Source organism: Ralstonia mannitolilytica (assembly GCF_000954135.1).
Taxonomy (GTDB): Bacteria; Pseudomonadota; Gammaproteobacteria; order Burkholderiales; family Burkholderiaceae; genus Ralstonia; species Ralstonia mannitolilytica.
In genome coordinates this window covers 1255385-1313055 of sequence record NZ_CP010800.1, presented here as the reverse complement: position 1 = coordinate 1313055, position 57671 = coordinate 1255385, and the positions used below count along the sequence as shown (strand labels likewise).

At 60.8% G+C, this 57671-nt stretch carries 46 protein-coding genes (1 of these 46 cut by a window edge); 29 read left to right on the top strand and 17 right to left on the bottom strand.

Translation table 11 applies throughout. The features are described from left to right. The 15 genes from copD to uvrA form a co-directional block, all read left to right on the top strand. A protein-coding gene (copD, locus tag TK49_RS22365) for a copper homeostasis membrane protein CopD (RefSeq protein ID WP_045220151.1) crosses the window boundary here: on the top strand, nucleotides 1–304 show its 3' end. 626 nt of this gene lie to the left of the window's left edge; 304 of the gene's 930 nt are visible here — the last part of the coding sequence; the start codon falls outside the window, past its left edge; it ends in the stop codon at nucleotides 302–304. Nucleotides 305–335: 31 nt separating this feature from the next. Then, nucleotides 336–824 (top strand): DUF411 domain-containing protein, encoded by a 489-nt coding sequence (locus tag TK49_RS22360; RefSeq protein ID WP_045220149.1) that lies wholly within the window; start codon nucleotides 336–338, stop codon nucleotides 822–824. 193 nt (nucleotides 825–1017) lie between these two features. Beyond that, on the top strand, nucleotides 1018–1710 hold the full coding sequence (locus TK49_RS25055; protein WP_240479892.1) for a sensor histidine kinase: 693 nt from the start codon (nucleotides 1018–1020) through the stop codon (nucleotides 1708–1710). 152 nt (nucleotides 1711–1862) lie between these two features. Continuing rightward, nucleotides 1863–2123 carry a hypothetical protein gene (locus TK49_RS22350; RefSeq protein ID WP_045220146.1) on the top strand — a complete coding sequence of 87 codons (261 nt, stop codon included), beginning with the start codon at nucleotides 1863–1865 and terminating at the stop codon, nucleotides 2121–2123. A 123-nt stretch (nucleotides 2124–2246) separates the two neighbouring features. Next, on the top strand, nucleotides 2247–2525 hold the full coding sequence (locus TK49_RS24335; protein ID WP_082076267.1) for a zinc ribbon domain-containing protein: 279 nt from the start codon (nucleotides 2247–2249) through the stop codon (nucleotides 2523–2525). Between the two features lie 236 nt (nucleotides 2526–2761). Continuing rightward, nucleotides 2762–3094 (top strand): cation efflux protein, CzcI family, encoded by a 333-nt coding sequence (gene czcI / locus TK49_RS22345; protein WP_223293269.1) that lies wholly within the window; start codon nucleotides 2762–2764, stop codon nucleotides 3092–3094. A 64-nt stretch (nucleotides 3095–3158) separates the two neighbouring features. Then, the gene (locus TK49_RS22340; RefSeq protein ID WP_024979375.1) at nucleotides 3159–4412 is read left to right on the top strand and encodes a TolC family protein; all 1254 of its coding nucleotides are present in this window, start codon (nucleotides 3159–3161) and stop codon (nucleotides 4410–4412) included. Nucleotides 4413–4427: 15 nt separating this feature from the next. Then, nucleotides 4428–6005, top strand: coding sequence for an efflux RND transporter periplasmic adaptor subunit (locus tag TK49_RS22335; RefSeq protein WP_045220143.1), 1578 nt, complete (start codon nucleotides 4428–4430; stop codon nucleotides 6003–6005). A 13-nt stretch (nucleotides 6006–6018) separates the two neighbouring features. Continuing rightward, nucleotides 6019–9195, top strand: coding sequence for a CusA/CzcA family heavy metal efflux RND transporter (locus TK49_RS22330; protein WP_045220142.1), 3177 nt, complete (start codon nucleotides 6019–6021; stop codon nucleotides 9193–9195). Between the two features lie 63 nt (nucleotides 9196–9258). Further along, nucleotides 9259–10233, top strand: a complete 975-nt coding sequence (locus tag TK49_RS22325; RefSeq protein ID WP_045220140.1) for a cation diffusion facilitator family transporter — start codon at nucleotides 9259–9261, stop codon at nucleotides 10231–10233. Then, nucleotides 10230–10907: a heavy metal response regulator transcription factor gene (locus TK49_RS22320; RefSeq protein WP_045220137.1), complete on the top strand. Its 678-nt coding sequence runs from the start codon at nucleotides 10230–10232 to the stop codon at nucleotides 10905–10907. The genes TK49_RS22325 and TK49_RS22320 overlap by 4 nt, the downstream gene beginning before the upstream one ends. Before the next feature lie 3 nt (nucleotides 10908–10910). Then, the gene (locus TK49_RS22315) at nucleotides 10911–12269 is read left to right on the top strand and encodes a heavy metal sensor histidine kinase (protein ID WP_045220135.1); all 1359 of its coding nucleotides are present in this window, start codon (nucleotides 10911–10913) and stop codon (nucleotides 12267–12269) included. Nucleotides 12270–12709: 440 nt separating this feature from the next. After that, nucleotides 12710–13702, top strand: coding sequence for a DNA-binding protein (locus TK49_RS22310; RefSeq protein WP_024979379.1), 993 nt, complete (start codon nucleotides 12710–12712; stop codon nucleotides 13700–13702). Between the two features lie 269 nt (nucleotides 13703–13971). After that, entirely contained in the window at nucleotides 13972–14862 is an 891-nt protein-coding gene (locus TK49_RS22305) for a class II glutamine amidotransferase (protein WP_045220132.1), read from the top strand. Nucleotides 14863–15104: 242 nt separating this feature from the next. After that, a complete protein-coding gene (gene uvrA / locus TK49_RS22300) occupies nucleotides 15105–20942 on the top strand; it encodes an excinuclease ABC subunit UvrA (RefSeq protein WP_045220129.1) in 5838 nt (1945 codons plus the stop codon). Between the two features lie 298 nt (nucleotides 20943–21240). On the opposite strand, the gene TK49_RS22295 is transcribed toward uvrA, so the two are convergent. Next, nucleotides 21241–21516 (bottom strand): hypothetical protein, encoded by a 276-nt coding sequence (locus TK49_RS22295; protein WP_045220126.1) that lies wholly within the window; start codon nucleotides 21514–21516, stop codon nucleotides 21241–21243. A gap of 50 nt (nucleotides 21517–21566) precedes the next feature. Beyond that, nucleotides 21567–22043, bottom strand: coding sequence for a hypothetical protein (locus TK49_RS24655; protein WP_157774031.1), 477 nt, complete (start codon nucleotides 22041–22043; stop codon nucleotides 21567–21569). A gap of 18 nt (nucleotides 22044–22061) precedes the next feature. Here TK49_RS24655 and tnpA point away from each other — a divergent pair, with 18 nt between their 5' ends. Beyond that, a complete protein-coding gene (gene tnpA, locus TK49_RS22290; protein ID WP_004633552.1) occupies nucleotides 22062–22433 on the top strand; it encodes an IS66-like element accessory protein TnpA in 372 nt (123 codons plus the stop codon). Nucleotides 22434–22568: 135 nt separating this feature from the next. On the opposite strand, the gene TK49_RS22285 is transcribed toward tnpA, so the two are convergent. Continuing rightward, the gene (locus tag TK49_RS22285; RefSeq protein WP_045220114.1) at nucleotides 22569–23834 is read right to left on the bottom strand and encodes an IS256 family transposase; all 1266 of its coding nucleotides are present in this window, start codon (nucleotides 23832–23834) and stop codon (nucleotides 22569–22571) included. A gap of 160 nt (nucleotides 23835–23994) precedes the next feature. Beyond that, nucleotides 23995–24453, bottom strand: a complete 459-nt coding sequence (merR, locus tag TK49_RS22280) for an Hg(II)-responsive transcriptional regulator (RefSeq protein ID WP_045220125.1) — start codon at nucleotides 24451–24453, stop codon at nucleotides 23995–23997. A gap of 433 nt (nucleotides 24454–24886) precedes the next feature. Here merR and TK49_RS22275 point away from each other — a divergent pair, with 433 nt between their 5' ends. The 4 genes from TK49_RS22275 to TK49_RS22265 all read left to right on the top strand — a co-directional run bounded on the left by TK49_RS22275 (nucleotide 24887) and on the right by TK49_RS22265 (nucleotide 28587). Further along, a complete protein-coding gene (locus tag TK49_RS22275; RefSeq protein ID WP_012435751.1) occupies nucleotides 24887–26107 on the top strand; it encodes an AAA family ATPase in 1221 nt (406 codons plus the stop codon). Between the two features lie 115 nt (nucleotides 26108–26222). After that, nucleotides 26223–26450 carry a hypothetical protein gene (locus TK49_RS24825; protein ID WP_012435750.1) on the top strand — a complete coding sequence of 76 codons (228 nt, stop codon included), beginning with the start codon at nucleotides 26223–26225 and terminating at the stop codon, nucleotides 26448–26450. Then, nucleotides 26428–27204: a metallophosphoesterase gene (locus tag TK49_RS22270; RefSeq protein ID WP_012435749.1), complete on the top strand. Its 777-nt coding sequence runs from the start codon at nucleotides 26428–26430 to the stop codon at nucleotides 27202–27204. Before TK49_RS24825 ends, TK49_RS22270 begins: the two co-directional genes overlap by 23 nt. Before the next feature lie 171 nt (nucleotides 27205–27375). Further along, a complete protein-coding gene (locus TK49_RS22265) occupies nucleotides 27376–28587 on the top strand; it encodes a Druantia anti-phage system protein DruA (RefSeq protein WP_012435748.1) in 1212 nt (403 codons plus the stop codon). On the opposite strand, the gene TK49_RS22260 is transcribed toward TK49_RS22265, so the two are convergent. Both TK49_RS22260 and TK49_RS22255 read right to left on the bottom strand, forming a co-directional pair. Then, nucleotides 28584–29801 (bottom strand): hypothetical protein, encoded by a 1218-nt coding sequence (locus TK49_RS22260; RefSeq protein WP_012435747.1) that lies wholly within the window; start codon nucleotides 29799–29801, stop codon nucleotides 28584–28586. The two genes, TK49_RS22265 and TK49_RS22260, sit on opposite strands and share 4 nt — an antisense overlap. After that, entirely contained in the window at nucleotides 29794–32460 is a 2667-nt protein-coding gene (locus TK49_RS22255) for an ORC-CDC6 family AAA ATPase (protein WP_139111351.1), read from the bottom strand. The genes TK49_RS22260 and TK49_RS22255 overlap by 8 nt, the downstream gene beginning before the upstream one ends. Nucleotides 32461–32844: 384 nt before the next feature. Here TK49_RS22255 and TK49_RS22250 point away from each other — a divergent pair, with 384 nt between their 5' ends. Then, nucleotides 32845–33198 (top strand): hypothetical protein, encoded by a 354-nt coding sequence (locus TK49_RS22250; RefSeq protein WP_012435745.1) that lies wholly within the window; start codon nucleotides 32845–32847, stop codon nucleotides 33196–33198. A gap of 311 nt (nucleotides 33199–33509) precedes the next feature. Next, a complete protein-coding gene (locus TK49_RS22245) occupies nucleotides 33510–34970 on the top strand; it encodes a hypothetical protein (protein ID WP_021197849.1) in 1461 nt (486 codons plus the stop codon). On the opposite strand, the gene TK49_RS24325 is transcribed toward TK49_RS22245, so the two are convergent. The 4 genes from TK49_RS24325 to TK49_RS22225 are packed head-to-tail and all read right to left on the bottom strand — an operon-like array spanning nucleotide 34938 to nucleotide 39466. Beyond that, nucleotides 34938–35975, bottom strand: coding sequence for a TniQ family protein (locus TK49_RS24325; RefSeq protein WP_233902602.1), 1038 nt, complete (start codon nucleotides 35973–35975; stop codon nucleotides 34938–34940). The genes TK49_RS22245 and TK49_RS24325 overlap by 33 nt on opposite strands. A gap of 20 nt (nucleotides 35976–35995) precedes the next feature. Further along, a complete protein-coding gene (locus TK49_RS22235) occupies nucleotides 35996–36901 on the bottom strand; it encodes a TniB family NTP-binding protein (RefSeq protein WP_012435742.1) in 906 nt (301 codons plus the stop codon). Next, nucleotides 36894–38816, bottom strand: a complete 1923-nt coding sequence (locus TK49_RS22230) for a Mu transposase C-terminal domain-containing protein (protein WP_012435741.1) — start codon at nucleotides 38814–38816, stop codon at nucleotides 36894–36896. Before TK49_RS22230 ends, TK49_RS22235 begins: the two co-directional genes overlap by 8 nt. Nucleotides 38817–38818: 2 nt before the next feature. Further along, entirely contained in the window at nucleotides 38819–39466 is a 648-nt protein-coding gene (locus tag TK49_RS22225; protein WP_012435740.1) for a heteromeric transposase endonuclease subunit TnsA, read from the bottom strand. Between the two features lie 354 nt (nucleotides 39467–39820). Here TK49_RS22225 and TK49_RS22220 point away from each other — a divergent pair, with 354 nt between their 5' ends. The 4 genes from TK49_RS22220 to TK49_RS22205 all read left to right on the top strand — a co-directional run bounded on the left by TK49_RS22220 (nucleotide 39821) and on the right by TK49_RS22205 (nucleotide 43763). Next, complete coding sequence (locus TK49_RS22220; RefSeq protein ID WP_012435739.1) at nucleotides 39821–40099, top strand: metal/formaldehyde-sensitive transcriptional repressor; 279 nt, start codon at nucleotides 39821–39823, stop codon at nucleotides 40097–40099. A gap of 7 nt (nucleotides 40100–40106) precedes the next feature. Then, nucleotides 40107–41411, top strand: coding sequence for a CDF family Co(II)/Ni(II) efflux transporter DmeF (gene dmeF, locus TK49_RS22215; protein ID WP_012435738.1), 1305 nt, complete (start codon nucleotides 40107–40109; stop codon nucleotides 41409–41411). Between the two features lie 131 nt (nucleotides 41412–41542). Beyond that, a complete protein-coding gene (locus TK49_RS22210) occupies nucleotides 41543–42496 on the top strand; it encodes a hypothetical protein (protein ID WP_012435737.1) in 954 nt (317 codons plus the stop codon). 343 nt (nucleotides 42497–42839) lie between these two features. Further along, nucleotides 42840–43763, top strand: a complete 924-nt coding sequence (locus TK49_RS22205) for a cation diffusion facilitator family transporter (RefSeq protein WP_012435736.1) — start codon at nucleotides 42840–42842, stop codon at nucleotides 43761–43763. Here the strand turns inward: TK49_RS22205 and TK49_RS22200 are convergent. After that, nucleotides 43760–45367 (bottom strand): sensor histidine kinase, encoded by a 1608-nt coding sequence (locus TK49_RS22200; RefSeq protein ID WP_012435735.1) that lies wholly within the window; start codon nucleotides 45365–45367, stop codon nucleotides 43760–43762. The genes TK49_RS22205 and TK49_RS22200 overlap by 4 nt on opposite strands. A gap of 77 nt (nucleotides 45368–45444) precedes the next feature. Here TK49_RS22200 and TK49_RS22195 point away from each other — a divergent pair, with 77 nt between their 5' ends. Further along, nucleotides 45445–46050, top strand: coding sequence for a response regulator transcription factor (locus tag TK49_RS22195; RefSeq protein WP_012435734.1), 606 nt, complete (start codon nucleotides 45445–45447; stop codon nucleotides 46048–46050). Nucleotides 46051–46079: 29 nt separating this feature from the next. Here the strand turns inward: TK49_RS22195 and TK49_RS22190 are convergent, their stop codons facing one another. Further along, nucleotides 46080–49244 carry an efflux RND transporter permease subunit gene (locus TK49_RS22190; protein ID WP_012435733.1) on the bottom strand — a complete coding sequence of 1055 codons (3165 nt, stop codon included), beginning with the start codon at nucleotides 49242–49244 and terminating at the stop codon, nucleotides 46080–46082. 12 nt (nucleotides 49245–49256) lie between these two features. Then, nucleotides 49257–50477, bottom strand: a complete 1221-nt coding sequence (locus tag TK49_RS22185; RefSeq protein ID WP_021197846.1) for an efflux RND transporter periplasmic adaptor subunit — start codon at nucleotides 50475–50477, stop codon at nucleotides 49257–49259. A 137-nt stretch (nucleotides 50478–50614) separates the two neighbouring features. Here TK49_RS22185 and TK49_RS22180 point away from each other — a divergent pair, with 137 nt between their 5' ends. Beyond that, the gene (locus tag TK49_RS22180; RefSeq protein ID WP_012435731.1) at nucleotides 50615–52132 is read left to right on the top strand and encodes an efflux transporter outer membrane subunit; all 1518 of its coding nucleotides are present in this window, start codon (nucleotides 50615–50617) and stop codon (nucleotides 52130–52132) included. Between the two features lie 39 nt (nucleotides 52133–52171). On the opposite strand, the gene TK49_RS22175 is transcribed toward TK49_RS22180, so the two are convergent. Further along, the gene (locus tag TK49_RS22175) at nucleotides 52172–52960 is read right to left on the bottom strand and encodes a hypothetical protein (protein ID WP_012435730.1); all 789 of its coding nucleotides are present in this window, start codon (nucleotides 52958–52960) and stop codon (nucleotides 52172–52174) included. Nucleotides 52961–53298: 338 nt separating this feature from the next. Between TK49_RS22175 and TK49_RS22170 the strand changes: the two genes are divergently transcribed. After that, on the top strand, nucleotides 53299–53682 hold the full coding sequence (locus TK49_RS22170) for a hypothetical protein (protein WP_233902599.1): 384 nt from the start codon (nucleotides 53299–53301) through the stop codon (nucleotides 53680–53682). A gap of 31 nt (nucleotides 53683–53713) precedes the next feature. Here the strand turns inward: TK49_RS22170 and TK49_RS22165 are convergent, their stop codons facing one another. The 3 genes from TK49_RS22165 to TK49_RS22155 all read right to left on the bottom strand — a co-directional run bounded on the left by TK49_RS22165 (nucleotide 53714) and on the right by TK49_RS22155 (nucleotide 57292). Further along, on the bottom strand, nucleotides 53714–55357 hold the full coding sequence (locus TK49_RS22165) for an Nramp family divalent metal transporter (RefSeq protein WP_012435728.1): 1644 nt from the start codon (nucleotides 55355–55357) through the stop codon (nucleotides 53714–53716). A 43-nt stretch (nucleotides 55358–55400) separates the two neighbouring features. Further along, nucleotides 55401–55607, bottom strand: coding sequence for a hypothetical protein (locus TK49_RS22160; RefSeq protein ID WP_012435727.1), 207 nt, complete (start codon nucleotides 55605–55607; stop codon nucleotides 55401–55403). 236 nt (nucleotides 55608–55843) lie between these two features. Next, on the bottom strand, nucleotides 55844–57292 hold the full coding sequence (locus tag TK49_RS22155; RefSeq protein WP_012435726.1) for a carbohydrate porin: 1449 nt from the start codon (nucleotides 57290–57292) through the stop codon (nucleotides 55844–55846). Nucleotides 57293–57671: the final 379 nt, after the last annotated feature.

The following is a 57671-nucleotide window of genomic DNA, read 5'->3' as shown; positions in this document are numbered from 1 at the left end:
CACGCTGCTGGCGACCGGGACGTTCAACTATCTTTTGATCGTCGGGCCGACGATTAACGGGCTGTTCTCCACGCTTTACGGGCGCTTGTTGTTGATCAAGCTGGCTCTGTTCGCGCTGATGCTCGGACTGGCCGCGGCCAATCGTTATCGGTTGAGCCCGCGGCTTGAGGCGGCGGTTCGGGCCGCAGACCACGCCAGTGCGGTGATGGCGCTGCGCCGCAGTCTGGTCACGGAAGCCAGCCTTGCCGTACTGATTTTGGCCTTGGTCGCCTGGCTTGGCGTGCTTTCGCCGCCTGGAACCTGATACTGATTACCTGTTCGCAGGAGGAACGACGATGATGAAATCGCAGATCGCCACGCCAGTGTCCGCGATAAGACGGTTCATGGTTGCGGGTCTAGTACTGCTGCCGGCCATGGCTCTGGGGCAAAAGGTCGGAGCGAAACCCGTGATTCAGGTATGGAAGACGCCCAATTGCGGCTGCTGCAAAGACTGGCTCACGCACCTGCAAGACAACGGTTTCGACGTCGTGACGCACGATGTCGAAGACACGGTTGAAGCCAGGAAGAAGGCGCGGATTCCTGAGCGCTACGCTTCTTGCCATACCGGCATCGTGCAGGGGTATGCCATGGAAGGGCACGTTCCGGCGCGCGAGATCAAGCGGCTGCTGCGCGAACGGCCAAAAGCGGTTGGACTTGCGGTGCCGAGTATGCCACTGGGCGCGCCAGGCATGAACGGTCCCGCTTACGGCGGCCGCCGCATGCCTTACAACGTGCTGCTCATTGGCGCCGACGGTCAATCGACCGTGTATCAGGCCTACAACTGATTCGCACGAGTACCGCAAAAGGCCCGCGATGAACGGTCCGTTGATGATCTCCATGCGCGTGGCGAGGGACGGCCACCCGTGAAAGGGATGTCTCCCGTCGATCTTCCGGCAAGCATTCACACGGACGGGACGCCGGTTCTCATCTTTTGGATCGTCATCATGCCGAGGTTCGCATGGTATCTGCGCCGAAGGTATGGTCGAAGACGGCGCTTGGGGGAGCGCCGAACCTTGCTCGCCCGCCACCCGGCCAAATCACCTCGATGCCGTTGACCCTCTCCAGCAACAGGAAATTATCGTGCAGGCCTTCAAGAAACTTCGTATTCCGCGTGTGCGCCGCTCACTGGCGTGGCAGGCTGGTGGATTGGCAACTTTGGGCGCGCTGGCAGCGTTGACCGTCCAAGCGGTTTGGCAGAGAGGTTATGCGCCGGCTGCACAGACGCCGTTTATCACCTGGAATTTCGCCTGGTCTTTAGTTTTGGCGCTGATTGTGGGTCTGGGCGTCCACTATCTAGTCCTTCGCGGCATGCTGCCAATGCGGCGTCTTGTTGCCAAGGGCCACCGCGTTGGCATAGCCGATTTGCCACCACAGAAATGCGTACCGACTGACTTCATACCGTGGGTCGATGCCTTGTGTGCCGTCTTGGCGCGGCACGAAAAGGCTCTGGAGCTTGCACGGTCCATTTACGCAGACCTCAATCACGACCTGCGCACACCGCTGCACAATCTCACCGTGCAGACGGAAGTGACGTTGATGGCTCATCGCAGCGTCGAAGAATACGAGGTGCTGTTGCGCTCCAACCTGGAAGAATTCATGCGACTTGCGACTGTCGCCGACAGGACGCTGCGAGCGCTACGCGAGCTTGCCTCGCAGCCTGACCCATCGTGATGGCGCCAGCGGCAACGGCATGAGCGCGCGACTACGGTCGAGCTCACATGACGAGATTGTAATGACATCGTCATGAGTGTGTAGGTGGTGTCTCCGTAGACTGCTCACACGGTCAACCACGGTGGTTGACCACTGACACGGAGAACAAAGCCATGAAGACCACTTCCCAGATTGCGATTGCCGGCATCCTGCTGTTTGTGTCGGCGATGCCCGCGCTTGCTGCCGGCAGCAACGCTCTGCTCAACTCGGTTCTGGAAAACGCTCGTACCCAAGGCCCGCGCGACCCGTACACCGACGGTGGCCGTATCCAGTCGCGCGATCCTTACACCGACGGCCAGAGCATCACGCAGCGCGACGTCTATACCGACGGTGCAAGCTCGGCACAACGCGACGTCTACACCAGCGGCCTGTAATTCAGCCCTTGGAAGGATGTCTGCCGAAGTCCGAGACTATGTGGTTCCTCGATAGTGGCGCGCCATATCGGGTAGTCATTTGTCCTCGATGGTATCGCTCCAAAACATCCCGGATGTGAACGCATGAGTTTGCTCAAGCGATTGTTAGGTGGCCACCACGGTGGCCATCGCCTGGACGGCGGTCACCATGGCAGACGTCATGGCGACGCCCGCGAACGCGCCCAGGCGTCGATCCCCTCGAATCCTGGGCTTACTTGTCTCGGGTGTGGCTCGATTGCATCGCAGCGGGCGCGGTTTTGTCCGCAGTGCGAAAAATCACTTACCGGGGTGGTGTGTGGTCAATGCGGGAGCACGGCCCAGCCGGGCGCGAAATTTTGTGCCGAATGCGGCACCGCGCTGTAGCGCCGACCTCGTCGTGCACTGCGCGGCTCTCTCCGACAAGCAGGCCTTTTGGTCTCGGTCGTAGCCGCCGGATTCGCTCCCGGATGCAGTCTTGTGTTGGGCGCGCGCGCCGCTAGACCTCGCCCTGTCATCATCCGTATCCCGCTCTTCGAGTAAACTGACGCGCAAATTCGTAAAGCGGTGCCATTTGCGCGCGCCAGCCAACACTTCTTCAGCCATTCATGCGGCGGTTCTGCTTGATCCTGCTTTTGTTGATCCTGCCATTCCAGTTCAACTGGGCGGTAGCGGCCGCCTATTGCCAGCATGAAGAGGCCAGCCAATCCAAGTGGCATTTCGGCCACCACGAGCACCACCATCAATCCAGCACAAAAGCGGGGCATGACAAGAAGGCCGTGATCGATACGGACTGCGGCGTATGTCATCTGGTCTCCGCCGCAATGGCCTGCGGTCAGCCACTTCGCCTCGACACGGTCGATCGCGCCCAGACGCCGCCCGTTTCACATGCGTTGAAATTGACCTCATCTAGCACCCGCGCACCGGATCGCCCCCAATGGCGCCGTCTCACATAGACGGCGAGACCCACTGAACCTGCGTCTCGCCGAATTCCCACGGTTTGTATCCTGGTGCAATTCGATGCGACGACTATTTTTGCCGCTTGGGCTAGCGGCTGTTGTGATCAGCCCATCTTTTGCTGCGAATTCCAACGCGGCACCCCTTGTTTCTTCCGGCACAGTACTGGAGGCTCCTGGTCCTTTGACGCTTGAGCGCGCCATGGAATTGGCGAGTGCAGGTAACTTCACGCTTTCTGCTGCGCAGAAAGAAGTCGATGCCAATGAAGGTGCGGTCATGCAGGCACGCACCATTCCCAACCCCGAAGTGGCCGCGACCATGGAGGACACGCGCTCGGAGTCGCGCACGACGACCGGACAGCTCAATATTCCTGTGGAGCTGGGCGGCAAGCGTTCGGCGCGTATCGTCGCGGCCGAAAAAGGCCGGGAACTCGCGCAAGCGCAACTGGCGACAACGCGGGCCGAACTGCGATCCAACGTGATTCGCGGCTTCTTTGAAGTGCTGGTTGCCCAGGAACGGGTCAAGCTCGCGCAGGCCTCGGCGGACTTGGCCGCCAAGGGCGCGCAGGCAGCAACGCGCAGAGTGGCAGCGGGCAAGATCTCGCCGGTCGAAGAAACCAAGGCAAAGGTCGAGCAAGCCAACGCCGAACTCGAACTCGACAACGCCAACGCCGAACTGCGTTCCGCACGGGCCTCGCTTGCAGCGCTCTGGGGCAACGCCACGCCGCAGTTCTCCGCGGCGCAGGGTAGCCTCGACGCGCTGCCGTCACGGCCCGGTCTCACGGAGCTGCTGACCGAGCTCGACCACTCGCCGCTCGTATTGGCCGACCAGGTCGAGCTGGATCGCCGGCAAGCCCTGGTGGGCGTGGAGCGCAGCCGCCAATACCCCGATGTGACCGTCAGCGTGGGCGCCAAGCGCGACAACAGCGCGAATCGCAACATGGCGGTGCTAGGCGTGTCGATTCCGCTGCCCTTGTTCGATCGCAATCAAGGCAACCTGTACGAGGCCATCCGGCGTGCCGACAAGGCGCAGGACGAGGTGCTGGCTAATCGCATCCGGCTGGCAAATGAGATGCAGCAAGCGTCGAACGAGTTGACGGTCTCTCGTCGCTCCGCGCAGACGCTCAAAGAGACGATCCTGCCGGCCGCCGAGCAAGCCTATAGCGCAGCGGCACGGGGCTTCGAAGCCGGGAAGTTCAATTTTCTGGATGTGCTGGACGCACAAAGAACGTTGTTCCAAGCACGTATCCGTTATCTCGACGTGTTGGCGAAGGTCTATCAATCCGTGACGACCATCGACCGCCTGTTAGGCCGCTAACTCAGAATCCGAACCATGTCTATCACGAATAAGCAGAAGACTGCGATCGCAGCTCTAGTGGCTGCTGGCCTGATCGCCACCGGCACCGTTCTATTGTTGGGGCCCTCGACAGAGGGCAATGAGTCCGCTCGCGAGGCGGCCGAACACGCAGAATCTGCCGGTCACCAGGACCGCGAACACCACGGCGAGCCGTCGCAAGGCAAGCATGAAGACGCGGCAACACATGGCGACCAGGAGCACCATGACGCGCCGAAGAAGGGCCCACACGGCGGTAATGTCTACGCTGCAGGCGACGCTACCGTCGAGTTCGGCATGGCCGAGGACGGTGGGGAGCCGAAGCTGAAGCTGTGGGTGGTCCGAGACGGCAAGCCCCTGGTTGCCAATATCTCGGCCAGTGGCGCCATCAAGCGAGCGACCGGCGAATCGACGCCGATCGGCTTCAAGGCCACGAAAGACAGCCTGGAGAGCGAGGCCGCCATTGCCGAGCCCCACGTTTTTGACGCGACCGCGTCCGTCACGTTGCCGGGCGTTCAGAAACCGATGACGGTTGCCTTCTCCAAGGAGGAAGGCAAGATCGAATTGACAGTCGACCAGATCGCCAAAGCCGGCGTGGGTGTGGAAGTCGCAGGCGCCGCAGCAGTCCAATCGGGCGTGCAATTCCCGGGTGAAATCCGCTTCAATGAAGACCGTACGGCGCATGTGGTACCGCGTCTTGCGGGGGTCGTCGAGCGTGTCCCCGCCAATATCGGCGAGCAAGTCAAGAGCGGACAGGTGCTGGCGGTCATTGCGAGCACCGCACTGTCCGAGCAACGCAGCGAGCTGCTTGCGGCCCAGAAGCGCTTGAGCCTGGCTCAAACGACCTACGCGCGCGAGAAGCGCCTGTGGGAAGAGAAGATCTCCGCGGAGCAGGACTACCTGCAGGCCCAGACCGCACTGCAGGAGGCGCAAATCGCCGTGCTGAACGCGCAGCAAAAGCTGGTTGCGATCGGGGCCGCGCCGGCCACGACGGCCCTGAACCGATTCGAACTGCGTGCACCATTCGACGGCATGGTGGTGGAGAAGCATCTGGCAATCGGTGAAGCTGTCAAGGAGGATGCGAACGTCTTCACGATTTCCGACCTGTCCTCCGTGTGGGCGGAGTTCGTTGTGGCGGCCAAGGATCTGGGCAATGTGCGCGTCGGTCAGCAGGTCACGATTAGTTCGACCGCCTTCGACAGCAAGGCGACCGGCACGGTGTCCTATGTCGGCTCGCTGCTGGGCGAACAGACACGTACGGCAAAGGCGCGCGTCACGCTGGCGAACCCCGGCATGGCTTGGCGCCCCGGCCTGTTCGTGACAGTGCAGGTCTTGTGGCCAGCCGTTCAAGTCCCTGTTGCAGTCAGGGCGGATGCGATCCAGGAGGTCAATGGCAAGCCGGCAGTGTTCGTTGCGGTGCCGGGCGGTTTCGTCGCCCAGCCGGTCACGACCGGGCGCTCCGCGAGCAAGGTGGTAGAAATCACAGAAGGCCTGAGCGCCGGCGCGCGCTATGCCGCCGCGAACAGCTTCGTCCTGAAAGCCGAACTCGGCAAGGCAAGCGCCGAGCATGAGCACTGACACGGAGACGGGCATGTTCGAACGCATCATCCGGTTTGCCATTGAGCAACGTTGGCTCGTCATCCTCGCCGTGCTCGGCATGGCGGCGCTCGGCGTCTACAACTACGGGAAGCTTTCTATCGACGCGGTGCCTGACATTACCAACGTCCAGGTGCAGATCAATACAGCGGCGCCTGGGTATTCTCCGCTGGAGACCGAGCAGCGGATTACCTACCCCATCGAGACCGTGATGGCCGGCTTGCCGGGGCTCGAGCAGACGCGCTCGCTGTCCCGGTACGGCCTGTCCCAGGTGACAGTGATCTTCAAGGACGGCACGGACATCTATTTCGCTCGCCAACTGGTGAACCAGCGGATCCAGGAGGCCAAGGAACGGCTGCCCGGCGGGGTCACACCCGCCATGGGTCCAATCTCCACGGGGCTGGGGGAAATCTACCTGTGGACCGTCGAAGCGGAAGACGGCGCTCGCAAGCCCGACGGGGCAGCCTACACGCCCACCGATCTGCGGGAAATTCAGGATTGGGTGGTCAAGCCGCAACTGCGCAACGTGACCGGCGTGACCGAAATCAATTCGATTGGTGGTTACGCCAAGGAGTACTTGGTTGCGCCCAGCCTGGAACGGCTGGCTTCCTACGGGCTGACGCTCACGGATCTGGTGAGCGCACTCGACAAGAACAACAGCAATGTCGGCGCCGGCTACATCGAGCGCCGCGGCGAGCAGTACCTCGTACGCGCCCCTGGACAGGTCAAATCGCTCGACGATATACGCGACGTCATCGTGGGCACGGCGCAAGGGCAGCCCATTCGCATCCGCGACGTCGCCGATGTTGACATCGGACGGGAGCTGCGCACCGGTGCCGCCACGGAGAACGGCAAGGAGGTCGTGCTGGGTACAGTGTTCATGCTGATCGGCGAGAACAGTCGGGCGGTATCCCAGGCCGTCGACAAGAAAATGGCGGAGATCAATCGTACGCTCCCCGCCGGCGTCAAGGCCGTGACCGTGTATGACCGGACCGTGCTGGTCGACAAGGCGATTGCTACGGTCAAGAAGAATCTGCTCGAAGGCGCGACTCTCGTTATCGCCATTCTTTTCCTGTTCCTGGGCAACATCCGCGCCGCTGTCATCACGGCGATGGTCATCCCGCTGGCGATGCTGTTCACGTTCACCGGCATGGTCAGCTACAAGATCAGTGCGAATCTGATGAGTCTGGGGGCGCTGGATTTCGGCATCATCATTGATGGCGCGGTGGTGATCGTCGAGAACTGCGTGCGTCGCCTGGCGCACGCGCAGGAGCACCACAAGCGAGAGCTGACCCGCAGCGAGCGTTTCCACGAGGTGTTTGCGGCCGCGCGGGAAGCGCGGCGACCGCTGCTCTTCGGCCAGCTCATCATCATGATCGTGTACCTGCCGATCTTTGCCCTGACTGGCGTGGAGGGCAAGATGTTCCACCCCATGGCGTTCACGGTGGTACTGGCGTTGCTTGCTGCCATGGTGCTGTCCATGACGTTCGTGCCGGCGGCGGTCGCCCTGTTTATCGGGCGCAAGGTGGCGGAGAAGGAAAACCGGCTGATGGAGTGGGCCAAGCATCGCTATCAGCCGATGCTCGAAGCGTCCCTGGCCAACACGCCCGTCGTACTGACTTTCGCGTGCATTGCGATCGTCTTCTGCCTGGCCGTGGCGTCCCGGTTGGGAAGCGAGTTCGTGCCGAATTTGAACGAGGGCGACATCGCGATCCAGTCGCTGCGCATTCCCGGGACGAGCCTGTCTCAATCGCTGGAGATGCAAAAGCAGGTCGAGTCGACGCTCAAGGCCAAGTTCCCCGAGATCGAGCGCATCTTCGCCCGTACCGGGACGGCGGAAATCGCCTCCGACCCAATGCCGCCCAACATCTCGGACGGCTACATCATGCTCAAGCCGCAGGCGCAGTGGCCCAAGCCAAAGAAGACAAGAGAGGAGCTGCTCAGTGCGATTCAGGCGGAAGCTGAGAAGATTCCTGGCAACAACTACGAGTTCTCGCAGCCGATCCAGCTGCGCTTCAACGAGTTGATCTCCGGCGTTCGCTCCGATGTGGCGATCAAGATTTTCGGCGACGACAACGATGTGCTCAATGAAACAGCCGGCAAGGTTGCGGCGGTATTGCAAGGCATACAGGGTGCTACGGAAGTCAAGATCGAACAGACCACTGGGCTTCCCATGCTGTCGGTCAACATCGATCGCCAAAAGGCGGCCCGGTATGGATTGAACATGAGCGATGTGCAGGACGCGGTTGCGATTGCGATCGGCGGGAAGGAGGCAGGCACGTTCTTCCAGGGCGACCGACGGTTCGACATTCTGGTGCGCCTGCCCGATGCCGTGCGGGGTGACTTGGAGGCACTGCGCCGCTTGCCGGTGCCACTGCCCAAAAACGGTGCCGGCGAGTCGAAGACGACCTATATCCCCTTGAGTGAAGTGGCCTCGCTCGACTTGGCCCCCGGGCCAAATCAGGTGTCGCGCGAGAATGGCAAGCGCCGCATCGTCATCAGCGCCAACGTGCGAGGCCGGGACATTGGGTCGTTCGTGCCGGAGGCCGAGGCCGCAATTGAGCGGCAGGTCAAGATTCCCACGGGGTACTGGATAACCTGGGGCGGTACGTTCGAGCAATTGCAGTCCGCAACGACGCGGCTGCAGATCGTGGTGCCGGTTGCGCTGCTGCTCGTGTTTGTCCTGCTCTTTGCGATGTTCAACAACGTGAAAGACGGGCTTCTCGTGTTCACCGGCATTCCGTTTGCGTTGACCGGCGGTATTCTCGCTTTGTGGTTGCGAGGCATACCGCTCTCCATTTCGGCAGCGGTCGGCTTTATCGCGCTCTCCGGTGTCGCAGTGCTCAACGGCCTGGTGATGCTGTCGTTCATCCGATCGCTGCGCGAAGAAGGCCAATCGCTCGATACCGCGATCCGCACCGGGGCCCTTACGCGCTTGCGGCCTGTGTTGATGACGGCGCTGGTCGCCTCGCTTGGCTTTGTCCCCATGGCCATTGCGACGGGAACGGGAGCCGAGGTGCAACGACCGCTGGCCACCGTGGTCATTGGGGGGATTCTGTCATCGACGGCACTGACTCTGCTGGTATTGCCGGTCCTCTATCGCCTGGCACACCGCAAAGACGAAGCCGAGGAGACGGAGCGTGCGGGCGAGATGGCACCGCGGACTGCCTAACGGAGATGGAGTCGCCGGCGCGGACCTCGATGGTCCGCGCCTCTTACATAAGGAGCTTTCGCCATGGGCGCAGGACATGACCACAGCCATGCAACCGGGAACGAGCGTGCATTGAAGATCGCGCTCGCGCTGACCAGCACTTTTCTGGTCGCCGAGTTGGTCGGCGGCATCTTGACCAAGAGCTTGGCGCTGATCTCCGATGCCGCGCATATGTTCACGGATGCCGCAGCACTGGCCATCGCGCTCGCAGCGATTCAGATCGGCAAGCGGCCGGCGGACAAGCAGCGGACGTTCGGGTACTACCGTTTTGAAATTCTGGCGGCGGCTTTCAATGCGCTATTGCTGTTTGGGGTAGCGCTGTACATCCTCTACGAGGCGTATCAGCGCTTGCGCGCGCCTGCCGAAGTGCAATCGTCGGGCATGCTGGTGATCGCCACCATCGGCCTCGCTGTCAACATCGTCAGCATGCGAGTTCTTGCAGGCGGCCGGGAACAGAGCCTCAACATCAAGGGGGCCTACCTGGAAGTCTGGAGCGATCTGCTAGGCTCGATCGGCGTCATTTTTGCTGCGATCGTCATCCGGTTCACCGGTTGGGCCTGGGTCGATTCGGCTATCGCCGTGCTGATTGGACTCTGGGTGCTGCCTCGCACCTGGATCCTGCTCAAATCCAGCATCAACATTCTGCTTGAAGGCGTGCCGGAGGATATCGACCTGCCATCCGTGGAGCAGGCGCTGTTGACGATTCCCGGCGTTCGCAGCATGCACGACCTGCATGTGTGGTCTTTGACGAGCGGCAAGGCAAGCCTGACGGCGCACCTAGTCAACGATCCCGCCGTCAATCCCGAACGCGACATACTGCCGGTCGCCCGAGACAGGCTTGCCGAGCGCTTCGGCATCACGCATATCACCATCCAGTTCGAACTGCGGCCGTGCGCGCAGGCGGATACCGTGGCGCATTTCCTGCCCAGCGAGCCTATTGCTGCTGCGACGAGCGGCCAACCCGACGAACGCCACAGTCATCAAGGACACTCTCATTGAAAATACTGGTCATCGAGGACGAGGCTCGAACCGCGGAATACCTGCTCAAGGGCCTGACTGAATCCGGATTTGTTGTCGATATTGCCGCAAACGGCATGGACGGGGCGCATCTCGCCAGTGAGGTGCGGTACGACCTGATCCTGCTGGATGTCATGCTGCCGGGTGCGGACGGCTGGAGCGTGATCAAGATGATCCGACAGAAGAGCGATGTCCCGGTTCTGTTTCTGACGGCGCGGGATGACGTCGCCGATCGGGTACGTGGTTTCGAACTCGGCGCCGACGACTACTTGGTGAAGCCGTTCGCGTTTGCCGAGCTGCTCGCCAGAATTCGCCGCTGCCTGCGGCAAAGCAGCGGTCGCGAATCCGAGCATCTGAGCGTCGGCGATCTCGATATCGATGTCCTTGGCCGCAAAGTCGTACGCGCCGGCGTCAAGGTGGAGTTGACCAACCAGGAGTTCGTCCTGCTCCATCTGTTGGCTCGCCGTAGTGGGGAGGTGCTTTCCCGCACGTCCATCGCCTCGCACGTCTGGGACGTCAACTTCGATACCGACACGAACGTCGTGGACGTGGCGATACGCCGTCTTCGCGCCAAGCTCGATGAGCCGTTCGATACCAAACTGATCCATACCGTCCGAGGCATGGGTTATGTCCTTGATCCTCATCGCGGAAAATAAGACGTGGCGCGTTCACTGATCGGTCGGCTGACCTCGCTATTCTCAATCCTGGTCACGTTCGCGCTGGCCAGCATGGGGGCCTACGCTTACTACGCCCTGGATACTCAACTACGCTCGAGGGACGTAGAAATCATCGAGGCCAAGCTAACGCAGGTAAGCCACTTGGTACGAGACGCAGGCAGCCTTGAGCAGACCGAGAAATTCGAACACAGCTTGTTCGATCTGGTCAGGGGATACGATGGTTTGGCGTTGAGACTTCGAACACCGCAAGGCAGGCTCGTCTATCGAACGGCTGACGACCTGCGATCGGATTTCGATCTGGCGGCCACTAGGTCCGGAATTCATGACGACGGCACATGGATCATTGGGAAGCGTATCGTCGAGGCAAGTGATGGCGTACCGTTCGCCACGGTATCGGTGGCCAAGAGCGGGAACGATCGGCGCCAGGTGGTGACCCGGCTGGGCAATAGCATCGCCGTCGGCATTCTGGTGGGCGCGGTTCTCACCGCGCTTCTGGGCGCCTTGATCACCCGACGAGAACTCAGGCCAGCACGGACATTGATTCAGCAGGTGCACCGAATTAACGTCGAACGACTCAGCTATCGCGTCGACGCTCCCAGTGCGCCAACGGAAGTCCACGAAATTGGTGTCGCATTCAATGCCATGCTGGAGCGACTGGAGTCGGGCTACGAGCGGTTGTATTGTTTTTCCGCCGATCTCGCGCACGATTTGCGCACGCCATTGAACAACCTGATCGGCCACACCGAGGTGGCGCTCTCGCGTGAACGAGAAGCAGCCGACTACGTGACCCTGCTGGAGGACAACCTGGCGGAATATCAGCGCCTCTCGCGGTTGATTGACTCTATGCTCTTCCTGGCACGCGCCGACGCGGCGACGGTCGAACTGGATCGTGTGCCAATCGAGCTCAGCTCCGAGTTGTCCAAGCTGGCGAGTTACTTTGCCGTGCTGGGTGAAGACACGGGCGTGAAGATTGAGGTCTCGGCGTCCGGCAGCGTGAGTGCCGACCTGAGCATGTTCCGGCGCGCCGTGGGCAACCTGCTCTCGAACGCGGTCCGCCATGCTGACAATGGATCGATCGTGGGCTTGAACTGCGAGCGTGATGAAGACGCCGTTACAGTGCACGTATTGAATCAGGGTATCCCGATACCGGACGAGAATAGGGAACGCGTCTTTGATCGGTTCTATCGTGGCGACCAAGCGCGTTCCTACTCTGATCAGTCGACCGGTTTAGGGCTTGCCATCGTGCGATCCATCATGGAGTTGCATGCGGGCATTGCATCGGTCGCGACATTACCTGGCAACGTCACCCGGTTCTCGCTCCGGTTTCCGTTCGTCAATTAGCGAGCTTGTGCGCGTATAGCGATACTTGGCGTCTGGCATCGGACACTCATGCGAGCCGGCCCGACAGATGCCAGACCAGCGGAGATTGGCTGCCGGGGCACCACCATACGCTGCCCGTGAAAAGGTGAACGTTTTTGGGGTGTGGCGCTCTGCATCTCGCCCAGCGACGAACCACGGCTACGCAAGGTGAGTTTTCGCGTTGCAGGCCGCAACGTACTGTCGCCTTCCGCCGTGAGACAGCTGCGTGCGGCCAGCATTTCGAGAATCGCGCTTTTCTGGAGTTTCGTACCGAAGGTTTGGACTGAAGCCCCACGCGAGGATCCTCACACGTGATAATCCGCCATTATCACATGTGAGATTTCGACTCAAACCAATCACCTTGACGCGTCAATTAGGTACGTATATACATGGTACGTACCACAGTATCAAATTCTAACGCCATGGCCCGTGCCGGACTCAGTCGTCTTGACATTAAGCGTGCTCGCGATTCGCTGCTCGCCAAGGGACAACACCCCTCGATTGATGCGATACGTATCGCGCTGGGTAACACCGGCTCGAAGACGACGATCCACCGCTACCTGAAGGAACTGGAAGAAGAGGAAGGCGCGGCGCTCAAGCGGGCCGGCACCACCTCCGACGCCATCCTGGATCTGGTGGGCAGATTGGCGGCGCGCCTGCACGAAGAGGCGCAGGCGGTGGTCGACCAGCAGGTCACGGCCGCCACGGCACAGCGCCAGCAAGTCCGGGCAGAGGCCGACAAGCTGTCCGCAGATCTCGTCGCGCTTCGCGCCGAACTGGCGCAGGCTCATGCCACCATTGCCAAGGAGCGGGCCGCGCACAGCGACACGCAAGCGGCGCTACAGCAGCGCACCATCGAGGCGGAGCGCTCTGCGCAGCAGGTTCAGGACCTCACGGCCCGGCTGGCCGAACATGAAGGCTTCCGACGCTCACTGGAGGAAAAGCTGCAGCACGCCCACCAGGCGCTGGACCACTTCCGCAATGCTAGCAAGGAGCAGCGGGATCAGAACGCGCGCCGGCACGAGCAGCAGGTCCAGCAACTGCAGGCGGAAATCCGGCAGGCCAACCAGGCGCTGATCGTCAAGCAGGGAGAAATCACGCAGTTGAACAGGGATGGCGCGAGGCTGGTCGCCGAAGCCGGGGCCACAACGAAGCGTGCCCGCGAACTGGAAGCACGCGGCGAGCAAACACTGGCGGCGCTGAACCAAGCGCACGCCGACCACACGCGGGCGGAGACGGAACGGGATGTGTTGCGCGCGACGGTGCAGGTCCAGGCCGATGAGCTTGCGGCCTCGCGTGCGGAACGTGAGCAGACGGCGACGGAGTTGGCCAAGCTGGCAGCACGGCTCGAAGCCCAGCAGACGCTACTGGCTGACTACCGGGCGCAGCTCGGAGTAGCGGCGCCGGCGGCATGAAACCGCCAGATTCTGCATCAAAAGGACGACTGCCGCGAAATTGCTGAATTTCCAAGTCACTGATCTAAAAAGGAAATTCAGACGAAACCGCCAGATTTTGCGCGAAAAGGACGACTACCCCGAACGGTGCGCGTGTCAAGGCAGACCACCACCTCCGCAGAGCTGTTGCGCGCCGAACACGCGCCGGGATTTCTCTGTGCATTCCGAAACGCATTGCATAGACTCCCCTTTCAGGCCGTCTCCTCACCTTGTTTGAAAGGCAATGCATCATGTGTCGCTGGCTGGCGTATTCGGGCAACCCCATTCAGATGGAGACGGTGCTGTTCCGGCCCCGGCACTCACTGATCGATCAGAGCCTGCGGGCGCGCCTTGGCGGCGAGATCACCACCAACGGTGACGGCTTCGGCATCGGCTGGTATGGCCGCCATTCCGAGGTGCCGTTCCGCTATCGCTGCCTGCATCCCGCCTGGAACGACACGAACCTGCGTGAAGCCGCCCGCGCGATCCGCTCCCCGATGTTCATCGCGCACGTGCGTGCCGCCACCGATACGCCCGCGCAGGAAACCAACTGCCACCCGTTCCGCTACGGCAGATGGCTCTTCGCGCACAATGGGCTGATCCGCGAATATCCGATGCTGCGGCGCGCGCTGATGATGGAAGTCGCGCCGGAACTGTTTCGCTGGATCGAGGGCTCGACCGATTCGGAGATCATGTTCTTCCTCGCGCTGACCTTCGGCCTGGACCGCGACCCGCGTGGCGCGCTGGAGCAGATGGTCGGCCTGATCGAAGACATCGGCCATCGCCACGGCGTGGAATACCCGCTGAACATGACCGTGTGCGCCACGGACGGCACCCAGATCGTCGCCGCACGCTACTCCAGTGAGCGGGAATCGCGCTCGCTCTTCCACAGCACCTCGTTCAAGCACCTGCACGAGCTCTATCCCGAAGGAACAGCCATCGACGAGGCGGGCGAGGATGCGTTTCTCGTGCTGTCCGAACCGCTGATCGACCTGCCCCACGCCTGGGCCGAGATTCCGGAGGAAACTATCGTCATCGCGAAGGACGGGGTTGTGCAGCACCACCGGTTTGTCCCCCGGCGGCCGGGGCCAGACTTTGCCCTGCCGGCCAACCAGGCGTCTTACGGGCGAGCGGCCAGCTGACGCACCTGAGGAAAGTGGTCACAGCACCACTTCTGCCTCGCTGCCTTCCTCCGCCTTCCACTGAAAGCTCCTGACAAAACGCTGTCAGGAGCCCTGCGCTACCCTCCCCGCCCGGGATTCGTTTCACGCACGAAGCGGATCTCAAGAATCCGTTACAGTTTACGGCTCGAATTCTGATTGCCAGGGCGGCGCGACCGTGTCTGTGCGCTGGCAATTTCCCCTACCTCCAAGGAACACCCTCCATGTCCTCCGGTGTCATTCGCCTGCGCGGAGCCCGTCAGCACAATCTCAAGAACCTCGATCTGGACCTGCGCACGGGCGAGATGACCGTTGTCACCGGCCCGTCCGGCTCCGGCAAGTCCAGCCTGGTGTTCGACACCTTGTACGCGGAAGGCCAGCGCCGCTACGTCGAGACCTTCAGCGCCTACGCGCGCCAGTTCCTTGACCGCATGGACCGGCCGCAGGTCGAGCACGTGGAAGGCGTGCCGCCCGCCATCGCCATCGACCAGACCAACCCGGTGCGCAGCTCGCGATCGACGGTCGGCACGATGACGGAGCTGAACGATCACCTCAAGCTGCTGTTTGCCCGCGCGGCGCAATTGTTCGATCGGGAAACCGCGCTGCCCGTGCGGCACGACACGCCGGAAACCATCTATGACGAGCTGCTGGCACGCACGCGCGAGGCTGATCCGCGCCTGGTCGTGACGTTCCCGGTGGAGCTGCCGGCCAACACGAGCGCCGAGGAGATCGCGCAGTGGCTGTCGGTCAGCGGCTATACGCGCGTGCAGGCCGAGCGCGTGAGCGGCGAACGCAAACTGCTCGACGTGGTCGCAGACCGCTTCCGGCTGCAAGGCACCGAACGCGCCCGCGCACTGGAGGCGATCGAGTCGTCGCTCAAGCGCGGCGGCGGCCGGGTCAACGTCTACGTATTGCCCGCCGACGATGCCGCCGAGCCCGAGATCTGGCGCTTTTCGACCGGCCTGCACTGCCCGGAGAGCGACCTGCGCTACGCCGATCCGCAACCCGCCCTCTTCTCGTTCAACTCTGCGTATGGCGCGTGCGATGCCTGCCGCGGTTTCGGTCGCGTGATCGGCGTGGACCTCGGCCTCGTCATCCCGGACGAGCGCAAGACGCTGCGCGAAGGCGCCATCAAGCCGATGCAGACCCCGGCGTGGAAGGAGTGCCAGGACGATCTGATGCGCTATTCGGCGGCGGCCGGCATTCCGCGCGACACGCCCTGGGCTGAACTCACGCAGGCGCAGAAGGATTGGGTCATCCATGGCGACCCCACGTTCAAGCGCGGCGGATGGAACAAGCAGTGGTACGGCGTGCGCCGGTTCTTCGATTACCTGGAATCGAAGGCGTACAAGATGCACATCCGCGTGCTGCTCTCAAAGTACCGCAGCTACACGACCTGCGAAACCTGCGGCGGTGCACGACTGAAAACCGAATCGATGCAATGGCGCCTCGGCACCAAGGAAAACGCCGACGCCGTGCTGGCGCCCGAACACCGCTTCATGCCGCGCGGCGTGGCCTGGAGCCGCGCCCAGCTCGAAGCCTTGCCCGGCTTGACCGTGCACGACCTGATGCTGCTGCCGATCGAGCGCATCCGCCGTTTCTTCGATGAACTGACGCTGCCGTCCACGCTGCTCGACGACGCGCTCAAGCTGCTGCTGGACGAGGTGCGCACGCGCCTGGCCTATCTGTGCGACGTCGGCATCGGTTACCTGACGCTCGACCGGCAGAGCCGCACGCTGTCGGGCGGCGAAGTGCAGCGCATCAACCTGACCACCGCGCTGGGCACGTCGCTCGTCAACACGCTGTTCGTGCTGGACGAACCCAGCATCGGCCTGCACCCGCGCGATCTCGATCGCATTGTCGAAGCCATGCAGCGCCTGCGCGATGCCGGCAACACGCTGGTAGTGGTAGAGCATGATCCATCCGTGATGCTCGCGGCCGACCGCCTGATCGACATGGGCCCCGGCCCCGGCGAGCGCGGCGGCACGATCGTCTTCGACGGCACACCGGCGGCCATTCGGCAGGCCGACACGCTCACCGGCGCGTATCTGTCGGGCAAGCGGCGCGTGGCCGAAGCGACGGACTGGCAAGCGCGTCCCGTTAACGATGCCACGCCGCGCTTGGTACTCGAAGGCGCGTCGGAACACAACCTGCGCGATGTCACGGTCGAGATTCCGCTGCAGCGCCTGGTGTGCGTGACCGGCGTGTCCGGCTCGGGCAAGTCGACGTTGATTCAGGACGTGCTGCACCCCGCGCTGGCGCGGCACTTTGGCAAGGCAACGGAGTCGCCGGGCGCATTCCGTGCGCTGCGTGGCGCGGACCAGATCTGCGATGTGGTCTTCGTCGACCAATCGCCAATCGGCAAGACCGCGCGGTCGAACCCCGCCAGCTACGTTGGCGCCTTCGATGAAATCCGCAAGCTGTTCGCCAAGGCGCCGATGGCGCTGCAGCGCGGCTACACGGCCGGCACGTTCAGCTTCAACTCGGGCGACGGCCGTTGCCCGACGTGCGGCGGTTCGGGCTTCGAACATGTCGAGATGCAGTTCCTGTCCGACATCTACCTGCGCTGCCCCGATTGCGACGGCACGCGCTATCGCGCCGAGATCCTCGAGGTGAAAATCGCGCGCGCCGGCCGTGCATTGTCCGTGGCCGATGTGCTCGAGCTGACGGTGAGCGAAGCCGCCACCGTCTTCGCCGATGACGCTGATGTGCTGCGCGTGCTGCAGCCCATCGTCGATGTGGGCCTGGAATACGTGAAGCTCGGCCAGCCTGTGCCGACGCTCTCGGGCGGCGAGGCGCAGCGCCTGAAGCTGGCGGGCTTCCTCGCCGAAGCCGCGCAAGCGGCCCAGGCGGCCGCACGCAAGCGCGTCAAACCCGATGCGCCTGCCAATGCCGGCCGGCTCTTCATGTTTGACGAACCGACCACCGGGCTGCACTTCGACGACATCGCCAAGCTGATGCGCGCGTTCGGCAAACTGCTCGACGCCGGGCATTCGCTGATCGTGATCGAGCACAACCTCGACGTGGTGCGTGCGGCGGATTGGATCATCGACCTCGGCCCCGAAGGCGGCGATGCCGGTGGCCTGCTCGTGTGCGCCGGCACCCCCGCTGCGGTCAAGGCGTGCGCCGCTTCGCACACCGGTGCGGCGCTCAAGCAATACGAGGCCAGCATCGGCAAGCCCGAGGCCACCGAAGGCGTGCCGCTGCAAACGGCACTGGCCGACCGCCGCGCCAAGCGCACAGCGCTGGCGGAAGTCCAGGGCGAGAACGTCGTGCGCATCGTCCACGCGCACGAGCACAACCTCAAGGGCCTGAACGTCGATATTCCGCACGGCAAGTTCAACGTGGTGACGGGCGTGTCGGGTTCGGGCAAGTCGACGCTGGCGTTCGACATCCTCTTCCACGAGGGGCAGCGTCGCTATCTTGAATCGCTCAACGCGTATGCGCGTTCCATCGTGCAGCCAGCGGGGCGGCCGGAAGTCGATGCCGTCTACGGCATTCCGCCCACCGTGGCCATCGAGCAGCGCCTGTCGCGCGGCGGCCGCAAGAGCACGGTGGCGACCACGTCCGAGGTGTGGCACTTCCTGCGCCTGCTGTATGTGAAGCTGGGCGTGCAGCACTGCATCCACGACGGCACGCCGGTGTCGGCGCAAAGCCCGGAGGCGATCTTCGCGCAACTCATGCGGGATCATCGCGGCCAGCACATCGGCCTGCTTGCGCCGCTGGTCGTGAACCGCAAGGGCGTCTATACCGACCTGGCCAAGTGGGCCAAGGCGCGCGGCTATACGCATCTGCGCGTCGATGGCGAGTTCCTCACCGTCGACCCGTGGCCGCGCCTGGACCGCTTCCGCGAGCACACGCTGGAACTGCCCGTCGGCGACATCGTTGTCGCCCCGGAAAACGAAGCCGCGCTGCGTGCCTTGATGGAACAGGCGCTGGAATACGGCAAGGGCATCATGCACGTGCTCGCGCCGCTCGACGGCCTGCAGCACGCCATGCACAACGGCGACACGGCGCATGTCGGCAGCGTCAAGGTGTTCTCGACCAAACGCGCCTGCGCGACGTGCGGCACCAGCTACCCCGAGCTGGATCCGCGCATGTTCTCGTACAACAGCAAGCACGGCTGGTGCGCGAGCTGCGTCGGCACGGGGTTGGCGTTGACGCGCGAGCAGCGTGCCGCGTTTGACGATACGGTGCTCGGCGGCGACGACCGCGGCCGCGAGCAGACACTGCCCTCGGAGGAAGTCGATCCGGAAGGCATGACGGACCTGCCCTGCCCCGACTGCCACGGCACACGCCTGAACCCGACGGCGCGCGCGGTGACCTTTGCCGACAAGCCCATCGTCGACATTGCGCAGTGGACGGTCAGCCAGACCCGCCGCTGGGTCGAGGGCTTGGACCTGACCGGCCGCGACGCCGACATCGCCCGCGACGTGGTGGCCGAGATTCACAGCCGTCTGTCGTTCCTGGAGGAAGTCGGCCTGGGCTACCTGAGCCTGGATCGTGCCGCGCCGAGCCTGTCGGGCGGCGAAGCCCAGCGTATCCGTCTGGCGGCGCAACTCGGCAGCAATCTGCAGGGCGTCTGCTACGTGCTGGATGAGCCGACCATCGGCCTACATCCGCGCGACAACCAGATCCTGTTGGACGCGTTGCGCAAGCTGGGCGACAAGGGCAACACGCTGGTGGTGGTCGAGCACGATGAAGACACCATCCGCCGCGCCGACCACATCATCGATATCGGCCCGGGTGCCGGCAAGCGCGGCGGCACGCTCGTCGCGCAAGGCGGCGTGGCAGACCTTGCAGCGCAGCCGGATTCGCTCACGGGCCGATTCCTGTCGCAGCCGATCGAGCACCCGCTGCAGCCGCGCCGCCAGGTGATTGCGCCGCGTGCCGGCAAGCAAGCCGTGCCGGAGCAATGGCTGACGGTGCACGGCGCCAAGCTGCACAACCTGCGCAACGTGACCGCAACGATGCCGCTGTCGCGTCTGGTGGCGATTACGGGGGTGTCAGGCTCGGGCAAATCGACGCTGGCGCGCGATGTGTTGATGACAAACCTGCTCGATGCGGTCGGCCGTTCGGTGCTGTCTTCGCCGGCAACCCGCCGCGCACGCAAGGCCGCGCAGGCTGAGACGCCTGAGGCGAAGATGCCGCGCAAGCTCGACGTCAAACACGACTGGCATGGCTGCGACAGCGTCACCGGCTGGGAAACCATCGACCGCGTGCTGGAAGTCGACCAGACGCCGATCGGCAAGACGCCGCGCTCGTGCCCCGCCACGTACATCGGCGTGTGGGACACCATCCGCAAGCTCTTTGCCGACACGCTGGAGGCCCGCGCACGCGGCTACACCGCCTCGCGCTTCTCGTTCAACACCGGCGACGGCCGCTGCCCCGCCTGTGAAGGCCAGGGCGTGCGCACCATCGCCATGAGCTTCCTGCCCGACGTGAAAGTCGCATGCGACGTGTGCCACGGCCAGCGCTTCAACCCCGAGACGCTGGCCGTCACCTGGCGCGGCAAGAACATCGGCGAAGTGTTGACCATGGAGATCGACGAGGCGGTCGAATTCTTTGGTGCGATGAACAGCATCGCCCACCCGCTGCAACTCATGAAGGACGTGGGCCTTGGCTACCTGACGCTGGGCCAGCCGTCGCCCACGCTATCCGGCGGCGAAGCACAGCGCATCAAGCTCGTCACGGAACTTGCCAAGGTGCGCGACGACATCACACGCCGCGGCCAGAAGGCCCCGCACACGCTGTACGTGCTGGACGAGCCGACCGTGGGCCTGCACATGGCCGACGTGGCCAAGCTGATCCGCGTGCTGCATCGGCTGGCGGACGGCGGCCACAGCGTGATCGTGATCGAGCACGACCTCGACGTGATTGCCGAGGCGGACTGGATTCTCGATCTCGGCCCGGAAGGCGGCGACGGAGGCGGCACGATCGTCGCGGCTTGCGGGCCGGAGGCGCTCACGCGGGTGAAAGCCAGCCATACCGGTGCGGCACTGGTGCCGGTGCTGGCGCGTGGCAAGCAGGTCGATCCGAGCAAGGAAGGCGCGACGGTCTAGCCTGGCGCGCGGCGGTGTCCACCTTGGGGGCCATCGGCCCTGCCCAGCGCTTCGTGTGGGGCAGCCCTGCCTTCCGCTGAAAGCAGAGTCGCCCTGTTTTTAGGTGGACAGGGCTTTTCAGTTCGGGGGGTGATGGTTCCGCTGCGAATACCGGCCGTCGGGGCTACGTAGCGCATACGACTTGCTGCGTTGGTGTGCAGTGGGCCGAGGCTGTCCTAGACCGCACGCATTTCCTTATCGATGGACGGGCGCTCGCATGCCGGCAAGCGCCGACCTCGAAGCTGCCAAGCCTCCAGTTCTACTGTTGTGGCTTTCCCCACAACGGGTTTTTGTTATCAGAGCCCAACACCTGGGCGAGCACTTCTGCATCGCCGTCGCTCGCCACCGGAGCGCCTTTGCGCGCGCGGGTAATCTTGGCTCGCTTGCCGTGCTTCTTTGCGTGCACGGCCTTCTTGATTCCGCTTTGCGTGGCATCGCCTGATGCCGGCTCGGTGGAGGTGTGCTGGGCGCAGGTGCCTGCGGTGATCCAGGCGGTGGTGAGGAGGGCTACGGCGAGTTTGTATTGCAGGTTCATTTGAGAGAGTCAGGTTGTTTTAGGGTTGAATTCACAACGACGTCGCCCGGTCATCCGGAAAACGCGTCAATGCTCTTCTGGTTGGTGTTGTCACAAATCCGCTCAGCCCGTACACCTACGGGGACGCCCGTGGAGACCGTTCTCTGGTCTCCGCCGAGAAGGTTCTGTGTCAGAAACTGCTCCGCGGCAACGACGCCACCATCCAAAAAATACAATCGAACGTTACGGACAGATGCTTGCATAGCCCGTGACGTCGCCCCTTGAAAGGCGGGAACGCTTACGCTTGCCTCGTGCCAACGGGCCGGATCGTCCAGCGTCTGCCAGCGCACTGTAAGCGGCGCTTGGATGTCCAGCAGCGCACTGCCAACAAAACTCGAACGTCGATCGCACGGCGCTTCAACAACGCGCTCATTGTCAGTTCCAATCACCAGAGTCTGACCATCGATCTCAAGTCTCGCCAAACCTCGGTAAGCACCCGGTGAACCCGTCTTGAAGGGGACCCGCGTAGCAAGGAGCATCGTGTCCATCTAGTTCTAGGTGGACACGTGGACACTATCGAAGAGAGCGCGCCAATACGGCGCCGACGTCGGCATAGCGCCGAGTTCAAGGCCAAGGCAGTGCAGGAGTGCATGCAGCCGGGTGTTTCGATCGCGGCGATAGCCCTGCACCATCGCCTCAATGCGAATCTGCTGCGGCGCTGGGTCGCCGAGCAGGAAGCAAAGAATGGCGCGCCTGAGGACCGCGAGTTGATGAGGGTGCCGCAAGGCGAGTTCATCCCGTTGCGGATCGGCGAGCCGACCACTGCCGTGCCGGACATCCAGATCGAAGTCCGCCGTGGCGCGACGACGATCAGTCTTCGCTGGCCGGGATCGGCCGCAGCGCAGTGCGCCCAGTGGCTGCAAGGGTGGTTGCGTTGATTCGGGTGGACGCGATCTGGTTGGCCGTGGAGCCGCTGGACATGCGCGCCGGTACCGAAACGATGGGGCTGTCTGAATTTTTGTGTTCAAGGCTTTTTATTCGGGCTGCCGTTTCAGACGAGCCCGGTGGACATATTACGCGGCCGGTCGTGTAAAGCGCTCCCCATAGGCGATGGCGAACTGGTTCATGGCGTCTTTCCACTGCCTGGCTGCTCGGCCCCAGTCAGCCGTGATGTTGCGCAAGGCCAGCCACAGCAGCTTGGTGGCGGCATCATCGCTGGGAAAGTGCCCCCGCGTCTTGATGATTTTGCGCAGCTGACTGTGCAGGCTCTCGATGGCATTGGTCGTGTAAATCACCTTGCGCACCGCCGGGCTGAACGCAAAAAACGGAATGACGCGCTCCCAGGCCCGGCGCCAGGCCGCCACCACCGTGGGAAACTTCTGCCCCCAGGGACCAGCTTCCAGGGCATCGAGTTGGGCCGCTGCGGCTTCTGCGCTGGGCGCCGTGTAGATGGGCTTGAGCGCCGCTGCCAGCGCCTTGCGGTCCTTCCAGCTGGCATAGTCCAGGCTGTTGCGGATCAAGTGCACGATACAGGTCTGCAGCGTCGTGGTCGGAAACACCGCCCCAAGCGCCTCGGCTATGCCCTTGAGGCCGTCGGTGACGGCAATCAGGATGTCGGCTACACCACGGGTCTTCAGATCGTTGAACACCTTCATCCAGAACTTGGCCCCCTCGGTGTTCTCGATCCACAGGCCCAGGATGTCGCGGGTGCCGTCGGGCAGCACGCCCAGCGCCAGATAGATGGCCTTGTTGCGCACCACGGCATCCTCGCGGATCTTGACCCGCAGACAGTCGAAGAATACGACCGGGTACATCGGCTCCAGCGGGCGTGCCTGCCAGGCGGTGACCTCGGCCATTACCTCATCCGTGACGCAACTGATGAATTCAGGACTGACCTCGGTGCCGTACTGCTCGGCCAGAAAGCCCTGGATCTCACGCACCGTCATGCCCCGCGCGTACATGGCTACGATCTTGTCGTCAAAGCCGGTGAAACGCCGCTCGTGCTTGGGGATCAGGATGGGCTCGAAGGAGCCTGCGCGGTCGCGCGGCACTTCGATGCGCAGCGGCCCGTCCTGAGTCAGCACCGTCTTGGCGGACTTGCCGTTGCGCTGGTTGGCTGCATCCTCGGGGCGGGCGCTGCCGGGCGGGTAGCCCAGGTGGTACGACAGTTCTGCGCCCAGCGCCCGCTCGATCAGCGCTTTCTTCAGCGCCATGGTGGTGGCGTTGATCTGTTCGGCCGTCATCGGCGTGGTGCCGCCGGTCAGTTGTTCAATGAGTTCGTGGGGAATAGACGGCAGCGCCGCCGTGCCGGCTGCCGCCGGTTTCTTCTTGCTTGGCATAGATGCTCCTTTCCAACATGCTATGCCTCAAACACAAAATTCCTGACAGGCTCGAAACGATCCTCGCGCGGGTCGTCAAGGTGTTCGGCGCGGCACGCCCCCACCACGCCTACCTGTTTGCCAATAAGGGGTCGTTTCAGAATTCGGAAAATAAAGCACGCTAAGGCGTAGTCACCCCGTGACCACCCTCCACCGACACTGCGAGGTTCGTTCCGTCTTGCAGTGACGCAATCAACGGGCAGGAAACATTTCCTGCCCGCGCATGGCATGCGCACATCAACTCAGACAGCACGGCCTCCATGCGCGCCAGGTCAGCCATTTTCTCGCGCACGTCCTTGAGCTTGTGCTCGGCCAGACTGCTGGCTTCCTCGCAATGGGTGCCATCCTCCAGCCGCAGCAGTTCGGCGATTTCATCCAGACTGAAGCCCAGCCGCTGGGCTGATTTCACGAACCGCACGCGCGCCACATCGGCGTCACCGTAACGGCGGATGCCGCCATAGGGCTTCTCCGGCTCAGGCAGCAAGCCCTTGCGTTGGTAGAACCGGATGGTTTCCACATTGACCCCGGCTGTCCGCGTAGCGAAGATAATTAGAAAATAGCGAAGTAGATTAGAAAATATCGAAGTTTGGATTGGGTGCTACCCAGCGAGAAGCCGCACTACAGAGCCATTCCCCTCACTTTTTCGGCTCTACGAAATGATGCGCCGCACCATTTGATGCGCAGCGCATCCGCCCATCACGTCGTCCGACCACAACGTTCGCGGCTGCGAACCAAGTCCAGTACTTCGCCGGATAGCCTCAGCCTACCTGGTGTTGTATGGTTCAAGAACGTGGTTACACGAGCCGCATCACACCTTTCATACCTCCATGGCTGCCAAAGACACCTGCCGTCACCAATCGACCCCAGCGGTCGATGTCGGCAGCCGCGCGTTCGCTCCGTCAGAGCGAACTCACTCGCGAATAGCTGACTGACCTCGGGCTTCTTCGGCTCCCGGCGTTGCCGGGTTCGATGGCTGCGGCTGCAAGCCATTGATTCGCGTATGGAGAATCATCATGTCTGCTCCCCGGCAACCTTCGGAGCACCCACCTGGATTTGTTCCTTTAGGGGATCTGTCCGAGCAGCGTAGTGCGGCGGCATGGCATCTGCTCATCCCCTCGAACACGCACACCGTCCTTGAGGCTGCCCGACAAGCCAAACTGGACCTTGCGGTGATAAAAGAAGATGAGCATGAATCCTCATCTGCTGGACCGGCTGTGGCGACGCCGGCAGAAGTGGTTCCCGCTCCTCGCCGTGCTCGGCCCCGGCATATTCAGGTTTTTGGGCCTGAAGCGCTGGCGCTCGCCAACGAGCACATGCAAGGTGCAGACCGCAGCCAGCGGCGGTGCGCCGAGACATTGTTGGAGCGAGCCGGGAGCAATGAGGGCTACCGCGCACTACCTCGTGTTCGATCTGCCCTGAAGAAGCTCGAAACGGCGCGGAGCGTGTTCGGCAACCTGAGTGAGCCGATTGAGAAGCTCAGGATTGATCTCACGTTGAACAGTGCGATGCGGACAAAGGATTTCCGGATTCGGCCGATCCTGCTGACAGGACCACCAGGCATTGGAAAAACGCACTTTGCGCTGAAGTTGGCAGAGCTTCTGAATGTGCCAATGCGGAAGTGGTCCGCTGGAAGTGCCCAGGCAAGCTTCCAACTGACGGGCGGCGATAGCGCCTGGCACAGCGCTCGACCTGGGATGGTTATTGAGATGCTCGCCCGTGGCAGCTCGGCGACGCCTGTGCTCATCTTGGACGAAGTGGACAAGATTGGTAGCGATGTCCGCTACCCGGTAACTCCTGTACTGCTGGATCTACTTGAGTCCGAGACAGCAAGCACATTCCAAGACATGTTCTTGCATATGGCGTTTGACGCCAGTCGGATCATCTACGTCCTGACGGCCAATGATCTCAACGCTGTGCCTTCCCCGCTATTGAGCCGCGTAGAGGTGTTTGACATCCCGGCACCTGAGCCCGAGCAGCGGTTGCTGCTTGTTTTGGCGGAGGTGCAGCGGCTGCAGCGTGCCACCGGCAAGCGCATTGAGTTGGACGCCAGCGCGGCAGAAGCCTTGGCAGGACGGAGCGACCTAGATCTGCGCGCAACACATCGTTTGGTCCAGGATGCTTTTGCGACTGCGATGGCATCAGGAAAGCACGTCGCCGCGCCCAAGATGCCGCGGCGCGCCGGGCGGCAGGCGATCGGCTTCGTGGCAGACCGACAATCTGGTGAGCGGGCCTAGGGGCAATGAATCACCATGCCCGCGACCTACGCTATTGCAATCGCCCTGTGGAGAGACGCGCTGCCGCGAAGGCGTGGACGGAGTAATCTGGGGGGCAGGACAAATGGAGCAAGCCATGCCGGCAGACAAATTCGGCCGATTCATGACCAGCGATACATTTTTGACGCGCGCGGACGCGGCAGTTGCCGCGGCAGTACGCCGCCTCGAAAAGCAAGGCATCGTACCGGCTTACATCCGACGCCAACCAGAGCCGCAGGCAAAATCTGAAGCGGCCCCAAGCGACATCCCTCCTGATGTGAGCCAGGACGTCACGAGTAAGCATGAATCTCCTGGTTCTAAGTGACCTGCACCTCGAATTCACTACCCTCGACATCGACACGACGGGCGCTGATGTCATCGTGCTTGCTGGTGACATTCATATAGGCAAGCGAGGAATGCCTTGGATTGAAGCCCAGAGTCGTGGCCTGCCGGTCATCTATGTGCCTGGCAACCACGAGTTCTACAAAGGCGAGCACAGCAGAGTGCTGCGAGATCTGCGGGCGGCATGCGCGGCAACGTCGAACGTTCATCTCCTCGACATGGATAGATTCGTGATCGGGGACGTAGAGTTCCTAGGTGCCACGCTCTGGACAGACTTCGCTTTGTACGGGGGTACAGAAGAAAACGTGCGTACCGCCGAAGGCTACGCTGGTCGAGGCATGTCCGACTTCACCGGGGCCATTCGTTTTGAATCGCACGGGGTGTTCAGAAAGTTGCAACCGCGGGATACGACACGGATGCACCACGTCGCGCGCGACTGGCTCCGCACGGAACTAATGTCCCCTTCACAGCACAGGCGGGTGGTCGTTACCCATCACGCCCCTTCGGCCAAGAGTGTCTCGTCGCGCTATCAAGATGATCCGCTGACGTCTGCATATGCCAGCCGCATGGATGATGTGGTCCAACTGGCCGATCTATGGATTCATGGCCATATGCACGACAGCTTCGACTACAGCGTCGGCGCATGTCGCGTTATATGCAATCCACGGGGATATGCACCGAAAGGACACCCAGCGGAAAATCAGGCCTTCAGTACTGGATTAGTGCTTGAGATATAGCCCCGTAACCCATCGTTGGGGAATCACACCGATTGGTAGGCACTCTTGCGGCGCCGCACATTACCTCGGGCGATGAGGCTACACGCGTGAAAGTCGCATGCTGAGACACGGCACTAGCGTTGCTTTTCCCATGCTTGACTTCCGCGCGCACCTCTGGCCAAATAGCGCCCCATGACCAGTAACGTGCGCCGAACTCCGTCCAATCTCATTGAAGGGGCATTCCATGCCCCTTCAGGCGCAGTCATATGGCTTGAATCTAGGAAACAACAGCTTGCCGCAGATATTGTTTCAGCCCACGCCGCCTGCACCAACGCTCTGACGTTCGGCAACAAGGACTTTGTCCGAGGATTGCATGTTGCTGCCCGCGGGCTTGGGGAGCGAATTGGATACAGTGGCAAGCTTGCGGCATTGTTCGAGCGCCACCGTCACTGGTTCAAAAACGGCCAGAACATCGATGTTCATGCAATAAAGCCCGCGCTCCGACTGGTGCAAACGACAGAGGAAGAGCAGCTGTGGACGTTGGCTCGTGCGTGCTGGTCCATGCCGTACTCGAAAGGATACGGCCGCAGGTTACGCTTCCTTGTAGTGGACGAAACCCATGGCGGCCTGATTGGTATCCTGGGACTGCAATCCCCTCCGGCAGACCTTGCCTGCCGAGACACACTATTCGAGTTTCCCGCTGGTCGGAAACTCGAGCTGGTCAACCAAACGATGGACGCCTACACCATCGGCGCGATCCCGCCTTATAGCTTCCTGCTAGGAGGCAAGCTTTGCGCGGGACTACTCGCAGCGGACGCAATCCGGGAGGCGTACTGGCTAAGATACGCGGCGAAGCGCACGACAATGCAACGCCAACAAATCCAGCAGCCGCTCGTAGCGATTACAACGACCAGCGCGTTTGGCAAGAGCGCGCAGTACAACCGCCTGCGATACGATAGCCGTCTGCTGGCGGAGCCGATTGGTTACACGAAGGGATTCGGGATGCTCCATTTGGAGCATCTCTACGATCGCATGTGCGATTTGCTGGTAGCCCATGGACAGCTGACACCCAACGGATATGGAAACGGCCCCAAGGTTCGCTGGCAAAACGTTACCAAAGCGCTGATGTTGCTTGGGTTACCGCTGGACCTACTTGCACATGGCGTGCAACGTGAAGTCTATCTATTCAACCTAGTCAGCGACCTCCACTCTGGCATGGCAGGCGGTTCTTTCGGAGCCCCCCAAAGACTATCTGTGGATGAGTACTCGGATTACTGGAAGCAACGATGGGCAGTACCTCGATCCCACCGCTACCCAGATTGGCGCGAAGTCGATGCACAAAATCTAGTGCGCGAGAAGGTCCAAGAATGGGACCTTCTCACAGCGCAAAAAAAACAGCGCTAACAACTTGGACGTCTTTCACGTGACGTCTCAATTTTCGTTTCCAATTCCAGCTCGCCGATCTGTTGAAGTCGGCCAAGAACCCCTGCCAAGTCTTCGAAGTGCAATCGCCACAGCGTCCCAACGCCACTGGAGTACTTGCCAGCGTTGAACTGCTTTGGGCGCGCCCGCAGAACTGTGACCTCGTTACGCACCTGCAGCGCAAGTGCGACGCCAACCGCCTGCAGTTTCGATCCCATGTGAATGAGCCAGACGTTCGATCCCGCGCTTTGATCAATCTGGCTGACCAGAGTGCCCAATGTCTGGCGATAGTCTCGCGTACTGCAAGTATGGTGGTTGCGCTCACATAGTGACGGAGCGGTCGTATCAGAAGGCTCCTTACCTACCATTACTGCCAGCTGACGATTTACGATTCGACGCTGCAGATCCAATCGCCACCTCATGGAAGACGCGGGTGGCTCACCAAGGATCCAGAAGATGGATGACACTGGCGACACAAGTGGCTGATCGCTGATGTGAGCAAGGCAGCGCACCAACCGAGATGTGCGTAACGAGGGCAGCGCGATAACTCGATCAGGGCGATTCTCTGCGTTCAAACCAGGATACAGCTCGTTGACGTCCACATCGGAGACACCTTGCTCGGCAAACGAGCTGTCGTCACCATCCGACAAGGCTTCTTGGACCAACTCCTCGAGCCTCGATTCATATTCGAAGCGCGGAGGAGCATATTCCTCTGGCTCTGCGTAGACGATGTCGAGTACGAGTCGCGGTGCCTGTGGAATGAGCGTTGCAAGAACGGACAGGATCAACGTACTTGATGCGCCGCTAATATCGAAAGCGACGCGAACTTTCTGTCGGCTTTGCCGAAGCTCCTGCAGCGCAGCTTGCACGGCGCATTGCACCTCATGCGGACTTTCGGCGCTGAAGGTGCGAATTTCGGAACAAAAACGCGACAGAGCCCCGCGGATGGCATCCCCATTACCCTCGTTGTCCTGAGTATTGATGTCGTAGCAACCTAGCAAGGCAATAGCCGCCCCACCCTGAGGTAAGCGCTCAGCGAACAATTGGGGGATAGCGGAAGCTCGATCCTCAAAACCAAGGGCACTAATTAGCAGATCGGGAGAAACCTCATCTCCATCCCACGGTTCAACTTCGGGAAGAGACACCTGTACATCGTCAAAGCAAATTCGTTTGACGAAAGCCTGCTTGTCAGTCATCTGTATCCTCGAACAATTCCCCACTGAACCGATCCGCGCCGCTCTTGGTGGCATACGACATCCTTGCTCGATCCGCAAAACGCTCCGGAGCCGTCAGGAATGTTTGCAGCTCCTCAATGTCGCGCACCCCTAGATAACTATCACGCTTGAGCGAAAGTCCGAATGCTGGATTGAATATTCGCCGCAACTCCCAACGCATAGTTTGCTTTGAAAGCCCCTCCTTGGCGCGACTGTCTTGTAGCTCAATAAAGATCGCTCGCCGGAGAAGCTCGCGCGCGAGAGATCCTAGCTCTGGGTCAAGATCACGTAACAAGGCAATCGTCGATCTCGGTTCATCCTTGGTCATCTCCAGACGGTAAAGTCGATACGGCTCCTTCGCAGAGTTCAGTCGCCCCTTAACCATCACGTCACGGACGGCCGCTCCGTACTGTCCAAGAATCTTGGCCATTAGCGCTCCGAATGGATGCAAACCATCCACGCGCTCCTTGAACGCCTTTGAGATAGAAACGATCGCCTCGTGTTGAGCAGCCTTGGTAATGGGTGCCGTGGTATCGCGCTGCACGCTTCCCTTGACGAACATCTCACGAACGATCTGTAAAACCGTGGCGGTATCGCCACTCCATAGCCGCCCAAGAGCGTGCAACCCATGATAGTAGTAGCGACGCCCCTGAGTACTGCCATGCTCGCGAATATAGCTGGCAAGCTGAACATCATCAGCATATGGTTCCGAAGATCCAATAAGCTTCTCTGCCCGCCCCGCCCAACCAGCTCTGCTCAGCCGTCGATCAATCAGGTTCGTCACAAACCGTTTCGCAGCATGATCATCGACGTCCGCCAAAGCTCGGCTACCTGCGTCGATAGTGGTGAACTCGCGCGTCTCCTCTAGTGTGACCCCATCGATATCGCCCGGATCAAAACCGAACTTCTCGCAGGAAATCTTGAAGTAGTGAGTTGGAACGCGCTCAAAAATTATCTTATTAAGTATTCGTTGAATTTCTTCCTGCACTCGGTTTGACGAGTAGTCATCCAACAGGAATACCACTTGATGCCTCTTGAAGTAAGGGAAGACAGATCCCAACTTTCCAGTTAGATCAGCAAGGAACGTATCCGGAAGATGATCGTTCCATTCGCCATCTCGAAGCAAAGTTCCATGGAGCTGAACCCGTAAGGCATCAAGGTCATCTGCGAAATGAAGGATGCGACTGCGATTGGTCAGTCTTGCCGATTCAACGGGACGACTGAAGTACGACGAGATAAGTGCAACGATATTATCGAAACCAGCTTCATCTAGTCGAAAAGCGCGGTTCGCCACTGAATCGGCATAGGCCATACCAAGAGATTTTAGAAGCTCACGAGCAACTATCAATTGGAAGTAAGTTGCAATCTCATGCGCCCTCTGCTCAGCGCGCCCCTCCTTGCGAGCCAACCAGCTAAGGTTGTTTTGAAGATGTGCAGCGCAACTGATATATACCCCAAAAGAGTCAAAAGGGCTTGCACGTCCGCGTTCCGCATTCTGAGCACGTAAGCCCAAATGTGTTCTTACTGCAAGATAGCGGAATATCATTGACTTACCGCACCCGCGTGGACCAGTGAGCACGATAGGTTTACGCTCCTGGATGTCCTGCATCCACGGCAATGTTTCAACGAAAAGCTCCAGCAGCGTCGCGTCGTCGGCTAAATGCTCGGCCGAAATGGCCTCAAACGGCTGGAACTTTGACTCATCAATCTCCACCTCTTCGAGTTCACGCTGAAGAACTTGCAACTCCTGGGCAATTTGGTTCTCAATCGGAAAATGCCTCGCCTGGTCCTCATCCACCAACTTTTCGATGAACTGCAGGAACCGGCGCATGAAGTGAGGGTGACTGGAGGCGACACGACGGTTCCGATGTAGACCGTTGTAAAGCTCCACCAATATCTGAACAAAACAGATTTTGTCGTCTCGGCTCTTGCTTGTAGTCTGATTGGATGGTTTTAGACTACCCAAATCGATAATTGATACTTCCAATCGATGCTCGTCATCAGCGAGCAGAGCCAATTCCGCTGGCACCTGAGAAATCATGACGTTGCCCACGTGCAGATCGTCATGTTTCAACTCAACCCGCTTGAGGTAGGTGATAGCTCGAAGCACCTGCATTGCTACACTGCAGACAAAATCGATCTCGAGCGAGTCCTCTTGGAGATACTGCTCCAAGGTCCTCCCCGTAACCCAGGGGGCTATAAAGCAAACAAAGTCTTCTTCGGCATCCGGCATACCCGGCGGCGGCGCAGAAAGGCCGACTGACATCGGGCAAACAAAGAGCGATTTAGCTGGACGAAGTTTGGATGTATACAGCAGCTCTTGCTCGAGCCGTGGCTGCTTGTAGTCGCCGGGGACTGCAAGCTTGGCAGCAAACTCCTCATGGGTCGCCGGGTCGCGAACCCTCAAGACGAACCCCTTCCACCCGCGGCGTTTGTGCAAACCGTGCACACGCCCCTCCGCATCTCGATCCAGAACTTCATAGGTATGCGTTGACTGGCCATCGAGTGCTCGTACCGTCAACGTGGCAGGAATAATGGGAGCGCCATCTATCCAGTTGCGCTGTGCCTCACTAAGTGCGTCCATTGTTTTGTTGCCTATGATCTGCGCTACGTCGACCATCGCCGAAGTTGCAATCGCCATCCCCACTACCGTACGGCCGGCACACGTAGGCCTGACCTGCACGATATCCCCTCGACCATTTCTCAGAACCCTAAGATTCTTGGCTGAGGAGTGTACCCTCAGACGGTTAGATAGCTCAGTGATCTAGCCCCCCCAATTAGAGGGATATTTAATCTCATACATCACTGGATTGGCGCAGATACCTCCCATACTGGGCTCCAAGAAAATTTGGCAACCACAATTAAAATACTCTTACACCTGATATAGATATCTCGGAATTCGCCTCCCTTCGGGCGAGGGGTGCGGCAAGCGAATTCGCCGCCGTTAAATGTACGTTGGGCATCGCGGCAACCCACGAACGGCCCGCGTGCATTTTCGATTCGTACCCGCAAATCAGATTGACTTATGAATACGTTGTTCGCAAAAACCTTTGGTGGCCTCTCTCGTGCTTACTACTTCCGCCATTTCCTGTTTGGCGTGATTTTTCCCGCGTTCATATTCCTCTTCGCGAGCAACGCCGGAAAACCGCTCCCCTACCAGATGGTTCTGTTCGCCCTCATCAGCACCGTGCTCTATCCATATGCCCGGTTCGTGTACGAAGGCGTGATGAACTTCATTCTCGGCAACAACGTCTTCTTCGTGAACGCAATCGTGATGCTGTTCGCCAAGTTCAGCACGATGCTGATCTGTTGGGCTTTCGCGATCTTCATTGCGCCGATCGGACTGGTGTATCTGTACCTCCGTCATAGCCGGGCGTAAGCAACAGCCAGAAATTCGTCATCGGCGCTCGGCCGCGGCCAGGTAGATCCCCGTGCCGGGCGACGCTTTGACGATCAGATCAGGATCACATGTTCCGCATAAACGCGTTTCCAAAAAGGGAAGGCCGTTGGCGCGTGGATTGGTTCGGCCCCATCGCCTTCCCCGATCGCATGGTGCGACGGCGCCATCCGTCCGTTCTGGTCTCCTTGTCCAAGGACAAGTGCCCTGAAGGCAGCAGTCGCTTATCGCTTCTCTCGCTCCGCGAAACCGAAAGGCAGCAGACCCGATGCTGGGTTTCAGTCGGAACCACAATGCTCCTGCGTATCGGCGACGTGTGGCGCGAACAGAGCTTGGAATCCCGTGCCGCTGACGAAGAACTGCATTGCGAGAACCTGGAGATCAGCCAGGACACCTGCGAGCTAGTAAAAGCTGGATCGAGCTTCGAAGACGGCAGTTTCATGCTGCCGCTCCATGAGCATGCTGGACATCGCGAGAACACGCACTCCTATTGCGTTCGAGTCACCTTGCCAGACGGGAAGCTCCTTGTCGTGCCCTGCATGGAGTTGATCCGTTTCTACTTCGGCTCGTCCAGTGAGCTCCTCAACAGGCTGTTCCACCCCCAACTCGATAGAGGGCATCTTTACACGGGGACGCCGGCAATAGATCGGCACAACCGGATGACGCTTCAACTTGCCGACCGTATTCCGCGCGCAAGCGCCGAGGACGTCGCAAGAATCGCCGGCAGTCGGCTGGCATGGCGCGCGGCCAAAATGATTGGAGCCTCCTGCGTACGCGCCGCTCAGGCTCGCCAAGAGGTTTACCCGCAGACCCTATTTCCGTTCGAAGGAACGACAACACTGCGAGCCGCTGGGAAGTGGCTGTCGCGAGGCAATGATCCCAAAGGAACGTTCCTCGTCTATCAACTCCTGAGTTGCTCGCACCCGTTCCCCTTCAAGTCACTGCGGTTCCATGTGACGGGTGGAAAGAAAGCTCACACTACCGGAATGGTGCCCGATACCCCGCCACAGGAAGCACCGCCCACAGCCCGGAAAGCCAAGGAACCCGCCCAAGTCAGCCTGGAGGAGCATGACCCTTCGTCGCAGCTTGCTCCGGCTACGATGCCCGTGCGCGGCAATCGGCGATTCACCGACCTGGAAAACAAATACGTCTTCGCCGACCGAACAATAGCCGGACAAAAGCCTCGCGCTAGTGCCTCGTCCGGCGAACCGATCAACGAGCACGCGATCGGCGAACCGGGCTCCACAAAGCGCATCCGCGAAACACAGATCGTCGACGATGACAGCGAGATTCCAGACCCGCCGGCATTCCTCGAACACGCTGTCAAAGCGCTATCCACGCTGAATGATGCTTCCGTGCGAGTCCTGACGGCGAGCCGCGACGATGGCTGGACCGTCCCGATGCCACTGATCTCAGACGAGGACGGTGTGCTGAACGAGCACCTCTTGATGCCTGAAGACAATCACCGGCTCAAGCGTGTAGCTGCCTTTGCTGTTTCCTCAAAGGAAGCATCCACGTTGCTCATGGTTCACGAAGCCAACCCGCCTATATCGTTTGCGGTTCCCTTGAAAAACCAGAGCGATGAAGCGATACAACGTGCAGTCCAGGCCGCGACGGGAGCATTCATCTCAGTACAGGACGGTGGCGACCATCGTGTGATGGCGTTGGAACACACGCAGGCCAGTACTCCCGACGAACTGCGCTCCTGGATCTCAATGCAGCTATACCACGCAGCCATCGCGTATCTGCGGTGAGCTGCTCATCGCAATTGGAAGCTCAGCGGGCAAGTCTCGACGCGCGTGAAGAGACGCCTCGCGCCGATACCCAGCCAAGATATCCTTAACAAAATGGTGGTGCAACGGAGCAGTGGGCTTGACAGGCTGCGCGTGCGCCTCGGGATCGTGCTGAAGCAGCCAAAGGGACCACAGCAATACTGCATGCCGAGCCAGTACAGATTGCAGTTCCAGCGCCGGCTTTCTGGTGCGCACAATCTCCAAGTCGGAGTAACCGAAGCGACAGGCTAGACAGTCACAGAGACGCGGCTTGACCTTGCACGACAACATCGTCACGGCCATAGCGTGCAAACGATCCAACAGGTCTCGCGGGCCCGCGGCGCCCAACGAAGAGAGATCGCGCGTCAGTTGCTGCAGCTCGGAAAGGAGACCACTGCCTCGATCATCTACGTTGGGCGCCTCCGCCATCCGAAGATCGAAGTCGCAGTTGTGGCAATGGCAAATGCCATCGATCTCCGCGTGACACAAGTTTGTATCGACGCGCTGAACAAACAAGCTCGCGCCACAACGGGGGCACCTATCGAGCAACAAACGCTGGTGCCGCTCACAGAATGTTTGCAGTGCGACTCGCCAGCAGCGGCGGAAGTACGGTCTTGGATCAGTCCTTAGACAGTACGGGCAAAACTGAAGACCTGGGCCAAGCCGGGCGCTTCGCGGCAGCTTGATCGAGATCACCCACGGAAGAATTCCACCAACGTGGAACTCTGGATACAGCGTCCCTTCATAGAACCGCAGCGTCGTCTGACGAACTGCCTCCAACGGAGTCCCCGTGTGCAGTGCCAGCGACTCCAGAAGCCATTGTGGGCTGCGCCGGTCGATGTCCACTGTCAACACGCGTGCGTCAGCTCCGAGTGCCAGATTGCAGAATGACGTCAAACTCATTCCGTGGCCATGCGCCAATCGAACAACCCAGCTCGACAGCAACTCGCCCGGTATCGGTTTATACCGAATCGGCCAGAGCAGCACGTTGGCGCATGACCAGGTTTTCACAGCCTTCGCCTGTAGGTCTTGCGCTTGGAGGGCGGCACCCAGTCCAATGCTTCGAGCTGCTTTTCGGTAATCGCTTCCTCGCCGGAACGGATAGCGTCAACCGCCGCCGTTTTCACGAGATCGAAGATGTCACCGAGAGTGGACTCGCTCTTCATATAGATCGCCTGCATCATCTCGGGGTAGTGCAGCCCTGATGGCTTGCGCAGCGGCGTCCGGCGCTCCAGCGTCTTCAGCAACGTCCCTAGCTGCCGGCCGGGCGTCCAACTGGGCATCTCGATCGGAACGAATCGACTCGACATCTGCGGATCGGCATTGAACGCGTTGTATGCCTCTTCGATCCCTGAGGCGACGATACTGACCTTCGCCTCATTGCTCAGGCTCTTGAGTGCGTTGCGAAACTCGCGTTGCTTGGTCAGGCCACCGGCAATTAGATGGTGGATCTCGTCGATGATGAGGATGCGCACATCCATCTCGCCAAAGAGGCGTTTGACCTGCGAGTACTTTTCATAGACTGGGGCCGTCGGCTTATATGGCGTCATCAGACTATCCATGATTCGACTGTAGAAGTCGGATAGGTCGGGCTTGGGTGGTGCGTCGACCATCACCACCGGACACCGTGTTGCCTCGTGCTCGGGATCCACGTCGGGAAGATGTTGATCGCGGAATCGCTCAAGAATGGATGTCTTGCCGCTATATGACGGACCAACAATCAGGTAACTCGGCATCCGCGTTACCTTTGGATAGTCGAGCAGATCCTCCAGCTTCTGGAGCGTGGTCGTCGCATGGTCGAGCTGTAGCCACGTGCCCTCCTGAATCTTCCGAATCCGATCCTTGGTTGGCAGGTCCAGGTACTCCTGTGCCTTTGGACTGAGGTGGCCATACTCAACCGTCGTGCTATTCATCGTCGCTCAGTGCCTGAATATCGTCTGGGTCGTACCCACGGACTGCCGGCGCAAGCCTGGACGGCTCGATCTTCGAGGCCCGTGGCAGGTCTTTAGATTTTTGCGCGCGAGCTTTGTCCTGCTGTTTGCGCTGCTGCTCAGCACGACGTGCCGCCTTGCTTTTTTCAGCGGCAGCTTCTTCGAGTTCGCGCTGCCGCGCGATCAGCGCAAACAAGTCCCGTTCGCTGTATTCCTTCATGCCCGCAGCCTTCGCTGCATTGTTGGCTGCACGTATCTCCCAGATGCTTGCCGGCGGCAAGCTCGAATCTCGATAGGGAATCGCCTGATACCGTTTGAGATCGGTATCGAAGAAGTACAACACGCTCATGTCGCGTGGGTCATAGCGGAACCGGAACTTCTTACCTCGCTTCGGATTGTCAGGATCGCGTTCCCCAATCCACGGTCTCAAGACATCGTGGAAGTAGTGGATGTTGTCGTTGACAACTCCATCTCCTCGGATCGCTCGCTCCTCGAATGGCATGAAGTCGATGCGGACCTTCTCGGGATCGGCGACTATCGGTGGGATTCCACGGCCCATCTTTCCCCGTGTGCCGAGAATGCCTTCGGTCCATTTGGTCAGCGGCGTCGTGCCAATGCCCGCGTGAACGTCTCGATGATATCGAGCGAACATCAGGACAAGCCATTTCTCCAGCTCATCGATAGTCATGCAGGCATTGCCCTCGGCGTCGTACTCTCCTTTCTGCTGGGGATTCGCGAACGTTGCCCCTTTGAGCTCTTTCAACTCCTCCGATACGGTGCCCATGAGCCGCTCGATGTGCGCACCGTAGCGAGGCTGCTTTACCGGCCGGAGGTGAATATCGATGTGGTACTCCCTCGCAGCGACGGCCAGCATCTTGCCTCTGAATTCCTTGGCGTTGTCCATATGGAGTACGTCTATGGGGCCGCGGAAGGGCCACTCAATATCTCCGCACCCCAGCCGCGCCATCCATTCCCCCTTATCCAACATGGCGTGCGAGATGCACATGCCCGCGGACATCGCTGAAGGTGGATCCAGAGACAAGTACATGCCCAAACATGCGCGGCTGAAAACATCGATTGCCAAAGTGATCCAGGCCCGTCCGATCGACTTGCGGTGCTTGTCGTCCACGATGATGACGGGCAACAGAGTGTGATCGACCTGCACCATGGCAAGAGGCCACTCAGCATCCGGAATGGATCCCTTATTCACGCTAAATCGTTGCTCAGCGGCGCGGCGCCCCTCACGACGCTTGAGCGCTTCTTGTTCATCCAACCAACTTAGATGCCGGTGTATCGTCGACTCGGCCGGAAGAGGCTCAAGCTCCGCGACATAGCACAGGCGGCGAATTTCCCTGGCCGCCTTCGCTACGGACGGCTTTTGCATGGTCAGATAGTGCTCTTGAACGTAGTTGTCCAAGATCAGCTTCACTTCTGGCGCGAGGCGACTGCGCCCGCGGCCACCGCTCTTGCGCGTCGGTATTAGCGAAGACAGCTGTTCAGACGCAAGGTAGGTCCGCAGCCAGTTGTAGAGCGTCGCGATACTCACGTCTGCGTCGGCTGCCACAGCGACGTAGTCTGCTTTCTTTCGATTCCGCCGAAGAGCGAGCAGAGGACTAATGATGTCTAGGCGGCTTTGCGCCTCTTCCCAGTCGTCATCCGATACGTCTTCGAGGTCGATCTGGCCTTGGGGCTCGGGCGAGCCATCACTGCCTCTGAACGGAGGCTTGAGCGACCCTATGTTCAAAATGACAATCGCTCCCGACGCGTCCTCGCGTGCGAGAACCTGGTCCAAGGCGGCGTAGCGGAGAATTGTGTATGCGCGCCCATCGTGACTGTAGCTGCTGCCCTTCTTAATCGGCAGAAGAGTCGGCGTCTTTCCTAACGACTTGCTTGCCATGGCTAGCTCGGTAGAAATAGCTGCGTGCTATCCGTCAACGGAATCTGCAAGTCCGCTTGGATTTCGCCGTGAGCAACAAGATGCCAAAGCACGGGAATCAGGCCTGCGCGCATCTCTAAGGTGTCCGCCAAACTACCAAGTAGTGTCTCGGGGGTCGTTGGACTGTCCAGCCGGCGCATCGCAGCAAGCAAGCGCTCCACTGCGACCGGGTCCGCGGGCGTATGGCGATACCGATGCAGAAACTTCAGGTTTTGAACGTGCTGCGTCCGGATGTCGATCTCTGTTCGGGTAACGAAGACCCAGCCTCTCTCTTCGGCGACGACAGTTGCCGCTGCAAACTTCTCGCGATACGTCTCGGCGTGTCGATCAAGGTATTCCCGCTTCTTGATTTCCACCAATTCTGGAGACCGCTGATTGCCCGACGGAGAACAGCGGTAGGTCACCAGCAGATCTGGAACATAAACTCGGCCGCGAGACAGTGCAATTTTGACCGGCTGACATTCGTACGATTCCACTTGGGGATCCGAGTCCAGCAGGAGCATGTACTCCTTCTCCAGAATCGACTCGAATTCAATGACCTCATCCGCCAGCGGGGAGGGATGACGTCCAGTGACAAAGAGGTAGTTCTTAGGGATCCGGCGCACCGGCATAAAGCGCTCCACAAAGCACACATCCGTGGATTCTTGCTTTCCCCACCCTGACTTGTCGACCCTCCATCGCGAGGGGGCTCAATGCACTGAGCGCGTTTCAGTCTAGGTCGCTGAGAGCAACTTATGTAGTGCACACACGGGGCCCTCCTGACTATCGATCGGGGGTGTAACGCACCGCGTTACCGATGGCGTTGCGGGCCGGCGGCAAGAAATCCCGCTCGCGTCACGCAGTCGGACGTTTTCGCCGTCATATATGCAGAGGGCTACGTCCTTTGGTTCGGTGCAAATGTTGCTCCCTTGGCAGCCGAACTCAATGTAGTATACCCCCCTATAGTATATTTAATGAGGTGATCGATGAGCCACACCATCCGTGAGAAGCAGAAGCTACTCAACCGCGTTCGCCGGATTCGGGGCCAGCTGGATGCCATTGAGCGCGCACTGGAGGAGGAGCAAGGGTGCGCCCCCGTGCTCCAGCAGATCACGAGTTGCCGCGGCGCCATGAATGGCCTGCTGGCCGTCGTGCTGGAAGATCACATACGCACCCACCTGACCGAGGTGGATGACGAACATGAACACGCCGAAGGCAGCGCCAAGGAGCAGCTGATCGAGGTCGTGCACAGCTATTTCAAATGAGCCAGCCATGAGCAATTTCTACGACACGCCGTTCGGTATCGGTCATGACCACGTGTTCCTGGGCGCAGGGCACGAGAAAAACGAGCGCAAGACATGGGCCGTGATCGTGCTGTGCACGCTGATGATGGCCGCTGAGATCATCGGCGGCAGCATGTTTGGCTCGCTGGCCCTGGTGGCCGATGGGCTGCATATGTCGACGCACGCAGGCGCCATGCTGATCGCGGCGCTGGCCTACACATATGCGCGGCGCCACGCGAACGACTCACGCTTCGTGTTCGGTACAGGCAAGCTCGGCGACCTGGCCGGCTTCACCAGCGCCATCATCCTGGCGATGATCGCGCTGCTGATCGGCTACGAGGCTGTGGTGCGATTCCTCTCGCCGGTGCCGATCCACTTTAGTGAGGCGATCCCGATTGCGGTGGTCGGCCTGCTGGTGAACATCGCCAGTGCCTGGCTGCTGAGCGGTGGCGACCACGATGGCCACAGCCATGGCCACAGTCATCACCATGGTCATGCCCACGGACACGATCACGGCCCAGCCGGACTTGGCGACAAACATGCACACGGCAAGGAAGTGCAGCACATCAACGCGCCAGCAGGGGTGTTCGCGCTGTCGATCTTTGAAGACGACGTACCGCCAGTTTTCCGCTTGGCTGGAGAAACCATCCCGCTGCCCAGCGACGTGGCGACGGTGACCACCATCCGGCCGGACGGCAGCCGCCAGGAATTCCTGATGGTCCGCAAGGCGAACTACCTAGAATCCACCACAGAGATTCCGGAGCCGCATGCCTTTACTGCCGTGCTCGGCATCGGCGGCCAGGAATACAGCGTGGCCTTCGAAGAGCATGAGCACGATCACGCCGATGGACACGGGGCGCACCATCGCGACCACAACATGCGCGCGGCCTATGTGCACGTCTTGGCCGACGCCGCCATCTCTGTCCTGGCCATCATCGGGCTGTTGCTGGCCAAAACCTTCGGCTGGCTCTGGATGGACCCGCTTGCAGGTATCGTCGGTGCGCTGGTCATCGCCAACTGGGCGTACGGACTGATGCGCGACACGGGTGGCATCCTGGTCGACATGACACCAGACAAGCAAATCGGCGGCCGCATCAAGACTGCACTGGAAACCGATGGCGACGCGCTGCTCGATCTGCACGTCTGGCGCATCGGCCCTGGGCACCTGGGCGTGGTGGTCTCGGTCGGCACACGCCAGGCGCATCGCGGGCCGCAGTTTTATCACGAACGGCTGCGGCGATTCCAAGCGCTGTCACACGTTACGATCGAGGTTCATTCGTTACCGACCAAATAACCTGACGTCCGACCTGGACATATCCTCCGGACGATTAGAACGGGGGCGGTACCCCGCCATGTGGGTGCCGCATTCGCCCAACCAAAACAAGAAAACATTGTCGCGGCCTGACCGCGGACGCTCTCCCGGCCATGTACCACCCATCTAGATTTGCCCGCATTTGCGCGGCAGCGTTCGCTCTTGCTGCGCTCGTCTCCAGCCCATCACATGCGCATGGCATTGCTGGCAACCGCTTCTTTCCGGGAACGCTGAATTTCGACGACCCCGCTGTTGCTGACGAATTTTCCATCACCGCCGGCGCTGTGCAGCACCCTGACAACAGCCGCAACGTCACGGATCGCGGCGCGACAGTCTCATTCGCGCGGTTGCTGACACCTGAGGTCTCGATCGGCTTTGACAGCGGCTTCATCCGGCGCGACTGGGACAGTGCACGCCAGCCAGGCGCAACCGGTTCCGACCTGATTCTCAAATCCCGGCTCTACGAAGACGATCTGAACGAGACGCTTGTTGCCGCCTCGCTGATCTATGGGCTGCCCCAGACCGGCGCCAGACGACTCGGCGCCAGCACGTCAGCGACCATTGCCCCCAGCCTGTATGTAGGTCAGGGGTTGGGTGCCTTGCCTGAGGCGTGGTCTTGGCTTCGGCCGTTGGGCATCACCGCTGGCGTCAGCGTGGCCGTGCCGACCAGCAAAACATCGGACAACTTGAGCTACGACCCGATGACGCGACAGTTCAACCCTGTGAGGACAGCCAACGTCACCACGGTGCATTGGGGGTTCGCATTGGAGTACAGCACGCTCTATTTGACGGATCGGTTTGTACCAGGCGTGCTCCCCAAAGAGGAGCCGCTCCATCAATGGGTCCCGTTGGTCGAATTCGCATTCGACTCACCACGGGGCCAGCGTACGCGTGGCACCGTCAACCCAGGCTTCGCTTATGTCAAGGATACGTGGCAGGTGGCAGCGGAACTGGTCCTCCCCTTGACCCACGGATCAACGCGCGGTGTCGGCGCGAACGTTCAGGTGTTGTTCTTTCTGGACGATTTCCTGCCGGCGCTGTTCGGAAGGCCGATGCTGACTCACTAACGAATTGTCTTAGCGTGCATGTTCAAAATGGTCGATAGGGACTTAGATTCGCCCCTTGCCAATTGCATCTGGCATGAAGCACTCGGTTCGATGCAAATGGCTTTCTGACCCCGAGGCAATCTGATCCGGCTTGTGGCTGAAAACGCCGCTTTCCTAGATCAGGGATCCCGGTATTGCACTTGTGCCCACCAGTGCACCAGCGAATGCGAACGCCTCTCATGCGGATTCTTTTCTGCGGCTGCCGGTTATTCCCCAAACGGTCAATTCTCAACCTATGATCGCGGACAAATCCAGGCGCTCGCCCTCAAGGTGACCGGTCCTCGACCATCAGACAAACCAGACCATGCAACAGCCAACCGAGATCGATTTCGACAGCGAGACACCGGCCATCAAGCGCGCGGCGAAACGCAGCACTCTCGTGAGCGTGGGTGTCAATTTGGCCCTAACGGCCGCGCAACTGGTTGCTGGCGTTCTTGCCCATTCACAAGCGTTGATAGCCGACGCAATTCACTCGCTTTCCGACCTGGTTTCGGATTTCGTCGTCCTCTTTGCCGGACACCATAGCCAGAAGGAACCGGACGCAGAACATCACTATGGTCACCTTCGGTTCGAGACAGCGGCATCCCTGGTTTTGGGCTTGCTGCTACTTGGCGTAGGCATCGGGATGCTTTGGAGTGCGGTGACAAAGCTGGAGCATCCGGAATCAATTTCACATGTGAAGTTGATTGGCTTGTGGGTCGCACTTGGCGCACTGGTGAGCAAAGAGCTGTTGTTCCGGTACATGCTGGCCGTCGCCGAGCGCGTGCGCTCCAGCATGCTGATAGCGAACGCCTGGCATGCTCGCTCCGACGCAGCCTCCTCGTTGGTGGTCGCACTCGGCATCATCGGCAATTTGCTTGGATTTCACCTGCTCGACCCGGTAGCCGCACTCATTGTGGGGCTGATGGTATCCAGAATGGGGTGGCAGTTTGGCTCGAATGCTCTGCACGATCTCATGGACAGAGCCGTCGATGAAGAGACAGCGACCGAAATTCGGCAAGTAATGCTCGGCACGCCAGGCGTGCTTGGCGTTCATGACGTTCGGACACGCAAGATGGGCGACATGATCCTGGTGGACGCGCACTTGGAGATCGAAAGCACCGCAACCGTGAAGGTCGGTCACGACATCGCGCTGGAAGCAAGGCGACGCGTCATGGAAAGACATGATGTTCTCAATGTCATGACCCACGTCGATCCCGTAGACAGGCTCACAGCCGGTACAAGCTAGCCGTTCAGTCGCGGTAAGAACACGTTGAATCTTGAGCCTTTGCCTTCTTCGCTGGTCACAGTGATCGTTCCTCGGTGCAGTTCCACGACCAGCTTCACCAAGTAAAGCCCGACACCTGCTCCAACCGTCCCTGCAACGTTGCCGCCGCGCACGTAGCGCTCGAACAAGCGCTCGATATCGCGCTCTGGTATGCCCAGGCCCCGGTCTTCCACAGTTACCGACACACCGTCGGCATCGCTGCGCATACGCACACTGACCGGTGCGCCTGGCGGCGAATACTTAACGGCGTTGCCGACAAGATTGCTGAAGGCCTGGAATAAGAGCCGGGCATCGCCGAAGAATGTGTTCGGCTCATCCGTCTCTATGCACACCTCGATCCGAGCGCTCGGCGTGCCTTCCAAGTGCATTTCGCAAACCTCGTGCAGAAGCGCTGCAAGCGGGAAATCGGTGCGCCGCATCGCTGCTGGCGTCGTGGAATCCAGCCACTGCGAAGAGTCGAGCAAGTGATCCATCAGGTGCGTCATGCGCTGCACGGCCGCCCGGATTTTCCCGCAGCGTTCTTCGAGCGCCTCGGGCTGCAACGCATCACGCGTGCGTATCAACCGCTGGGCCTGGCCGTCAATCACGCCCAGTGGCGTACGGAATTCATGCGACGCCATTGAGATGAAATTGCGTTGGAGTTCGGCCATGCGGCGCTCTTTGTCAAGCGTCTCCTGCAATACGGCCGCCTGGGCGGTCAGTACATCTTTGCTGCGCCCCAGTTCGATTGTGTTTTCTCGAAAACGCGCCACGGCTTGCGCGATGTCGCCAATCTCGTCGTGGCGGTCCAAGCCTGGGATGTCGATCTGGGTATCGTTGTTGGCAACGCGGTGCATGCGATCCACTAGCACGGCAATCGGGCGCGACACGGCAAAGACAAGGTAGATCACGGCCAGCACGACCAGACATGCCGCCACAACGATCGCCCCAACGATGAGTTGCCGCGCATCGTGGTAGGCCTGCGCCTCTCGCTCGGTTTCTGCCGTGGCGCCAGCGACACTGCGTTCGGTCATCACGCCCAAGGTGTCGTTGGCCAAGTCGAATGCGTGTTTGGAATCCGCGTGATAGAGCCGCGCAGCACCCGCTACGTCGCCTGCCTTGGCAGAAATCATCAGCCGTCGCGCAAGCTCGCGATACGTGTTCCATTGGGTGACAAACTGGCTGTAAAGCTCGTGCTCGGCGCTGTCGTGTTCGATCTTGTCGTAGCGGGCCTGGGACGTGGCAATCGCTTTGTCGAGCATGGCGACCTGTTCGTCGGCGGCTCGCAGGTCAGCGCGTGATGAGGCGATCAGAAAATCGCCTTCGGCCGCGCGATAATCCGAGATGTAGTTGTTGAGGTCGCCCAGAATCCGGCTGTTCTGTAGCCAGCGCCCGCTGATCTGCGCAGATACGCTGTGGAAGCTCGCCAGTTGGTCGATACTGAAAGCGCCGACGCCGACCACCAGCAGTAAAAAGATCACGAACACCAGCGTCAGCCGGACCCGGATGGGACGCAGGATCAACGGCGATGCGATTCCAAAGCGCCGCCCGTCTGGCGCGGCTGTGACCGTTTTTGGCGATTGCATAGGTAATGTCCTGCGCAGTTTTTCTTGACGACGTCATGAGCGGAGCATCAGTCACCATACCACCAGCTGAAATCCCCATGAAGCCAGCCAACCCCAAGATCCTCTGCATTGAAGACGACGTTGAAACCGCCGAGTTGATCACCGAAGAACTGGCCGAACACGGCTACACCGTGATCACGGCGAACGATGGTGAGTCCGGGCTGGCGATGCTCCTGCGCGAAGCCCCCGATCTGGTGCTGTGCGACGTAGGCATGCCGGGCATGACCGGGTTCGAGTTGCTGGAGCAATTGCGCACGCTCGCGCCACGTTATGCTGAAATTCCGTTCGTCTTTTTGACGGCGATGGCGCAACGCGACTCTGAACTGCGTGGGCGTCGCCTGGGTGCTGATGACTATGTGACCAAACCGGTCGACTTCGAAATCCTGATGAGCATTGTGCAGACCCGGCTCGCCAGACGGCCGCGCACGCATACCGCACATCCGCCCGTACAACTGAGCGAGCGTGAGGTCGAGGTGCTAGCATGGTCTGCGCGCGGCAAGACATCGGGTGAGATCGCCACGATTCTTGGGCTCTCCAAGCGCACGGTCGATTTCCATATGGACAATGCGCGCGAAAAGCTGGGCGTCGCCACGCGCATCGAAGCCGTGGTCAGGGCTTCCAGCTCGGGCATTATCAAACCATAGGGGCCGCCGCACGAAGCGGCGGCCATCGCTCAGACCGGCGCTTCCTCAAGGGGCGAGTCTTCAGGCGGCTCCTTGCCGAGGAATACCATCCGCAACGCAGGCACGATCACCAGCAGCATCAACGGGCCCACCAACATGCCGCCCACAACCACGGTGGCTAGGGGCCGCTGCACCTGGCTGCCGATGCCCGTGGAAATCGCCGCCGGGAACAGGCCGATACACGCCGACAGGGCCGTCATCAGCATTGGCCGCATGCGCTGTTGCGCCGCATGGAACATCGCTTCAGTTGGCTGGAGGCCGCGCTCCCGGCGCAAGTCGTTGTAGTAGGTGATCATCAGGATGCCGTCCATGACCGATACACCAAACAACGAGACGAACCCAATGGCCGCCGAGACGCTGAAGTCCAGCCCCGTCAGGAACAGTGCCGCTACCCCACCGGTGATCGCAAACGGAATACCGGCCAGCGCCATCAGGCTATCGCGCAGCGAATTGAACAGTCCATAGAGCAGGACCAGAATCAACAGAATGCTGATCGGCACCATGACCGCGAGCCGCTGCTTGGCCTGTTCGAGTTCTTCAAACTCACCCGCCCACTCGATGCGGTAGCCTTGCGGCAACTTGACGTGCTGGGCGATGCGCTGCTGCGCTTCTTCCACCGTGCCGCCCAGGTCGCGCCCGCGTACACTGAACTTGACCGGAATATAGCGGGCGTTCTTCTCGTGATAGATGTACGACGCCCCCGTATCCAGCGTGATGTCAGCCAGCGCCGAGAGCGGAATGTAGGCGTTGCCGCCATTCGCGTTCGAGTAGGCGACGCGGATGTTGCGCACCGCATCGATTGTGGCACGGTACTCCGGGGCCAGCCGCACCGTCAGTGCAAACTGCCGATCGCCTTCCAGGATGGTGGTCGCCTGAGAGCCCGACAGGGCCGCTTGCACCACGGTGTTCACATCCCCAGTGTTGAGCCCATAGCGCGCGGCCGCCTCACGGTTGATGCGCACGTTCAGGTTCGGTTGACCGAGCACGCGGAAGATGCCCAGGTCTGTGATGCCTTTGACCTCGCTCATCTCGCCCTGTACCTGATCGGCAAGCCGCTCCAGCACCTGCAGGTCCGGGCCGATGATCTTGACCGAGTTGGCCCCCTTCACGCCCGACAACCCTTCTTCCACGTTGTCCTGGATGTACTGCGAGAAGTTCAGGCCGACCCCGGTGAACTCACTGGTGAATTCTTTCTGGATCTGCGCGATCAGCTTCTCCTTGGTCATCCCCGCCGACCATTGGTCGAACGGCTTGAGGGGCACGAAGAATTCAGCGTTGTAGAAGCCCGCGGCATCACTGCCGTCGTCGGGGCGACCGTGGGCCGACACCACCGTGCGCACCTCGGGGTGCTTGAGCAAAATCTGGCGCATGCGCGCGACCGGTACCACGCCCGATTCCAGCGACGCCGTTTGCGGCATCGTCAGCCGAATCCACAGGTTGCCTTCTTCAAGCGCCGGCAGGAACTCCGTACCCAGCAGCGGCATGAGCGCCGCCGTTACCGCCAGCACGACCGCGCCGATCGTCACGGCAATGCGCCGGTTGGACAAGGACCACGTCAGCGCAGGCTGGTAGACCTTGTGCAACGCGCGAACGAGCCAGGTTTCCTTCTCTTCGATCTTCTTGGGCAGCAGGTACGAGCACAGCGCCGGCGTGACCGTGAAGGTGGCGATAAGCGCGCCCGCCAACGCGTAGCCATAGGTACGCGCCATCGGGCCGAAGATCTGGCCTTCCACCCCCTGCATGGTGAACAGTGGAACAAATGCGGCCACAGTGATCAGTGCGGAGAAGAACACCGCGCGATCGACCTGCAGCGCACTGACGAAAATCATGCGCAAGCGCTCCGGCACGCGGAAGCCCAGCATCTTCGCGTCACGGCTCATCAGCAGGCGCGTCTGCTCCGCCGCCGGCATCTGGAAGTTGCGGAAGATGTTTTCGACCAGGATGACCGACGAATCCACGATGATCCCGAAGTCCACCGCGCCCACCGATAGCAGGTTGGCGGATTCGCCGGTCAGCAAGAGGATCAGGATGCTGAAGAACAGCGCAAACGGAATGTTGGCGCTAACGATGATGGCGCTGCGCAAATCGCCCAGGAAGATCCATTGGATGAAGAACACCAGCAGGCAGCCAAACAGCAGCGCATGCATGACCGTGTGCGTGGTGACCGAGACGAGCTCCGAGCGGTCGTAGTAACGCTCGACCTTCACGCCTGCCGGCAGCGTGCCATCGGTGTTGATCTTGTCCAGCTCGGCCTTGACGCGCGCCACCACGTCGTTGGTCTGCATGGTGCGGTTCATCACCACGATGGCGGTGACGACGTCGCTTTCGTTGTCACGGCCGGCAATGCCCAGACGGGGCGCGAAACCAATCTTCGTCTTCGCGACATCCTTGACCTGCACGGGCACGCCATTGGTCTGCGTAAGGACGATCTTGTCGATGTCCTTCACGTCTTGGATCAGACCCACGCCGCGGATGTTGACTGACTGCTGGCCAAAGTTGATCGTGCGCCCGCCGACGTTGATATTGGCGTTACCGAGCGCCGTCATCATCTGCGGCAGGGTGACGCCATAGGCTTCCAGCTTCTTCGGGTCGACCTCGACGTCGTACTCCTTGGTCGTGCCTCCCCAACTGACGACCTGCGCCACGCCCGGTACGGTCTTCAGGCGGCGCTGCAACACCCAATCCTGCAAGGTGCGCAGGTTGGTCAGGCCAAAGTGGGGCGGGCCCTTCAACTGATAGCGCACCACTTCCCCGACCAGGCTGGACGCCTGAATTTGCGGCTGCACATTGTTGGGCAGGCTGACGTTCTGCTGGAGGGCAAGTGCCGCCTGCGTGTAAGCAAAGTAGTAGTCGATCCCGTACTTAAAGGTCACGCGCACGAACGACAACCCATAGAACGACGTGGAGCGGATGTTCTCCACACCGGGCGTCGCCGCGAGGCCGATCTCCATCGGCACGGTGTAGTACCGCTCCATTTCTTCGGCCGACAGACCGGGCGTTTGCGCCGTGATTTCGAGAATGACGGGAGCGGGGTTGGGGTACGCCTCGATGTTGAGCTTGGAATACGCGAACAGCCCTGCCGTCACGAACGCCAGCAGGAACAACAGGATCAGCGGCCGTCGCAGCAGCGACAGCTTCAGAATCGCTTTGAGCACGGTGAACTCCCCTCAATTAGCGCTATTGACGCTGCCGGAGGCAGCCGTGCTCAGATACAGTGCCCCTTCGTTGGCGGCCAGCTCGCCTGCGTTCAGGCCTTCGAGCACCTGCACAAAGCCATCCTGCTCCAGGCCAAGCTTGATCACGCGCCGCGCAAAGCGCTTGCGGTCGGTCGTAACCCACGCGGTCATGGTGCCGTCGCCTTCGCGGACCACGCCGTCCATCGCCAACGCTGGGGATTGGATGGGCGCGCCGGTGGTGATGTCGAATGAAGTGAACATGCCGGGGCGCAGTTCGTGCTTCGGGTCGTCGATTTCCGAACGCACCAGGATGCGGTGCGTGTTGGCGTCGACCGATGCACCCACGGTGGTGATCTTGCCGTTGAAGACCCGGCTTGGGAACGCCATGACGTGAATCTTGACCGGCTGGCCGACGTGCAGCAGCGGTGCATCGGCTTCCGGCACGAACGCCTGCATCCACATGGTGGACACATCAGCCACCGTGAATGGCGCCGTACCGTTGCCGGGCTGCAAGAGCAAGCCTGGCTGCGCGCTGCGCGCGGTCACCTGGCCCGAGATCGGGCTCACCACCGTCAGCAGCGAATCAGTCTTGCGCGTCTGCACGATCTGGTCCATCTGTGCGGGCGTCTTGCCGAACACAGCCAGGGCTTCACGCGCGGCCTTGTAGGCCGCCTCGGCGGCTTGCTGGTCGGAGATAGCCTGGTCCAGATCCTTCTGTGCCAGGCCCTGGATCTCATACAACTGGCGCGCACGAGCGAGCGCATCAGTCGTCAACTTGCGCGTACCAGCAGTGGAAATCAGCGTGGATTCCGCTTGCACCAGATCAGGGCTGTCGATATCGAACAGCGGCTTGCCCTTGGCAACGATGTCGCCCACCTTGGCGTAGGTGTTGCGGATCTTGCCTTGGTACGACGTGAAGACCTGCACAGCGCGGTCCTCGTTGAAGTCGATATTGCCCACCGCCTCGCGCCGGTTGGCGAATTCGCGCAACTCTACGGGCGCAACCTTGATGTACTGCAATTGGCCCTGGCTCAAGGTCACGGCCTGCCCATCGCGTGAGGGTGGCGCTGGCACGGTGACCGGCGCGGCTGCATACGATGGTGTGGGCGCAGCTTCCGAGCGCTTTTGCCCCCAGATTCCCCACATCAGGCCGCCAACGACCAACCCGGCGACAACGCCCCCAATGGCTGCGGACTTGTAATCAACCTGCACAGCAGTACCCCAGTTGATAGAAATTTTGCCCGCATGATGCTGCCCGCACGTGGAGCGGTCTACTGTGATGAATCACAGTTCGCAACGATTCGACGCCCCCATAGAATCGGCGCCATTCGACCAAACTGGGTGCTTCCATGCCCGCCAACACTGCCCACGGCATGCCATCGTCCGCCACTGTTCTTCTGCGCCTGACCATCGTGGCGGCGGCATGCCTGTTGACCGCCGCCTGCGCGGTCGGACCGGATTTCAAGACTCCGGATGCTCCGAAAGTGACTGGCTATACGCCCAAGCCGCTGCCGCAGCAGACATCGGCTGCAGCCACGCAGGGCGGCGAAGCACAGCGCTTTGTCTCGGGGATGCCAGTTTCCGATCAATGGTGGAAGGCGTTCCAGTCAGAAAAGCTGAACAAGACGATTGCCGATGCGATTTCCGCCAGCCCCACGCTGGCCGCCGCCCAGGCTGCACTGCGCGTGGCGCAGCAGCAAACGCGCGCGCAACAAGGAGCGTTCTTCCCAATGCTGCAAGGCTCGTATCAACCGAGCCGACAGCAAAACGCCGTCGGCACGATTTCGCCCACGCTCACCTCTGGCGCACCGATCTACACCCTGCACACCGCGCAGCTCACGGTGAGCTATGCCCCAGACGTCTTCGGCCTGAACCGCCGGCAGGTGGAATCACTGAAGGCCACCGAAGAGGCACAGTACTTCCAGATGGAGGCGGCTCACCTCACCCTTGCGTCCAACATCGTGGTGGCGGCAGTGCAGGAAGCCTCGCTGCGCGCGCAGATTGAAGCGCAACAACGCATTGTCGGCATCAATACGCAGTTGCTCGACAACCTGCACAAGCAGTTCGCGCTGGGCGCGGTAACGGGGCTGGATATTGCAGCTGCCGAAACGGCGCTTGCGCAGGCCGAGCAGGCGCTACCCAACCTGCAAAAGCAACTGGCGGTTCAGCGCGATCTGTTGGCTGCACTGGCCGGCAAGCTGCCTAGCGAAGGCATCGCCGAGACGTTCACCTTTGCAGACTTCACGCTGCCGCAGGACTTGCCCGTGTCGCTGCCATCGGATCTCGTCCGGCAGCGCCCTGACGTGCGCGCAGCCGAAGAACAGCTGCACGCCGCAACAGCGCAGGTGGGCGTGGCGATCGCCAATATGCTGCCCCAACTGACGATCACCGGCACCAAGGGCGGCACCGCAGAAATCTTCAGCCAGATGTTCCGGGACGGCAACGTCTTCTGGAGCCTGGTCGGCAATGTGGCGCAGACCTTCTTCGATGGTGGTGCGATGCTGGCGAAAAAACGGGCAGCCGATGCGGGGGTCGATCAAGCGGAGGCGCAGTACCGTGGCACCGTCATCACTGCATTCCAGAACGTCGCCGATACCCTGCACGCGCTAGATGCCGATGCCGACGTGCTGAAAGCCGCGCTCAGATCCGAACAGGCAGCACACCGAACTCTAAACATCACGGATAGGCAGCGCGCGATCGGCCAGGTCAACATCCTCGCTGTGCTGAATGCAGAACAGGCCTACCAGACTGCTGTGCAAGCCACGATTGGGGCGCGTGCAAACCGATTCGCCGATACGGCAGCGCTGTTTCAAGCCCTAGGTGGCGGGTGGTGGAACCGGCCCAACGCTGACGTCGCACGGCGCTAAAACCGATGAGGCGCCAGCCTTCTCGCTGAGGGCTGACGGTTAACTCAATGGGACTTCAAAGATCCATTTGAACGTCCACCGGTCGGTGGCGCGCGTTAAGCCTCTGCCCACGCCAAAGTTGAAAACGAACGGCTTGCGATCCACGTCAAACGCGAGAAAGGCCGTGTGCTGCTGTTCGTATAATGGCAAGACATGGTCGACGCGACCCAGACCGGCGTAGTACTCCAATCCGGCACGAATGCCTGTGGACACCGTACGGGCGATCTTGAGGGCCGGGGCGAATTCAGGCACGCCACTGCGATCCTGGCCGGAGAGATTCCAGTCGAGCACCGGGTTGAGCGCCCATAGCCATTGCTCATTCTGATAGCCATAAATCGGCCGGAGCTCTACCGCTTGTTGTGATTGCTCAAAGCGACTTGCAACATGAGCAAGCTCGACGTTGAGACCAGCGAAGTAACCGACACCGTCTTCGGGTCGGACGGGCATCCATTTGACGCGCACCTTTGGCCCGGTGACGTAGTAGGTATTTTCGCGCGTGAGCGCGGTTGGGACGTACACACCGAGTTCCACCGAAGGCGTCAAGCCGTAAGAGAATTCAGCAGTGCCCCGCCAGCCATGCGGTGTCGTGACCTCGCGCGGATAAGACGGTTCTCCAATGCCGCTTGGCGTCGTGTTCAGATGCAACTCCAGTCCAAACTCGCCGGGCGCGTTGATGTCACCGGTGTAGACCTGAATCTCATCAGGAAGGACGGCATACGCCGGAAGCGCAGTTAGACCCAGTACCGTTGCGATGACTCCAACAAGGCTGGATAAGCGAGTGTGTTGCATGGGGGGCTCCAATTTCTGGCAGCCGAAGCATAGACGTCGTGCATGCGTTTTTCCGAATAACCCGGTGACGCAAACGAAAACCTGCATGAGATGCGTTTTCGTTTTCACTCTGTCGGTCTTCCTCTTTTACCGCGTTCGACAAATAGCGCACTGTGATTTGTACGGTATCACTGTGTGGGAGACGTGACCTACACTGAATGGAGGGCAGGACTTTTCAAGTATGCGCTATGCCTATCGAACAGGTTCGTGGCCATAGGTCCAAATGGAGTATCAAGAGGCAGATGATGGTAGGAGTTCTCAGAATGCGCTCTCTTCCTTCCGCACTGCAGATGCGCACCATGAGCACAATGCTGGTCATGTCCCTCGCCGGTTGCTCGACTATCTATGAAGGCAAATATGCCTACGACGAGGGATGGAGACTCGGAGAAATCGAAAAGATTGGTGCACCAGCGGATCTGGGGCGGTTCGGAGCGCTGTGCCGCCAAAGGCGAGACCTGTCTGCAGCGTATCCTCCGGTTGCTGTCGTAAGGTTCGACTTCGGAACCACGGCCGGCAGATATATGCATAGCAGCCATAAACTGCAACACGTGGTGGTGCAACTGCCTCTCGACAGCCCGTTGAAAAAGGACGCGCACGTATACGTGAACATCCGGGATTGCGAGCAACCCCTTGTCCCCGTTGGCAAACTGGACTCAAAACCGCTTCAGCTACCCGGCGCGTGAGGCAAGATGTATGTAGGCTGTTGGCCTAGCCTCATCCCGTCACCAGCCCAGCGATCCGCACCAGCACCAGTCCAGCGGCCACCACGAGATAAGCCCGCAGCACAAACATCCACGTGCGCTTGAGCGGTGTCCAACGTGCTGGCGTGAGCTGCTCCAGCGGCGGCATGGTCCAGTGGTCGCGATCGAGCACGCTCACGCGCAGTGGATGCTGGGGTCGATGACTGCGCCGCTCGATGTGCCACAACACCAGCGACATGACAATGGCGATGAGCGAACCGCCGATCAGGATCGCGCCGATCTCGAATTCGCCGATGCCGGGAAACAGCACCGCCGCCGTCAGGATGACGGAGAGCATCACCAGCACCGCCACCACACCGCCGGTGAAGATGTTCATCGCGCGGCCGTTCGTCCAGGGGCCCAGCACAGCCTTGTCATTGCACAACAGCAGCAGGAACACCGTCGCGCTCGGCAGCAGCACGCCGGCCAGTGATTGCACCGCGTTGGTCAACAGCCCGAGCGGCACACCCGGCGTCAGCACCAACCCTGCGGCCAGCAGCGTCAGCCCGAAGTAAATCGCATAGAAACCCTTGGCCTCCGTCGGCTTGCGATGCAGCGAATGCCGTACAGCGAACACATCGCCGATAGCATAGGCCGTGGACAGCGACACCGCGCATGCGCCGATGATGCTGGCGTCCAACAGCGCGATCGCAAACAGCACACCGGCCCAGCGGCCCGAGTGCGCTTCCAACCCTTTCGCCGTGCCCAGTGCATCGGTGTAGTTGCCAAACTCTGGCGTACCGTGGAAGGCCTGCGCGCTGAAGGCGATCATCGCCACGGCACCGGCAATCACGAGCACGATGCCCAGCCACAGGTCCGCTCGCTCATAGCGGATGAAGCGCGCGGTGATCCGCTTGTCGATCACGTAGCTCTGCTGGAAGAACAACTGCCACGGCGCCACCGTCGTCCCCACGATGGCGATGATCAGCAGCATTACCTCCGCCAGCGGTGCACCGGCCGGTAGAGCAGGCACGAAGAAGTCGCGCGCCACCTGCCCCATCGGCGGGTGCACCATCACAAAGATGGGAATAAGCGTGAGGCTGCCCGCCACCAGCAGCAGCGCAAAGCGCTCGAAGCGGCGGAAGTCGCCCGTGGAGGCGGCCAGCATCACCAGCGCGGCCGCTGCACACACGCCCCAATGACGCGGGATGCCGAGATACTCCAGCGCCAGGCTGATGCCGATGAATTCCGTCACCAAGGTCAGCGCGTTCACCAGAAACAGGTCGATGACGGAGAAGCTGCCCCAGAACTTGCCGAAGCGCGCAAAGATCAGCCGCGCATGGCCGACGCGCGTGACGGCGCCCAGGCGCAGCACCATCTCCTGGTTCACGTACAGCACAGGGATCAGCAGCAGCAACGTCCAGAGCAGCGTGGTGCCGTAGTTCTGCCCGGCCTGCGTGTAGGTGCCGAAGGCGCCGGCATCGTTGTCGCCGACCATCACGATCAGGCCGGGCCCGAGGATGGCGAGCAATGTACGCAAGCGCGCACGCCAGCTATCACGCGCGCCGGTGTCATGGTGGGCGATGGTGCCGAGCGCCCCACGGATGTCGCCCACATGGGCGTCGTCGAGAGCGGCATGACGTGGTGGTGTGTCGATGCCCGAAGTCAGTTGGGTCATAGCGACCTCCGATTTGTTATTGGGTGATTGGATGACCCACCGGTTACCAATAGGTGCGCGACAGCCGGACGGCAGCGGCAGCGTAGCCGTGGTTGGAGAGCGGCTGCCCACCGTCGTCAGCACGCCGGTTGGAGGTGGCGGGCACGGCGTTGGCACGCTCGGGCGCACCGGCCCGGGCCTGCACGAACGGCGAGCTGAACGGCAGCGCGATTGCCGAGAAACGACGGGCGGGGATGTTGAATTTGCGCATAGGTACTCCTCGCCACATGCGCACGACGGGTGCATGGCATGCGGCAATCGCCGCACAGGGGTCGTCTTACCCTGGCGGCAGATTCAAACAATCAAGGAGCGATGCAGACACCGCTGCCTTGCCTGGGCGGCAAGTCAGCAGCAGGGAAAACCGTGCGGCGGACTGGCCTAGTGGGAAACTGATGTGGTTGTCGGATAAGGTCGACTCGGACTGTCCATATGGGTCCTCCGTAGGCGTTAGAACTCCGCGTGGGCACGAATGCCAAAGAACTTGGCAGGCCCGCGGTCCCGGTTGTAACCGGGGTTCTGGATCAACTGAAAATCGGGGCTGAGCGTGATGCCCTTGACCGGTTGAAAGCTGTAGAACACTTCGAGTATGCGCTCGTGGCCATAGTTCAGTGCGCCGTCACCCAGGAAGGCGCCGCTGCCGCCCGCCGCCAGATAGGCACGATGATCCGGGCCCAGCATGTTGAGCGAAAAGGCCGCCCCCAACACATCATTCGGCCGCCCCCAGGACGTGCCCTTGAGCAGACCGCCGAACGACACGTTGCGGCCCACCTCGGTAAAAGCATAGGTCTCGGTCTTGTCATCCGACCAGTTCAGGCGGGTGAACAGGCCCAGGTTTTCGCCCACTTTCTGCTCGAACGACAGGCCGACGCCCACCTTGGCGTGCTCGCGCCGCACCTGGCTCAGGTCTGGCGCGGCACCGGTGGCCTGCCCGAGCGCAATCGCATCATCAAAGCGGCCCATGCGCGCGAAGTTGCGCCAGCCCAGCAAGCGCACCTTGCCCTCCTGGCCGAACAGCGTGTAGCGCTTTTCAAGCTCCAGCATGTCGCCGTAGTGCTTCAGAAAACGCGTGTCGAGCGGCAAGCCGTTGGACTCAAGCGGTTGCAGGAATCGGCCCGCGCGGACGGCCCAGCCCAGCTCGCTGTCGATGTACTCCAGCGCAACGCCCCAGCTGTAGCCGCGCGCATCGGCCGCATAGTCGAACGACGGGTGCGTCATGAACGACCAGTTCAGGAACTGCGTGCGCGGGTCGTGCGCGTACTCCACGGCATCAAAGACATCGAGCACCGGCAGATTGCCCGCGGTCAGCACCACGCGACGCTTGTCGACCACGTCAGCGAACTGGTTGAAGTCGGCGTCGACCTTTTCTGTGTCACCGCCCAGGCCCCAGGTCTGACGCATGAAAACGCGGGCGCGGTACAGCGTCGGGTCAGTGCCCGTGACCTTGGCCAACTCGCCGTTGGTGGGGCCACCCAGGCCATGCAGATCGGAGAACGCCTTGCCCATCACCACTTCCGGGTTGAAGTGGAATTCCGCGCCCTTCCACAGCCGCATGCCCAGGTCCAGCGTCGTGCTGAAGGAATAACTCGTGGCGCGGCCCGCCGTCAGGCTGTTGTCGCCGCTGTACGGCGACTTGAAGGCGGGCTTGGCTTGCCAGACCCACGTCGATTGGCCATGGAAGCCGAAGCGGTCGCCCAACTCACCACCGGCAGGCAGCGCATCTGCAGCCGGAGCAGAAGCCGGAGCTTCTTGCGCTTGGGCAGCATGCGTGAAAGCAGAGAACAAAGCCATCGCAGCCAGCAAGGCCGGACGACGGAGGGGACGCAGAGCAGCAGCGCGCACCAGAACGAGCGGACGCACTGCAACCCAAGCGTACTGCAGCATCGAGAAAAACAGCATGAGACCTCCCTCGTCTGCTTCTATGACAGACGTAGGCATGGGCCGACCACGAGCCTCCCAGGAACCACGCACGCAAACGCGTACGCGGCCACATGGCCGTGTCGATAAAACGATCGAATGATGGGAGAGGCTTGTGCGGAGAACCCGCTCAAGATCCACTACCCGCCGTGCAATGCGGCTAGGCAGTGGTGAAGCGCAGCGATGCGCCCAAACTGTCTAGCCGTTCAACGTGCGACCCAAGGTCGACTAGAACAACTGTCCATGGAGATCACTCCGAGTTCTGACGGGGCGAAGGGTAACAAAGTCATACGTAAGCCTGCAAGCAGTTTTTCCGTTGGCTTTGAGCAACGCGTCGCAGCCGTCAAACAACGTGGAATGC

Excerpts from the sequence above, each read along its gene's own strand:
- TK49_RS22360 (WP_045220149.1), top strand. The coding sequence starts at position 336 with ATGATGAAATCGCAGATCGCCACGCCAGTGTCCGCGATAAGACGGTTC.
- TK49_RS25055 (WP_240479892.1), top strand. The coding sequence starts at position 1,018 with ATGGTCGAAGACGGCGCTTGGGGGAGCGCCGAACCTTGCTCGCCCGCC.
- TK49_RS22350 (WP_045220146.1), top strand. The coding sequence starts at position 1,863 with ATGAAGACCACTTCCCAGATTGCGATTGCCGGCATCCTGCTGTTTGTG.
- TK49_RS24335 (WP_082076267.1), top strand. The coding sequence starts at position 2,247 with ATGAGTTTGCTCAAGCGATTGTTAGGTGGCCACCACGGTGGCCATCGC.
- TK49_RS22340 (WP_024979375.1), top strand. The coding sequence starts at position 3,159 with ATGCGACGACTATTTTTGCCGCTTGGGCTAGCGGCTGTTGTGATCAGC.
- TK49_RS22335 (WP_045220143.1), top strand. The coding sequence starts at position 4,428 with ATGTCTATCACGAATAAGCAGAAGACTGCGATCGCAGCTCTAGTGGCT.
- TK49_RS22330 (WP_045220142.1), top strand. The coding sequence starts at position 6,019 with ATGTTCGAACGCATCATCCGGTTTGCCATTGAGCAACGTTGGCTCGTC.
- TK49_RS22325 (WP_045220140.1), top strand. The coding sequence starts at position 9,259 with ATGGGCGCAGGACATGACCACAGCCATGCAACCGGGAACGAGCGTGCA.
- TK49_RS22310 (WP_024979379.1), top strand. The coding sequence starts at position 12,710 with ATGGCCCGTGCCGGACTCAGTCGTCTTGACATTAAGCGTGCTCGCGAT.
- TK49_RS22305 (WP_045220132.1), top strand. The coding sequence starts at position 13,972 with ATGTGTCGCTGGCTGGCGTATTCGGGCAACCCCATTCAGATGGAGACG.
- uvrA (WP_045220129.1), top strand. The coding sequence starts at position 15,105 with ATGTCCTCCGGTGTCATTCGCCTGCGCGGAGCCCGTCAGCACAATCTC.
- TK49_RS22295 (WP_045220126.1), bottom strand. The coding sequence starts at position 21,516 with ATGAACCTGCAATACAAACTCGCCGTAGCCCTCCTCACCACCGCCTGG.
- TK49_RS24655 (WP_157774031.1), bottom strand. The coding sequence starts at position 22,043 with ATGGACACGATGCTCCTTGCTACGCGGGTCCCCTTCAAGACGGGTTCA.
- TK49_RS22285 (WP_045220114.1), bottom strand. The coding sequence starts at position 23,834 with ATGCCAAGCAAGAAGAAACCGGCGGCAGCCGGCACGGCGGCGCTGCCG.
- TK49_RS22275 (WP_012435751.1), top strand. The coding sequence starts at position 24,887 with ATGTCTGCTCCCCGGCAACCTTCGGAGCACCCACCTGGATTTGTTCCT.
- TK49_RS24825 (WP_012435750.1), top strand. The coding sequence starts at position 26,223 with ATGCCGGCAGACAAATTCGGCCGATTCATGACCAGCGATACATTTTTG.
- TK49_RS22270 (WP_012435749.1), top strand. The coding sequence starts at position 26,428 with ATGAATCTCCTGGTTCTAAGTGACCTGCACCTCGAATTCACTACCCTC.
- TK49_RS22265 (WP_012435748.1), top strand. The coding sequence starts at position 27,376 with ATGACCAGTAACGTGCGCCGAACTCCGTCCAATCTCATTGAAGGGGCA.
- TK49_RS22260 (WP_012435747.1), bottom strand. The coding sequence starts at position 29,801 with ATGACTGACAAGCAGGCTTTCGTCAAACGAATTTGCTTTGACGATGTA.
- TK49_RS22255 (WP_139111351.1), bottom strand. The coding sequence starts at position 32,460 with ATGGCGATTGCAACTTCGGCGATGGTCGACGTAGCGCAGATCATAGGC.
- TK49_RS22250 (WP_012435745.1), top strand. The coding sequence starts at position 32,845 with ATGAATACGTTGTTCGCAAAAACCTTTGGTGGCCTCTCTCGTGCTTAC.
- TK49_RS22245 (WP_021197849.1), top strand. The coding sequence starts at position 33,510 with ATGCTCCTGCGTATCGGCGACGTGTGGCGCGAACAGAGCTTGGAATCC.
- TK49_RS22235 (WP_012435742.1), bottom strand. The coding sequence starts at position 36,901 with ATGAATAGCACGACGGTTGAGTATGGCCACCTCAGTCCAAAGGCACAG.
- TK49_RS22230 (WP_012435741.1), bottom strand. The coding sequence starts at position 38,816 with ATGGCAAGCAAGTCGTTAGGAAAGACGCCGACTCTTCTGCCGATTAAG.
- TK49_RS22225 (WP_012435740.1), bottom strand. The coding sequence starts at position 39,466 with ATGCCGGTGCGCCGGATCCCTAAGAACTACCTCTTTGTCACTGGACGT.
- TK49_RS22220 (WP_012435739.1), top strand. The coding sequence starts at position 39,821 with ATGAGCCACACCATCCGTGAGAAGCAGAAGCTACTCAACCGCGTTCGC.
- dmeF (WP_012435738.1), top strand. The coding sequence starts at position 40,107 with ATGAGCAATTTCTACGACACGCCGTTCGGTATCGGTCATGACCACGTG.
- TK49_RS22210 (WP_012435737.1), top strand. The coding sequence starts at position 41,543 with ATGTACCACCCATCTAGATTTGCCCGCATTTGCGCGGCAGCGTTCGCT.
- TK49_RS22205 (WP_012435736.1), top strand. The coding sequence starts at position 42,840 with ATGCAACAGCCAACCGAGATCGATTTCGACAGCGAGACACCGGCCATC.
- TK49_RS22200 (WP_012435735.1), bottom strand. The coding sequence starts at position 45,367 with ATGCAATCGCCAAAAACGGTCACAGCCGCGCCAGACGGGCGGCGCTTT.
- TK49_RS22195 (WP_012435734.1), top strand. The coding sequence starts at position 45,445 with ATGAAGCCAGCCAACCCCAAGATCCTCTGCATTGAAGACGACGTTGAA.
- TK49_RS22180 (WP_012435731.1), top strand. The coding sequence starts at position 50,615 with ATGCCCGCCAACACTGCCCACGGCATGCCATCGTCCGCCACTGTTCTT.
- TK49_RS22175 (WP_012435730.1), bottom strand. The coding sequence starts at position 52,960 with ATGCAACACACTCGCTTATCCAGCCTTGTTGGAGTCATCGCAACGGTA.
- TK49_RS22170 (WP_233902599.1), top strand. The coding sequence starts at position 53,299 with ATGAGCACAATGCTGGTCATGTCCCTCGCCGGTTGCTCGACTATCTAT.
- TK49_RS22165 (WP_012435728.1), bottom strand. The coding sequence starts at position 55,357 with ATGACCCAACTGACTTCGGGCATCGACACACCACCACGTCATGCCGCT.
- TK49_RS22160 (WP_012435727.1), bottom strand. The coding sequence starts at position 55,607 with ATGCGCAAATTCAACATCCCCGCCCGTCGTTTCTCGGCAATCGCGCTG.
- TK49_RS22155 (WP_012435726.1), bottom strand. The coding sequence starts at position 57,292 with ATGCTGTTTTTCTCGATGCTGCAGTACGCTTGGGTTGCAGTGCGTCCG.